Source organism: Chryseobacterium sp. MDT2-18, assembly GCF_030815285.1.
Taxonomy (GTDB): Bacteria; Bacteroidota; Bacteroidia; order Flavobacteriales; family Weeksellaceae; genus Kaistella; species Kaistella salivictor.
Genome location: NZ_JAUSWQ010000014.1, coordinates 1 through 57,671, shown reverse-complemented (window position 1 = coordinate 57,671; position 57,671 = coordinate 1). Strand labels below are relative to the sequence as shown.

Genomic DNA, 57,671 nt, shown 5'->3' with positions numbered 1-57,671 from the left:
TTCCGTAGAATGGCATGAGGTAATGGTTGCAGTAAGAGCATTTGTGGCTGATTATCTTCAGAACGGAGGTGTCATTTCTAATGCAACTCCGCAGAAACATGAAAGCCCGGCAGCCGGCATCATGAACAGAGAATACAATGAAGACGAACAGAAAATTTCTGATATTTTAAATGAATATATTGCGCCAGCCGTGGAAGGCGATGGTGGGAAGATTTCATTAATGGAATATGACGCAGACACGAAAACCGCTAAAATGCTGTTGCAGGGAGCCTGCTCGGGTTGCCCAAGTTCGACCGCCACTTTGAAAGGAGGAATTGAAAATGTTCTGAAACAGTTTTTACCGGAATTGGTAGAAAACGTGGAAGCGGTTAATGGTTAAGTAATTAACCACAAAAGTCACAAAAGTTTTATTCTTTAAGTATCTTTAAAACTTTTTATAGTTCAAATAATGATAACGCAATCTTATCTTACAGACTTAACCTATAAAATAAATGGGGCTTGTATAGAAGTCCACAAAATCTTAGGTCCAGGCTTGTTAGAAAAGGTTTATCATGAAGCATTAAAAGAAGAATTTACTTTAAGGGGAATAAATTATAAATCGGAACTGCAAACAGAAATCTTCTACAAAAGCAAGAAATTGAATTGCGACTACAAATGTGATTTTTTAATTGAGGACATTATCGTGTTAGAAATAAAATCGGTAAAAAGCTTTGATGACATACATCGGGCAAAACTTTTGAATTACATGGCTATTTTAAAAGTTCCAAAAGGAATTTTAATTAATTTTAAAGTAAAAAACATATACCACGAAGGACAGGAAACGCTTGTAAATGAGCATTACAGTAAGTTGCTATAAATTATTTTCACTTTAAAACGAAGTCAATTCCATCTTTATAGGAAACTTTTGTGACTTTTGTGGTTTATAAAAAAAAATAAATATTTTGTCTAAAAAAGGAATTTTATTGGTGAATCTCGGTTCGCCCAAATCGACGAAAGTTGAAGATGTAAAAGAATATCTCGACGAATTTTTAATGGATGAAAAAGTTATCGATTACCGTTGGTTTTTCCGGACTTTATTGGTGCGCGGAATCATTTTGAATACCCGACCGAAAAAATCGGCTGCCGCTTATGAAACCGTTTGGACTGAAGAAGGTTCACCGTTAATTTTCATCACGGAAAGAATTCAGAAAAAACTGCAAAAGTTGGTTGATGTTCCCGTAGAAATCGGAATGCGATACGCCGAACCAAGCATCGAAACAGGAATCCGAAAACTGACCGAACAGGGCGTTACTGAAATCGTACTCTTCCCGCTCTATCCGCAATATGCGATGAGCACGACGGAAACAGTGGTTGAAAAAGCAGAAGATGTTCGTAAGAAGCATTTTCCCAATATTAAAATCAATTACGTTCAACCGTTCTATAACCGTGAAATTTACATTGATTGTTTAGCAGAAAGTATCCGCGAGAAATTACCGGAAACATTTGATGCGTTACAATTCTCTTATCACGGTGTTCCGGAAAGACATATTTTTAAAACAGACCCAACCAAAACCTGTAATTTAAACGACTGTTGTTCCCGAGACAGCAATCCGAGTCATCAGTTTTGCTACAGACATCAGTGTTTTAAGGTAACGGAAGAAGTGATTAAGAAACTCAATTTACCGAAAGAAAAAGTTCTGGTCACCTTCCAGTCCCGTTTGGGAAATGACAAATGGATGGAACCGTACACCGATGAAACTCTGGAAAATTTAGGCAAAAAAGGAATTAAAAATCTGGCGATTGTTTGTCCGGCTTTTGTTTCAGATTGTCTGGAAACTTTAGAGGAAATTTCCGTAGAAGGTAAAGAACAGTTTATGCATGGCGGCGGTGAAAACTACCATTATATTCCCTGTTTAAATGATGAAGACCGCTGGATTGAGGTCGTGAAAACGTTGTGCGAGGAAAGATTGCATGAGTTTTATCTGGTATAAAAAAAAAGACCTTCGATAAACATTGAAGGTCTTTTTTTTCTTTATCTCAAAGGCGTTCTAAACTCGCCGTAACCCAGCAATCCATCATAGTTCCTACCAAAAGGCTGGTAATACAAAAAGGCCTGATAGAGGTTTTCTGTCTGCCAGAAATTACCGTTAATTTCACCCAGATTTAAAGATCCATCAGCGTTTTTGGTGGCTAAAATATAATTGTAGAATCCCTGTTTCAAATAAATTTTTGCGATGTATTTTTTCGCGGTTTCATCATAGAACATTTGATTTTCTTTGCTTGCTTTAAAATCATTAAAACCGCCAACTACATAAATCTCTTTATTGCTTTTTTCGGAATCCAAAGCAAAATACACCCAGGAATAGTCCGCTTCCCGATCCGCATTTCTTTCAATACCCAAATCATTTCTGCGGAAATAAAAAGCACCGTTCACATCCGGCTGGTATTGATAATTCATCGGAAACGCCCACACAGAATGCAAATAGGTATAATTTATTCCATTGACATTTTCTGACTGCGCAACCATATCGAACGGCTGATTCATATTCTTGTTATCGAAATAATAAAACTCATTATTTCCGGGAAACGCTAAATTCATCTGTTGAAAAAGAATTTTATTTCCCAGAGAGGAACTTTGTTTTTGATTGTAAACTCCCAGATCCCAATTATTATTTTGGATGACATTTAAAGTCAAAGAATTCAGATTGGAATTCATTACTGAAGAGTTGCCGATTGCCTGAACTTCTACCCTTTGATTGATCTGCGGTTTTCCCGCGTCAGAAATTCGGGAAATATTCAAAGCCAAGTTAGCACCATCTTCAACCACACAAAATCTTTTGGTAAACAATGGCTTGCTGACTGAATCCTGATAAACAACAAGTTCAAAATTCCCGGAGATTTTGGGCTGAATCTTATCGTTCGGAATCGTTAATGTATAATTGGTGTACGCCTGCAAGGTATTGAACGAATACTGAAACTGATCGATCATTCCGTTTAAACTTCCGGTGGCATACTCGGTAAAAAATAAACCGTCATCATTCCAGTTCCGGTCGAAATGTTTCAAAGTATACCGATAAATCGTACTGGAATTCGATAAATCGTCGAAACGTAAAATCAACTGTTCATTAAAACCAATGACCGGCGTTTCATCATTGGTCTGCGGATTAAACAATTGAACGCTGCGGATATCCTGTGCAAAGAAAAATGCACTGAATACGAAAAAGAAAGAGGATAAGTATTTCATTGAAACGAAGATAACAATTTTTAGCGAGGTGATAATCTGTTGATGTGGTGATCTGTTGATTTGCTGATTAAAAAGAAAACCCTTTCCGCCTTTAGAAGGCCGAAAGGGTTTAGCGTTGGCAAAAAAAATTGCCCAAAATATGTACTGCCTACTTGGCTCTTTTACCTTTTTACTTGGCTCTTATTATAACTCAACCATTTCTGTCACTTCCACATCGTAACCGCCTACCAAAGGTTTTTGGTTAACATTCTGGGAAATGACACGGAATTTATTAATCCCTAAGTTTTTTAAAATTTGCGTTCCGATTCCGTAATCATGAAAGTTGGAAGCCAAAGTCGGACGTTTTTCCTGACCGTCCTGAAAATCCAAAAACTGCTGCAGTTTGCGCATCGTATTTTCAGAATTTGAGACATTATTAATGAAAATTATAGCCCCTTTTCCTTCGTCATTAATCATTTTAGTTACTTTTTCAAGCAACGGTTTTTCGCCTGTCGTCAATCTGCTCAAAACATCGAAATAAGAATTCGAAGCCTGAACCCTTACCAAAATCGGCTCGTTTTCTGACCATTTCCCTTTCGTTAAAGCAAAGTGAATTTGATCCGTACTCGTTTCTTTAAAAGCGTAGAAATCAAAATCGCCGTAGAATGTTTTCACTTTTCTTTCTTCCAGACGCTCGATTAAATCCCCTTTTCTTAACTGATATTGAATTAAATCCTCAATAGAGACCAGTTTCAAATCGTGTTTTTTCGCCAGTTCATATAATTCGGGAAGTCTTGCCATAGAACCGTCATCATTCATAATTTCGCAAATCACCCCTCCTTCCTGCAGGCCGGCTAATTTGGTTAAATCGATCGCCGCTTCGGTATGACCAGCTCTTTTCAGCACGCCTCCTTTTTTTGCTCTCAGTGGAAAAATATGTCCCGGACGCATAAAATCTGTCGGTTTGGTATTTTCGTCCATTAAAGCTAAAATCGTTTTACTTCGGTCGCTGGCAGAAATTCCGGTAGAAACTCCATCTCCCAACAAATCCACAGAAACCGTAAAAGCTGTTTCCTTTGGATCGCTGCTCCGTGTAACCATAATATCGAGACCAAGTTCGTCGCAACGTTTTTCAGGAAGTGGCGTACAAATCAAACCGCGACCGTGAATGGTCATAAAATTGATAATTTCCGGCGTAGTTAATTCTGCCGCAGAAAGAAAATCTCCCTCATTTTCCCGGTTTTCATCATCAACTACGATGATTATTTTTCCGTTTTTTAGATCCTCAATCGCTTCAGGAATCGTATTAAGTTGAATATCTGACATTTTACTTTTAGATTTTTGCAAAGATAGTTAGATTTATGGCAATCGACAATTCTTATTTGGTCGTCTTTTCCCGTCTGGATTTATCCTGAGCTTGTCGAAGGACTCGCGCTTTTTTTGGGATTTCCGCCTTGCTTTTCCCTTCCCGAAAAAATCTAATAAAGAGCTCCGTTCAAGCTGGGACGCAGGTTTGGACACCAATTTCAATTCCGGTTTCAACTGTTTCAGCGCAGACTTGTCATGCATGATAATTTTGCCCGCGTCAATCCGCAAAAAAAGAAACATTTACAGCCCGGCATTCAATGCATCAGTCGCCTTTCTGATAATTCCGTATGATTTTAAACGGGCTTCATGCTCATAAATATGAGAAGTAATCATCAGTTCATTCACCTGAAATCTTTTCTGAAACTGTGACATCTGGTTTATTATGGTTTCTTCACCGCCAGTAAAGCTATAGTGCAACATTTGCATGACGTGGGCTTTTTCCATAGGATTCCAGATTTCATCCATATCATCCACAGGCGGCGCATACGGTTTTCTGTCATTTCGAATCAAATTGACAAATGCCTGATAAAGTGTTGTAGAGAGTTTTTTCGCTTCCTCATCTGTTTCTGCCGCAATGCCATTGACACAGGCGATGGTATAAGGTTGTGGGAATTCTTTGCTCGGTTGATAATTCTGATGATAAATTTCAAAAGCGGTTTCCATCATCTGAGGCGCAAAGTGTCCGGCAAAGGCATAAGGCAAACCCATCTCTGCCGCCAGCCACGCGCTGTCTGTACTGGATCCCAAAATATAAATGGGAATATCGCAACCTTCACCCGGAATCGCTCTCACCAAACTTGCTGAATTTTCCACCGAAAAATACCTTTGCAACTCCTGAATCTGCTGTGGGAAATGCTGATTAATATTCATCGGATTTCTGCCCAAAGCTCTTGCGGTAATACCGTCAGTTCCCGGTGCTCTTCCCACGCCGAGATCAATTCTGTTTGGGAATAAACTTTCCAGGGTGCCGAATTGCTCTGCAATAACCAGCGAACTGTGATTGGGCAACATAATGCCTCCGGAACCCACTCTGATTTTTGTGGTTCCATTGGCGATAAACCCTATTAAGACAGATGTTGCAGAACTCGCAATGCTTGCCATATTATGATGTTCCGCCAGCCAGAATCTTTTATAATCTAATTTCTCGACGGCTCTTGCTAAATCCAGACTGTCATTGAAAGTGTCGTGAATGGTTTTATTTTGTTTGACTGGTGCTAGATCCAGTACAGAAATTTCAAATTTTTTCATTGCGATAAGATAAGGAATAGAATTAAATTTTTAGCCTGAAAATTATTCAAAGAACCAATCTCTTTAATAGAAAAAAAAAACATTCATTCAGAGTTTGTTTAAAAAGAATTAAACTGCTAAAGACACAAAAGAAAATCTAAAAATAAAATCTCCAAAAGAGCAAAAAAGACAGCTTTTTTAGGACACTTCTCTTTTTTGATCTTTGAAACAATTAAAAAAATATCACTTTTGCGTCTTTTGTGGTTTTTAAAATAAATTTACACAGGCTCTAAAATATTTATTCTGTACGTATCCAAATTTTATGCAAATTTGCGTTTCACTGAAAACGTAAAAATGCGAAGCTTTCTCATTCTGATGATTCTACTTCTGGCTCCGAAAATATTTTCGCAGCAAACCATCGCGTATTCTTCAGTTCCCGTTTACAATTTCCCAAAAATCAAATCATCGGTTACCATGCCGGTGAAAATTCCGCTGTCGGAAATTGGGAATATAATTAATAACTCTTTGCCTGCCCTGATTTTTCAGGATGATTCCTATACCGATAATGACAACGACCAGTTCAAAGTAAAAGTCTGGAAAACGAGACCAATCCGACTGGTTGGCGGAACACAACAGAATCTGCTGATCGAAGTTCCTTTAAAAATATGGGCCGAAAAAGGAATCGGAACCTTGGGGATTTATCATTACCAAAACACCACTTTTGAAACGGTGATGTATTTCAACACCCAACTCACCTTTAATAGTAACTGGAAAATGGCGACCAAAACTTCGCCCATGGGTTTTAAATGGATCACAAAACCAGTTCTTGATTTTGGAAGAATTAAAGTGCCAATCACTTCATTAGTAGAATCGAGTTTGAAAAAACAGCAAGCCGACTTCTGCAAAACCATCGACGAAATGATGCTGGATCAATTAAACTTTCAGCAATATGCCATCATGGCGTGGAATCAATTTTCGGAACCTTTTGAAATTTCGGAAGAATATAATACCTGGTTGAAAATCAGCCCTGTAAGCGTCAATATTACGCCACTTACCTTTCATGGAAACCGTATTGACACCCATATCGGAATTGATGTGTATTCTGAAACTTTTACAGGCACGAAACCGCCTTCTTCACCGTTGATAAGCAGCATTGCCAATTTTAATCCGGTACCGCAACTCCCAAACAATTTTCTGTTACAGACCACCGTTAATATTCCGTTTACGGAAGCAACCGCGATTGCAGAAAAATTATTTTCAGGTAAAGAATTTGATTTTAAAGAAGGAAAATCAAAAGTGAAAATTACTTCCGTTAAAGTTTACGGAGAAAATGACCGAATCATCATCGAAGCACACACAGAAGGAACAATCGAAGGTATTTCCTATATCACCGGAATTCCTGTTTATAATGAATTCAGAAGAAAAATCGTTTTGTCTGACACGAAGTTCAAACTGAAAACGAAAAACATTTTACACAAAACGGCAACACTTTTATTTCAGGGAAAAATCGTGAAAATGATTGAAGAACAATACGGAATCCCGACCGCGGAACTTGAAGATTCTTCCAGAAAAAGCATCGAAGAAACCTTTAATAAAGAATATTACAAAGGGCTGAAGATGAAGGGAAAAGCTGTTAAACTGACACCTTCGAGTATTATCCTAAATCCTTTCGGAATTACCGCAGTGATCGATATACAGGCACAGTTGGAAGTTTCCGTAAAGGGAATGTGATTCATTAAAATTAATTAATTAAATATGGCAAGAGTTTTACAAGTTGTAGAGAGAAATAAAGCAGATAAAGGATACCGCTTTCTCAATTACATTATCGATTTTGGTTTTTCAGTCGTGATGATTTGGATGCTGGCATTCCTGTTCGTCTTTGCACAATACCTTGTCAACGGCACCGAGATGGAAGAAGCGATAGATGATATTACCAATATCAATCCTTTGGTTGACCGCGTGGGAACCCTTTTAGTTTACGGATTGATTATGTTTTTGGTAGAAAAATTCAGTAATGGCAGAAGTTTGGGGAAATTAATCACCGGAACTAAAGTGGTAAAAACCGATGGAAGTGATCTGACGACTGATGATTTGCTCAAAAGAAATTTTGCGCGCGCAGTTCCGTTTGATCAGCTTTCATTTTTAGGAAATAGCGGCTGGCACGACAACTGGTCGAATACGCGGGTGGTTAAAGCTAAAGATTATGACAGGGCCAGAAACATGCAAAATGAGATCGAAAGTCTGGGGATGAAAGAAAATCTTCAATAAAATTTTCTCTGAAAAATAAAAAGTCCTATATTTGCAAACCCAAATGGTTCTTTGGCCGAGTGGTTAGGCAGTGGTCTGCAACACCATCTACAGCGGTTCGAATCCGCTAGGAACCTCTAAAACCCTATTAATCTGCTAGTAAGATTTTTAGGGTTTTTCTTTTTTGGTGTGATTATTGGGAATTATCCGGCCGAAGCTCTACGCTTTTAAACCTCTCATTTCTGAATTTAAAGAAATGGGTGAAAGTAGGGTTTGTAAATAAATCTTCGTGAACCTTTCCGGTGAAATTCCCACTTATCATTTAAACGGAAATACCTACATTTTTAAACAACAGTTTAAAAATTTCAATTTTAAAAAAAATAATTGAAAAATCACAAGCCAGGATTACCGCTCTGCACCAAGGAATTCCACTGATTAGTATTTTTTTCAAAAACTTTAACAATTCATTAACATAAGATTGGTTCTCTTTTTGGCGTTAGCATATAAAGAAAGATTACCCGCTAATCTACTTATCAAACCGTATTAAAATTTATCATTATGAAATCAACTCATTCAATACCCCAAGCAAATAGAAAGAACTTTACTTTAAAAAATATCTTTTTAACAGGAGTAACTGCAGCACTTATGTTGACGGCGTGTAAAAAAGAAAACACGGTAGTTGAAAAATCATTAGATCAACAGAAAATAGAATTCCAACAGAGACAGCTGGAAATTGAGCAACAAAAATTAGCGATTGAAAAAGAGAAAATCGCGTACGAAACTCAAAAGAAAGCCGATAGTATTGCAGAAAGAAAAGCAGCCATCGCGTCACAACCAAAACCGCAGGTGATCAGAGAAACCAAAACGGTTTATGTGAATAACACGCCGAGACAAAGTGCCTCGTCTGGCTCCAATTCAGGAGTTTCACAGGGAACAAATCAAACCGCTCAAAAACAGGGTATGAGCAAAGCCGCTAAAGGAACCATTATCGGTACCGTAGGTGGAGCCGCTGCCGGAGCGATTATCAGTAAGAAAAACCGTGGCCTGGGTGCAGTTATTGGCGGTGTTGTAGGTGGGGCAACCGGTTACACCATCGGTAGAGCAGGCGACAGAAAAGACGGTCGCGTACAGCCGAGAAATTAAAAATTTCAAATTGACAGTATAAAAAGATTGCTTATTTTTAAGCAATCTTTTTTTATGCTGTATATTCTACTGATGGTGATTTTGCTGCTTCCGGCGATGGCGGGTTTAGGAGCATTTTTCAAAAACATTTTCGGAGATTTTTCTGCAGGAATTGCTTTGCAAATTCTTGCAGGTATTTTCTTTACGACCATCACCTGGACAATTCTTGCCTGTTTTATTCCGCTGAATATTTATGTAGAAACAGGAACTTTAGTTATTGGACTCTCTGCTTTTTTCTATTTTAAAATGTATCTGGATTTCTGGAATTTCATCACCCGGAATTTCATTTTATCTTCGGGTATTTCAGCAGTGATTATTTTCTTCGGGTCTTATTATCCGTTTATTTTAGACCACTTCGGTTATTATGTTCCGACCATAAAATGGCTTGCAGAAGTTGGTTTAGTGAAAGGAATCTCAAATCTCGATTTACTTTTAGGACAGAGTTCTTTCTGGCATATTTTCCAGGCTGGATTTTCCAATTTTTCGGATCCTTATTTAAGATTAAATGCATTAGCAATGATTGTTTATCTAATCTACATTTTAGAAAAAAAATCATGGATCCATTTGCTGTTTTTACCTTTTCTGTTTCTTTTTATCCAATCGCCTTCACCGGATTTACCCGCAATCGTTTTCTCATTGATTATTTTAAATGAAGTTTTTAATTCCAATAAAAACGCAGGATTTCTATTCGCAATTTCCGTTTTCGTATTGGCCATAAAACCGACCATGATGTGGCTGCCTATTTTTGTTTTTTTCTATAATTTCTTTATTGTAAGAAACAATTACAGATTCCTTCTCGGTGGGACAGCCATTTTATTTCTTTTCTTTTTTAAAAATATCTGGACTTTCGGATTTCCCGTTTTCCCGGTTCAATTCCTTGACCTTGGATTTTCATGGAAACTTAATGATGAACTTTTGGAAAACTCCTCCAAAGTAGCACTTCTGAAAACCTACGACATGCAATACTCCTACGGCGAAATCCAGCGGTTTTCAAGATTGGATTATGTCAGAAACTGGTTGTTTTTAAATGGAATAAAAAGTAAAATCCATCTTTTATTTGTTTTAAGTTTAACAGCATTTTTTGTTTTTGCAATGATCAGGAAGTCAAAATTAATTTGGATTCTCTTTATTTCTATTTTAATAAAAAGTGCTTTAGTACTATTATTCTCCGCACAATACCGATTTTTCTTTGATCTGTTTTTTGTGATGTTCTTCGTTGTTTTTTATCAGGTTATTCCGAGAAAATTTTCACTCATTTTCTTTACCGGACTATCAATCTTTATTGCCGGATTTCTATCTTTTCCAAATCTGCCTCAAACCTATATTCCCAGTTTCAAACTCGGAAATTTCATGACGGGTTTTAATAAAAATCAATTTATAAAACCTTCTTCTTTTGAATTAAATAAATACAAAACCCATCAAATCGGCAATCTCAAATTCAATGTTGTTGACGGATATTTCTTCAGTTTCGACACTCCAATCCCGACAATTACTCCTCAATTCATTCAGGAAGATTTGGATGCCGGGATTTTCCCTCAACTCAAAGGAAAAACTTTAAAAGAGGGTTTTGTCTGGCGTAAAATTTCAGACGAAGAAAAGATGAAAATTGCTGAAATCCTGAAAGAATATTCAGAAGCAATTCCTGCAAAAGAGGATTAAAATAAAATATAACTGTATAAAAAAATATACTCCCGAACTCTACGAAACTCGAATTCTGCCTCACAAATATGATGAGGTTAGTTCATTAAAAAACATTCGTGAATTTGTGGCAAAAAAATTCACAACTAATAAGTAACTTTGTCTTATGTTCAATTTAGGAAATTTTCTCACGCTCTCTACCTTTGGCGAAAGTCACGGCGCAGCGTACGGCGGCATTCTCACCAATTTTCCCGCCGGCTTACCCATTAATTTAGAAGAAGTTCAACACCAGCTGGACCGTCGGAAACCGGGTCAAAGTTCGATTGTAACCCAACGGAAAGAAAGCGACACGGTAACGTTTCTGTCCGGTATTTTTGATGGAAAAACAACGGGAACTCCCATCGGTTTTATGATTGAAAACGAAAATCAGAAATCAAAAGACTATGATCACATTTCGAAATCTTACCGGCCAAGTCACGCCGATTTCACCTACGACCAAAAATTCGGAATCCGGGATTATCGCGGTGGCGGAAAATCTTCTGCCCGTGAAACCGTCAATTGGGTGGTGGCCGGAAGTATGGCTAAACAGATTCTCCCAAAAAATGTAAAGATCAACGCTTATGTTTCCTCTGTCGGAGACATTTTCTGTGAAAAACCTTATCAGGATTTAGATTTTTCTAAAACCGAATCCAATGACGTTCGCTGCCCTGATACAGAAACTGCAGAAAAAATGATTGCTAAAATCAAGGAAATTAAAAAAGAAGGAAATACCATCGGCGGCACAATTACGTGCGTGATCAAGAATTTACCCATCGGAATCGGTGAACCTGTTTTTGGAAAACTTCAGGCAGAGCTGGCAAAAGCAATGCTCAATATCAATGCCTGCAAAGGATTCGAATACGGAAGTGGATTTTGCGGTGCAAAGATGACCGGCAAAGAACACAACGATTTGTTCAATGAAGATTTCACCACCAAAACCAATCTCTCAGGCGGGATCCAAGGTGGAATTTCCAATGGAATGGACATTTATTTCCGCGTCGCGTTCAAACCTATAGCGACTATTTTACGTCCGCAAGAAAGTTTTGACAGCGATGGAAATCCAATTACCGTAGAAGGAAAAGGAAGACACGACCCTTGTGTTTTACCAAGAGCCGTTCCTATTGTGGAGAATCTGGCAGCATTCGTTTTGGCGGATCTGTTCCTGATCAATAAACTCCGCAAATATGGAGATGGTTAAACTTAAAATAAAGCTCCATTTCTATCCTCATTTAACAACTAATTAAAATCATCTAAGTTATCTGGGTTAATTTACCGTTAAAATTTGTTTAATGTGATTTAGATCACCTTATAATAAAAGTTTAATACTGAAATTTGTATAAATAAAAAAAAGAATGAAAAATTACTGGCAAAACGCCATCACTTTCGATGAGTATCTGAAAATCGCAGAAGAGCGCTTCCACAACAACCCCAACAAAAACGATGAATACCAGGAGTATTATGAGTTAGGTTTACAAAGAACCAACCGCACAGTTAAGACCTATAAAGTTGATGCTGAACACCTTCAGCAATTAGAACCGAAAAACTTTAACGGTAAAATTTTAATTATTTCAGAACCGTGGTGTGGCGACGCAAGCGCTACTGTGCCAGCGGTTTCCAAATTTTTCGAGGCAGCCGGAATCGAGGTGAGAATTTTCTTAAGAGATACCGATCTCTCCCTGATCGACCAATTCCTGACCAACGGAACACAGTCGATTCCCAAAATAATTATCGTGAATGATGATTTTTCTGTAAAAGCAGATTGGGGGCCAAGGCCACAATTCGGAAATGACCTTCTGAAAAAATTCAAAGAAAACCCGGAAACTTATCCAAGAGAAGATTTCTACAATGACCTGCAGATTTATTATGCGAAAAACCGTGGCAAAGATGCAATTGAAGAAATTATATCTTTGCTGTAATATTTAATATAAAAACCACGCATGAAATTTTTGAAGAAAAACGCATTTTTTATTTTGGCTATGGCCTTTTTGGCGGTGCTTTACCTTTTTCCGTCGGTGAAATTAAAACTGAAAGATCTTTTTTTCCCGATTGCAGCGATCGAAAACGCAATCACTTTAAACGATCAAGATTACGACATCCAGCTTAAAGGAATCAATGTTCCTGACACTAATCTTAAGAGTTTGAAGGGCAACAAGCTCATCCTGCTTAATTTCTGGGGAACCTGGTGCCCGCCGTGTCGCGAAGAATGGCCTACCATCGAAAAACTGTATCTGGCCAGAAAAGACAAAATCGATTTCGTGCTGATTGCAATGCAGGACAAAGAGGAGGATGTGATCGCCTTTATGAAGAAAAATAATTATACCGCACCGGTTTATATCGCCGAAAGCCCGATTACCAGTCACGTATTGCCAAAAGTCTTCCCGACCACTTTTCTACTGGATAAAAACGGACGAATTCTTCTGAAAGAAGACGGATCCAAAGACTGGAACTCCAAGTCAACTAATGATTTCATCGATAATGTCACGCAGTAATTTTAACAAAATTTACGAAATGGTGGTATGGATTTTGCGAATTAGATAGCGTTTTAAAAATCAAAATACACAATGAAAGTATCAAAAATTCAGTTGGCCAAAGAAGCATTTAAACATAAAGGATTTATTTCAAAAATTCCTGTAATCATTCGGATGATAAAATCTGCAACTAAAAAAGGAGGTTACAAACCGCATTTCAAAGACGTCATTCTGCCGGGATTGGTGCTGCTTTACCTCATCTCCCCCATCGACATTATCCCAGACTGGATACCGGTTATCGGCGTTTTTGATGATTTGGCTTTGCTTGCGTTTGCTATTCCATTATTGGTGAAAGAAGCTGAGAAGTTCATCGCCTGGGAAGCCGCCCGACAGTCCGACGATTCGATGATTGAGGAAGCCGAAGTCATCGGATAATATTAAAAATTAAATACGTAACCGTTCTTGCAAAAGAACGGTTATTTTTATGAGGAGCAACAAGATTTTCGCTTCTTACAAAACCAGTCCCGCTGTCCGTTACAATCTTTTTTCTCCTTCGTCGAAAAAAGGATTTCCACTTCCATCGGGGCTAAAACTTCAGACAGTTTGTTATTATAAAAACAAAAAAGATGAAAAATCAAAATTATTTTCAGAAATCAGTAAGAGAAGCTTCAACCAAAAGGGAATTATTTTAAAAATTAAGGCATTAAGAATTCATTAAGACCACAGTATGATATCATTAATCATTACAAAAATCTTAATTTACCTTAATACCTTAATGTTATATTTTCCAATTTAATTCATAAAAAAAGCACGTACTTCACGTTTTTTCGCAAATACCACTCCGCAAAATCGGCGGGAGAAAAAACAGTCAAATGCTGCAGATTTTAAATTCAGGATTATAAATTTATTATTCAAAAAAAATCAGGAAATTTGCAGTGTGAAAAAACTCATCTCTATTATCGGCACAACCGGCATCGGCAAAACAAAACTCGCCATCGAAATCGCCAAACATTTCGGGACCGAAATTATTTCCTGTGATTCCCGACAGTTTTTCAAAGAAATGAATATCGGAACTGCGACGCCTTCAAAAGAAGAGTTGGCCGAAGTTCCCCACCATTTTATTGGAAATCTTTCCGTACAGGATTATTATTCCATCGGACAGTTCGAGAAAGACGCCATTCAAAAAACCGGCGAACTTTTTCAGAAACACAATGTCGTTGTTTTGGTTGGCGGAAGCATGATGTACGAAAAAGCCGTCATCGAAGGACTTCACGATTTACCCGAAGCCAACGAAGAAAACCAGCGAAAACTGGAACAGCTATTAGAAGAAGACGGCATCGAAAAACTGCAAAATATCTTACAAAATCTGGATCCAGGCTATTTCGATAAAGTAGATAAAGACAATCCGAGAAGACTTTTCAGGGCAATCGATATTATCTGGCAAACGGGAAAAACGTACACCGAAAATATTTCTGCCCAAATGAACCAACGGGATTTTGAAGTCATCAGAATCGGATTACAGGCACCGCGGGAAGTCATTTATGAGAGAATAAATCAGCGCGTAGATCTGATGGTAGAAAACGGATTATTAAAAGAAGCAGAATCTTTAATTCCTTTTAAAAACAACCTGGCCTTGCAGACCGTTGGCTATTCCGAACTCTTCAACTATTTCGACGGAACCTGGACCTTGGATTTTGCTTTGGAAGAAATCAAGAAAAATTCCCGACGCTTTGCAAAACGCCAACTGACCTGGTATCGGAAAGAAGAAAATATCAACTGGGTGAATTTTGAAAATCCGGTGGAAGAATCCTTATCTATTTTAAATGCGGTGATGCGATAATTTGTTAATTTGAACATTGTTTCTTTCTTTGCCGTAGTTTATCATTATATTTGTATCATCATTTTATCACATTAACTCATCAACAAATCATCATGGCAAATACACCTTCAAATATGCTCGCACTAGGAACCAAAGCACCTTTCTTTGAACTTCCGAATCCTTCCCAAAGCAACGAAATGCAGTCTTTGGAAGATTTAAAAGGCGAGAAAGGAACACTCGTTTTTTTCATGTGTAACCATTGTCCGTTTGTGCTTCACGTGATCGATAAATTAACTGAACTGTACGAAGATTATCAGGAACAGGGAATTGAATTTATCGCTATCAATGCCAACGACGCAGAAAAATATCCAGCTGATTCCCCGGAAAAAATGGTTGAATTTCAGGTGGAAAGAAAATTTGATTTCCCGTATTTATATGATGAAAGTCAAGCGATTGCAAAAGCATACGATGCAGCCTGCACGCCGGATTTTTTCTTTTTTGATGAAAAATTAGATTTAATTTACCGCGGACAGATGGATGATTCCAGACCGGGAAATCAAAAAGAAGTTACCGGTGAAGATTTAATTATCGCTTTTGAAAATCTTCTGGCGGGCGCCCCTCAGGAAGAGATACAGAAACCAAGTATGGGTTGCAATATCAAGTGGAAAGCTTAGAAAGAGCCAAGTAAAAAGAAGAAAGAGCCAAGTATGACATGCATTACTTGGCTCTTTTTACTTTAACCTTTTTACTTTTAGAAATAAGGACTGTAATTTTTCTCAAACCCAATCGTGGTGGGATTTCCGTGGCCGCTGTACACTTTTGTTTCTGCATCAAGAACAAAGAGTTTCGACTTGATATTGCTGATAAGTTGGTCGTGATCGCCTTTGTACAAATCGGTTCGGCCGATACTTCCTTCAAATAAAACATCTCCCGAAATCATGAATTTCTGAGTTTTATTATAAAAAGCAATACTTCCTGGTGAGTGTCCGGGAACATGAATAATTTTAAATTCATCTTTTCCTAAACTGAGAATTTCGTCTTCTTTGACATAAGAAATTTTTCCTTCAAAGGGTTTAAAGAAAAATCCAAACCTGTTTGCGTCCATAGGATTGCGATCCAGAATTTCCTGTTCAATTGGATGCATCAGGACAGGAACCTTGTATTTGTCAAATGCTTTCTGCAAACCCAAAACATGATCGATATGAGCATGCGTTAAAAGAATATGCTGAACTTTCAGTTGATTGTCGGAGATGAATTTTTCTAAAACAGCGGTTTCTTCATCGGAGAAATTTCCGGGATCGATAATGTAAGCATCTTTATTTTCATTAAAAACGACATAGGTATTCTGTGAAAACGGATTAAAAAAAAAGGATTTGATCTGCACCATTGATTTATTTTTTACAAAGTTAAGGGCTAATTTTTTATAAACCACAAAAGTCACAAAAGTTTAATTTAAAGATAGAACATATTGCGTTTTTAAGTTCACATTATAAATTGTTACGTTGCGCTCTTTTGATATTTATTTTTTTAAACCACAAAAGGCGCAAAAGTTTAATTTAAAGATGGAACATATTGCGTTTTTAAGTTCACATTATAAATTGTTACGTTGCGCTCTTTTGATATTTATTTTTTTAAACCACAAAAGGCGCAAAAGTTTAATTTAAAGATGGAACATATTGCGTTTTTAAGTTCACATTATAAATTGTTACGTGCGCTTTTTTGATATTTATTTTTTCAAACCGCAAAAGGCGCAAAAGTTTGATTTTAAAAAGTCTTCAAAAGGTGGCAAAAGTTGTTGCTCACGGGGTGGAAAAGAAAAATTCCAATTAGATTAATTTATTGATAAACTATTTTCTGAAATCCCAGGGAGCTGTTACACTTTTATCTGCCCAAAGGCCTACTCTATTTTTTCTTGCCATATTTTCCAACTGCGCATATTCCCCACTTTTTGAATATTTTTTATAGTGCCAGGCCAAACCTGACTTCACCATTTCTTTGTTGGCGCAGATTTTATCGTTCACGTAAATCTCGGCGATCATACGGCCGCGTCCATCATAGTTTCCTTTTTTTCCTTTGCTGATGAGGGTCACATTTTTCCCGAAACACAATTCTGAAAGTTTCTGTTTTGAAACAGTCCCGAACGCCTGTTTCTTTTCCGGCGCATCGATATGCTCGAGCCGAATGACCATGGGAAGTTGGTAATACAAAACCTCAACCGTATCGCCGTCTTTTACACCGATTACTTTTACTTTTAGAATAAGTTGGTCGGTTTGGGGTGAATATTGAAAAGATGCTGGAATAGTTAAGGTTCCGAAGAAAATAAAGAAGAGAAGGAAGATTGATTTTTGCATTGGAAAGAGGTAATGTTTTTGAGGAAGATAGGAATTTCCGGAAGGTTTGGCAAAATTCGGTAAGAATTTATTGTTTTCAGGAAAAGCTGCGAATGCACAAATTTTCAACGATTGCGTATTTCTTTGAAGATAGAAACATCCCTTCAACCTAGCCGCGATGGGAGCGGCATCCTTTCTTGGCTCGTCCTCAGACGAGATAAGAAAGATACAGCGGACAGCGCGACCGGTGGTCTGGGAAGCGAAGATTTTGATGCTTCTCATTAATCTGTTAAACAAAAAAATCCCGATTCAACTGAATGAACCGGGATTTCTATTTTGAAAAACTTTGGCAAAGTTTGGAACTTTGCCAAAATAGAAAATTTTATGCCTGTACGTTGTTTCCTCCTAATACGAACGGCTCAATTTCTTTGATTTCGCCGAATTGTTGTTCGTAGTTATTGATGTTTTGTTGCAATGCAGCCATTACTCTTTTTGCGTGTAACGGAGCCAAGATTACTCTTGATCTTACATTAGCCTGCTGAACTCCTGGCATCATTTGGATGAAATCTACTACGAATTCTGATGGAGAATGATTTACTAAAGCTAAGTTACAGTAAACGCCAGCCGCAACCATTTCGTTTAACTGAATGTTGATGTTGTTTGGATCTTGGTTTTGATTTTGATTGTTGTCCATTTTTTTTAATATTTTAAATTTTATTTTTAGATGGTAGACTTTTAGATAATAGACTTTTGGATGATAGACTAATAGACGATAGAAACATATTATGATCTATCTGTCTATTATCTATCCATCTATTATCTATCCGTCTTAATTAATGTCTTCGAATTCTTTTTTAGAACCCACGATCACGTTTTGGTAGTCTTTCAGACCGGTACCTGCAGGAATTCTGTGTCCTACAATTACGTTTTCTTTCAGACCGCTCAGGTAATCTACTTTTCCTGAAACTGCCGCTTCGTTCAATACTTTCGTTGTTTCCTGGAAAGAGGCTGCAGACATGAATGATTTGGTTTGTAGCGCCGCTCTTGTAATTCCCTGCAATACCGGTGTTGCGGTTGCTGGAAGTGCGTCACGAACTTCTACTAAAGCCAGATCCTCGCGTCTCAGTTTAGAGTTCTCATCTCTTAATTCTTTGGTGGTAATCATTTGACCTGGTTTGAATTCTTTCGAATCACCGGCTTCCACAACTACTTTAAGACCGAACACGCGGTTGTTTTCTTCTAAGAAATCACCTTTATGTTCCAGTGCACCTTCTAAGAACTGAGTATCTCCACCATCAACAATTGAAACTTTGGTCATCATCTGACGCACAATAATTTCAAAGTGTTTATCATCGATTTTCACCCCTTGCAGACGGTAAACTTCCTGAATTTCATTCACCAAATATTCCTGTACGGCAGTTGGCCCTTTAATTTTCAAGATGTCATCCGGTGTGGTAGATCCATTTGATAATGGTGATCCAGCTCTTACGAAGTCATTTTCCTGAACCAAAATCTGGTTGGATAATTTCACTAAATATTTAGTGATTTCACCGGTTTTTGCTTCTACGATCAACTCACGGTTACCTCTTTTGATTTTACCGTAAGATACCACTCCGTCGATTTCCGTAACTACCGCAGGGTTTGAAGGATTTCTCGCTTCGAACAATTCGGTAACTCTCGGTAGACCCCCTGTAATATCTCCTGATTTAGCAGATTTTCTTGGAATCTTGATCATTACTTTACCGGCCTTAATTTTCTCACCATCGTTGACCATGATGTGTGCTCCTACCGGTAAGTTGTATGCTTTTTGCTCAACTCCTTTAGAATCCACAACTTTCAGGGTTGGTACGGCTTTCTTGTTTCTGGATTCAGAAATTACTTTCTCTTCGAAACCGGTCTGCTCATCAATCTCCAGTGAGAATGAAATACCCTGAATAATATCTTCATATTCGATCTTACCTGCAGATTCAGCGATGATTACCGCATTATACGGATCCCACTTACAGATTAAGTCTCCTTTTAGTACTTTATCTCCCGGTTTCACCGCCAATTCAGATCCATAAGGAATATTGGCAACCATCAACGGCGTTCTTGCAGCATTGTCTGCTACCAAACGGAATTCTGTTGAACGGGAAACTACGATTTCTGCTTTTTTACCGGCTTCGTTTTCAGAAGTAACGGTTCTAATTTCGTCCATTTCCACGATACCATCACGTCTTGCAACGATAGAAGGGTTTTCTGAGATATTTCCTGCAGTTCCCCCTTGGTGGAAGGTTCTCAATGTTAACTGAGTTCCTGGCTCACCGATGGATTGTGCTGCGATAACTCCTACCGCTTCACCCATGTGAATAGGTTTACCTGTTGCTAAGTTACGACCGTAACATGCTGCACAGATTCCTTTTTTCGCTTCACAAGTTAATGGAGAACGAACTTCTACACTGTCAATTCCCGCTGCTTCGATTTTTTTCGCGTAAGCTTCATTGATCAGTTGATCAGCTTCTACGACGATTTCATCGGTTTCCGGATCATAAACGTTGTGTAAAGAAACTCTACCTAAAACTCTTTCAGAAATACGTTCAACGATTTCGTCATTTTTCTTAAGTGGAGTAATTTCTGTTCCTCTTAAAGTTCCACAGTCGTTTTCAGTAATGATTACATCTTGTGCAACGTCTACCAATCTTCTGGTCAAATAACCAGCATCGGCAGTTTTCAGTGCGGTATCCGCAAGACCTTTACGGGCACCGTGAGTAGAGATAAAGTATTCTAAAATTGAAAGACCTTCTTTAAAGTTGGCTACAATCGGGTTTTCAATAATCTCTGCTCCAGATGAACCGGCTTTTTGTGGTTTTGCCATCAATCCCCTCATTCCTGAAAGCTGACGGATCTGCTCTTTGGAACCCCTTGCTCCAGAATCAAGCATCATATAAACAGAGTTGAATCCACCTTGATCGGTTTTCATTCTGCTCATAATCATCTCAGTTAATCCTGCGTTGGTGTTCGTCCAAACATCAATTACCTGGTTATAACGCTCTGTATCGGTAATCAATCCCATGTTATAGTTAGCCTTGATTTCATCTACTGTTTCTACAGCCGTTGCAATCATGTCTTTCTTTTCAACAGGAATTACGATATCACCTAAACTAAAGGATAATCCTCCGCGGAATGCGTGGGAATAACCTAAGTCTTTCATATCATCTAAGAAGTCTACGGTGGTAGGGAAATCTGTATCCGCTAAAATTCTACCAATAACATTTCTCAATGATTTCTTGGTTAAAAGTTCGTTAACAAATCCTACCCCTTCAGGAACAATCTGGTTGAATAATACTCTACCGGCAGTTGTTTCTACCAATCGGGTTACCAATTCACCTTCTTCTTTTACAGGAACTCTACATCTTACTTTTGCATTCAGGGAAACTTTTCCTTCTGCATAAGCAATTTCTACTTCTTGTGGAGAATAGAAAGCCAGGCCTTCACCCAGTACTTTCATGTCATCCGTTGAGGATAATTCTTTGGTCATATAATACAGACCCAAAACCATATCCTGAGAAGGTACCGTAATTGGAGAACCGTTTGCAGGGTTCAAGATATTCTGAGAACCTAACATCAGAAGTTGTGCTTCTAAGATTGCCTCAGGACCTAAAGGTAAATGCACCGCCATCTGGTCACCATCAAAATCCGCATTAAATGCAGTGGTACACAATGGGTGAAGCTGGATTGCTTTTCCTTCGATCATTTTCGGCTGGAATGCCTGGATACCCAATCTGTGAAGAGTAGGCGCTCTGTTCAAAAGAACCGGGTGACCTTTGATGATTCCTTCCAGGATGTCATAAACAACTGGCTCTTTTCTATCAATGATTCTTTTCGCCGATTTTACGGTTTTTACAATTCCTCTTTCAATCAGTTTTCTGATGATGAACGGTTTGTACAATTCCGCTGCCATATCTTTTGGAATACCGCATTCGTGAAGTTTCAGGTTTGGTCCAACGACGATTACGGAACGGGCAGAATAATCCACACGTTTTCCCAGTAAGTTTTGACGGAAACGACCCTGTTTACCTTTCAATGAATCAGAAAGTGATTTCAATGGTCTGTTGGATTCCGATTTTACTGCAGAAGATTTTCTGGTGTTATCGAATAATGAATCTACAGATTCCTGCAACATTCTTTTTTCGTTTCTCAAGATTACTTCCGGAGCTTTAATTTCCAAAAGTCTTTTTAAACGGTTATTTCTAATGATTACTCTTCTGTAAAGGTCATTTAAATCCGAAGTCGCAAAACGACCACCATCCAATGGAACCAAAGGTCTCAATTCTGGTGGAATTACAGGAAGCACTCTCATAATCATCCATTCCGGACGGTTAACCATTCTGGTATTTGCTCCTCTGATCGCTTCTACAACGTTCAGTCTTTTTAATGCTTCTGTTCTTCTTTGTTTTGAAGATTCGTTGTGCGCTTTGTGACGCAGGTCGAATGATAAGGTATCAAGATCGATTCTGCTCAATAGCTGCTCCACTGCTTCCGCACCCATCTTCGCGATGAATTTGTTTGGATCAGCATCATCAAGATATTGATTGTCCGCAGGAAGAGTTTCCAGAACATCCAGATATTCTTCTTCTGTTAAGAATTCTTTATCATCGAAGTCAGCACCATCGGCTCTTTTAGCCATACCTTGCTGAATGACAACATATCTTTCATAATAGATGATCATGTCTAATTTCTTAGACGGCAATCCTAAAAGATACCCGATTTTATTCGGTAAAGAACGGAAGTACCAGATATGAGCCACAGGAACAACCAGGCCGATATGCCCGATTCTTTCTCTACGTACTTTTTTCTCAGTAACCTCTACACCACAACGGTCACAAACGATTCCTTTGTATCGGATTCTTTTGTATTTCCCACAGGCACATTCGTAATCCTTAACAGGACCGAAGATTTTTTCGCAGAAAAGACCATCTCTTTCCGGCTTGTGCGTACGGTAGTTAATTGTTTCGGGCTTTAAAACTTCACCTCTTGAATCCTGTAAAATAGATTCCGGTGAAGAAAGACCAATTGTAATTTTACTAAAATTACTTGTTTTATTTTTGTTTGACATTTGTTTAAATTTAGATTAAAAGATTGAGAGAGCGGCGAGTAGAGCAATTAAAATCTCTAATCTCACGTCTAAAAGTCTCTATTCTATTCTTCCAGTCTTACATCAAGACCAAGACCTTTCAACTCATGAAGCAATACGTTGAAAGATTCCGGAATACCTGGTTCAGGCATTGCTTCTCCTTTCGCAATCGCTTCGTAAGTTTTTGCTCTACCAATCACATCATCTGACTTCACGGTCAAGATTTCTCTCAGGATATTTGAAGCACCAAATGCCTCCAATGCCCAAACCTCCATCTCTCCGAATCTCTGTCCACCAAACTGCGCTTTACCTCCTAACGGCTGCTGCGTAATCAATGAATAAGGTCCGATTGAACGTGCGTGCATTTTGTCATCTACCATGTGGCCCAGTTTCAACATGTAAATGATCCCAACCGTTGCTGGCTGCGCGAATCTTTCACCTGTTCCACCGTCATATAGATAAGTACTGCCGTATTTTGGTAAACCTGCCTGCTCGGTATATTCTGTAATCTGCTCTAAACTTGCACCGTCGAAAATTGGAGTTGCAAATTTCAACCCTAATTTTTGTCCAGCCCAACCTAGAACGGTTTCGTAAATCTGACCGATGTTCATACGGGAAGGTACACCAAGTGGATTCAATACGATATCTACCGGAGTTCCGTCTTCTAAGAACGGCATGTCTTCTTCACGAACGATTCTTGATACAATCCCTTTGTTACCGTGACGTCCCGCCATTTTATCACCTACGTTCAGTTTACGTTTTTTAGCAACGTATACTTTCGCCAATTTGATGATACCTGCAGGAAGTTCGTCTCCGATTGAGATTGCAAATTTCTCACGGTTTTTAACACCGTTCAGATCGTTGTATTTGATTTTGTAGTTATGAATTAACTGTTTAACCAGTTCATTACGTTCAGCGTCAACAGTCCAGTCAGCACCGCTTACATTTACATAATCTTCAACAGACTGAAGAAGTTTCGTTGTAAACTTCACTCCTTTTCCGATGATTTCTTCAGCCAGGTCGTTATTCACTCCCTGAGAAGTTTTACCGTTTACTAAAGTTCCTAATTTTTCAAGAAGTGTTCCTCTTAATTCGTCGAATTTCGCTTTGTACGTGTTTTCGATTTCTTCAAGTTTCAATTTCTCTTCGGATCTTTTCTTTTTGTCTTTGATATTTCTTGAGAATAATTTCTTGTTAATTACAACTCCTCTTAATGAAGAATCTGCTTTTAACGAAGCATCTTTTACATCTCCGGCTTTGTCACCGAAAATTGCTCTCAATAATTTCTCTTCCGGCGTTGGATCAGATTCCCCTTTTGGCGTAATCTTACCAATCATGATATCACCAGGCTTCACATCAGCACCGATTCTGATCATACCGTTTTCGTCCAAATCTTTGGTTGCTTCTTCTGAAACGTTAGGAATATCTGCGGTCAATTCCTCCATACCTAATTTGGTATCACGAACTTCCAGTGTATATTCATCAACGTGAATTGAAGTAAACCAGTCCTCACGAACTACTTTTTCATTAATTACGATCGCATCCTCAAAGTTGTACCCTTTCCATGGCATAAATGCTACAGTAAGGTTTCTACCGATTGCCAATTCACCGTTTTCAGTTGCATAACCGTCGCAAAGAACCTGACCTTTTTCAACTTTGTCACCTACTCTTACGTTTGGTCTCAAAGTAATCGTCGTACTCTGGTTGGTTTTACGGAATTTGGTTAATTTATAAGTTTTTGTCCCTGAATCGAATGAAACCAAGTTTTGGTCATCCGTTCTATCATATTTAATGGTGATTTTATCAGCATCAACATATTCTACGATTCCAGTTCCTTCAGCATTAATCAAGACTCTGGAGTCACTCGCTACCTGTTTTTCTAAACCTGTACCTACGATTGGTGCTTCCGGTTTCAATAATGGAACTGCCTGACGCATCATATTCGATCCCATCAATGCTCTATTCGCATCATCATGCTCCAGGAAAGGAATCAATGAAGCAGAAATACCGGAAATCTGGTTTGGTGCAACATCAATCAAATCTACCTGCTGCGGCTCCACTACCGGATAATCACCATCCAAACGAGCGATAACTCTGTCTGTAAGGATGGTACCGTCGTCCTTCATTTCGATATTTGCCTGAGCAATTACTCTGTCTTCTTCATCTTCAGCATTTAAATAAATCTGAGTTCCTTTTAAATCAACTTTACCGTTTTCTACTTTTCTATATGGAGTTTCGATGAAACCTAAAGTATTGATTTTTGCATAAATTCCTAAAGAAGAAATCAAACCAATGTTTGGTCCCTCAGGAGTTTCAATCGGACAAATACGACCGTAGTGCGTATGGTGAACGTCACGTACCTCGAAACCTGCTCTCTCTCTTGATAAACCACCAGGTCCCAGGGCAGAAAGTCTACGCTTGTGCGTGATTTCTGATAGCGGGTTGGTTTGGTCCATGAACTGAGACAACTGGTTGGTTCCGAAGAACGAGTTGATCACTGAGGTTAAAGTTTTCGCATTAACCAAATCAATTGGCGTAAAGATTTCGTTATCTCTAACGTTCATACGCTCGCGGATTGTTCTGGCGATTCTCGAAAGACCTACCCCGAACTGTCCTGATAATTGCTCACCAACAGTTTTAATTCTTCTGTTTGACAAGTGGTCAATATCATCAACTTCCGCTTTAGAATTTACCAACTGGATCAAATGTCTTACGATCGCGATGATATCATCTTTGGTTAAAACTTCAGTTTTTTCAGGAATATTTAATCCTAATTTTTTGTTCAGTCGGTATCGGCCAACTTCACCTAATGAATACCGTTGCTCAGAGAAGAATAATTTTTCAATAATTCCACGTGCTGTTTCTTCATCGGGCGGATCTGCATTACGCAACTGACGGTAAATATACTCTACCGCTTCTTTTTCGGAGTTGGTAGGGTCTTTTTGTAAGGTGTTCTGGATGATAGAGAATTCATTAGCATTTTCCTTGTGAATCAAGATTGATTTTACACCGGAATCGATAATCATTTCAACATGTTCTTTTTCAAGAACGGTTTCTCTATCAAGGATGATTTCATTTCTTTCGATAGAAACGACTTCACCGGTATCCTCATCAACGAAATCTTCGAACCAGGTGTTCAAAACTCTCGCTGCAAGAACTCTTCCTTCTACTTTTTTCAAAGCTGCTTTAGAAACTTTCACTTCTTCGGCAAGGTCGAAAATCTGTAAGATGTCTTTATCGGATTCGTATCCGATGGCTCTTAACAAAGTTGTTAACGGTAATTTTTTCTTACGGTCGATATACGCGAACATTACATTATTAATGTCGGTTGTAAATTCCATCCAGGATCCTTTAAAAGGAATAATACGGGAATAGTACAGTTTGGTTCCGTTGGCGTGATACGTTTGACCAAAGAAAACCCCTGGTGAACGGTGTAACTGGGTTACGATAACACGCTCAGCGCCATTAATAATAAATGATCCAGACGGCGTCATATAAGGAACTGGCCCTAAATAAACGTCCTGTACTACGGTTTGGAAATCTTCGTGTTCCGGGTCGGTACAATACAATTTTAGTCTGGCTTTAAGAGGAACCGAATAGGTTAAACCTCTTTCTACACACTCGTCTCTCGAGTATCGGGGTGAATCTACCAAATAATCCAAAAATTCTAAAACGAAATTGTTTCTAGAATCGGTAATTGGGAAGTTCTCTTCAAAGGTTTTGTACAAAGATTCTTTGAGTCTCTGCTCCGGAAGGGTATCCAACTGGAAAAATTCTTTGAAAGATTGGATCTGAATGTCCAAAAAGTCAGGGGTCACAATTTTTCCTTTTGCTTCGGAGAAATTGATTCTTTCATTGGCCTGAGTTTTAGCGACTGCTTTAGATTTACTCATAAAAAAATTAAAGAATGAGGGTTAAAAAATATTTTGTTTTCAAAATATCAGGTCTAAAATCGAAAACGGAAAGATTGGTGATTAGCGACAAATTCAACAAGAAAATGATATAGAAAACTTTGGCGCAGTTATCCGAATAATTCTTATTATAAGTCTCTGATCGATTACCTATCAGTCTTTTATCTAAACCTAACTGCAACATCGGTATATCTTTTCACGACGTAGTGCAAAATATTTTCACTGTAATTTTGGCGGTAACTTTTGTTTGACATAGCTATAAACACGAAATCCCTTTCAATCGATGAAAGAGTTGATATTCAATATTTTAAAGTCAAGTAAACAATTATATGCGCCAAAATTGAGTGCAAAGTTACATATAATATCTGGAATCAACAAATAAAAAAGTCACTCCACGGAGTGACTTAAGCAATTGACTGCTCGTTTTTTAGGGTTTCCAGAAAGTCCATTTTGAGCCATTAAAAACGGCAAGTCTTTTGGCGCCAACCTTATTAACATACACGATCATTCCCGGCGAGGGACTCGGGATATTATTAACATCCGAAACTGTTGGCAAAATCATTGCTTTTGTAGTTGATTCCAAAACCAAGACGCCATCTGCGGAACTTGACTGCGCTCCAATAATCGCTTTGGCGGTGGACGCTTCCGGAGAGCTAGCTATTGTAGGTTGAGCAGTCATGAAATTTACAGGAGTTGTTAAATTAGCATCCTGTCCACTTAAATCCTGCCAGGTAGTTCCGTTATAAAATCTGACTCTTGCTTTTGTCGCATCTGTAGCATCCAACACCATCGCTCCTCCTACAAGAGCCGCACCAGTAGGAAGCACCCTTACATAAGGCAAAATAATCCCTTTATTCTGTCCGGCAGCAAACTCTAATAGTACAGAATTTTTACCGGTGGCAGGGGCAGTTCCAATCGCATCGCCAATAATGACCTGCGCATGGAAAAAACCCAATCCTGTTAACAATATTGTTGTGAATATATTTTTCATTTTCTTTAAATTTTAAATGATTAAACTGAATATTTGAAATTTCATATCATATTTTCGTCACTATTTAACCGGGTTAAGGACAGGCAGAATTTTTGAAACAGCTCCAGGCAGTACCATCATACAGCTTCAAACATTTTGCATCGGTATCATAAACCATCATTCCTTCTTGTGGAGAAACAATTGCCCCTACCTGTGCTGTTGTCATTCTTGTAATGACAAAACCTTTGCTGTTGGACTCCAACACCGTATGAGCAGATTTTCTGATCATCGGCCAATTTCCATTGTCTGCACCCGCTCTCTGCAACAAAGTAATACCATGTCTGCTATCGACCCCTATTCCAGTTGCCGGACTATTGTAACATGCAAGTGTCACTATTACAGTATTATTAATCATAATATTGTTACAAGATCCACCCATTCCGTTATTAACACATTCGGAATAAGGATCTGTAGGAAGAACAGTGATATCTGGGTTTGTAGCATCCGGATCAGTAACATCATTGGTACGCAAGATCGCAGCTTCTACCTGCTGATTACCTGTCGTAGCCTGATTGGTAACTGTTACCGTGATAACATAAGTAATTTCGCACCCATTTGGAAGATTAAGCTTTGAAGAATAAGTATGGGTAACAGCATCGTAACTCATTGCTAAACCCTCACTACCACATCCATTTCCAACAAACAGAATACTTTGTGGAGATAAACCATTGGGTATTTTGTAGAGGAACGGAGCACCCGTCACATTGTCAGGTCCACCATTTTTCACTTTTATAGTATAAGCGACCTGCTCTCCCTCCAAAGCATTTGTTCTATCTGGGGTAATGGAAGTAACCATTAAATCAGCACTTTTAACGATAACACTGGCATTAACAGTAACTTCTTCAGCCTTAATGAAAGTCCACGTATCAATAGCTTTTTCATCACCAAACTGGCCGGCAACACCAGTCCCACCGACTCCCCAATTATGACCGTTCGTATTACTGCTTATTCCGGTACTATTTACAGGTGGCAAATGACTGTTGTTTATGGGACTCGGTTTCGAACCGTTTGATGTTGCATTAGTAATATCAACATCATTCCAATAAACAATATCCGAAACCACTGAAACCACAGGAACTATCTGACTTAACTGGGTATGATCAAGAAGTTCTACAATAGTTCCGAAGCGGTTATACTCCATATCGATATAAGGGAAGTGGACTTCTGCACCCTGTAAACGGACCGTTATTTTAATCGGGTACGCCCCAACAGGTGAAGCATTCCCAGCCCCATCTTTACCGTCCCAAAGAAATTGATTAGCGCCCGCTGATGAAGATCCAGTAAGCACACGTGTCACAAAGCCTGGATTTGCAACCGTACCTTCGATTGTAATCGTATAATTACCCTGCACATCTGCATCGAATTTTATGTAACCACCTTTCTTGCTTACCTGTCCGGAAACACCTTCAACTCCGACAACAGAAACATTGGTAACATGCGGAGTTGTTACTGCCTTTCTCAGCCATGTCGTTGTGGAAGTAGTGGTACCCTGAAGTGACACCGAAGATGAAGTTGGCAGATCATTGCCTGGCAAGACGTAAAACATTTTGTGAGTAATATTTTTTGAAGTATCGGAACTATTAGGATTACGTACTTTACCACTTAAAAAAGCCGCTGTAGATCCGTTTAAACTTTTATAAACAGGATCCTGAGTAGTAGCATCAATAAAGCCGTTGTTATTTACAAAAAAAGTAAAATAAATACCATTGTTCCCATTATTATTTACTCGATAAGTGTACCCATCTTTAGTAAGTGTATAAATCTTTCCATAGAAACCCTTTGTATCAATATTAGTTGTTCCATTAGAAAGATTCAATACATTGGTATAAACTCTACCAGGAACAAAAGCAGTATTCGTCGCATTAATCAAAGAAACATCCCATGCCATAATACCAGCATCACTACCTTGTGTCCACGTAGCGTCCGCATTAAAAGTTGCAGTAGGATCCCCCGTTCCCCTCGCTACAAGTTCTACACGGTATATACCTTCTTTTCCCGTAGGAACCTGATAATAAATAGGTGTATATCTTCCCGATACAGATCCACCAGACAACTGTGGTCCCGCTAATTCCGCAGCTCTGTTTGGTATTTGTCCTGCAACAGTAGCGTTATCAAACAACTGACTGCCATCGGGCGCATATAATCTAATTCGAGAGTTTGCCCCAGAATCTTGCGCACTGGATGCCATGGTAATTCGTTCACCAACCTTAGCATAGACATAATGCACACCCTGATTCGGAAAAGGCCAGTTGACTGTTGGCGAATTACTTGATCGAAGATACGCACGTAAACCGCTGGCACCACTAGGATAAAGATCTCTTGACCCGTCTGCAAATAGCAAACTACTGCAAAGGATTGCGGCAAAAACTGCTACTATACGAAACATATGTACAGCTTTTTGCCATGAATAAATTTTTGTTTTCATTACATTTGTGTTTAATGTGTTTAAAATAGAAGCCAATAAAACGCACTCTAAAGAGCTCAGCCCTTCAGATATGATTTTATTTGAGAATAAAATAAATTGTTTCTTAACAACAACGAGGGGGAGGTCTGGAAAATAAAAATTGCGAAAGCGCTGCAGTTTTAGAAAAATCTGCAGTATAAATATTCATTAAATAAATAAATAAAGGGATATTGAGTTTTGTATAGAAACACGAAACTACATTTTCTGAAATAAAAACAGGCGTGATTACTGAGTTTTTGGTATTGGAAAAAGCACTGGCACCAAAACTTTCATCTGATCTTGTATTTTTAAAGGCAAATTTGGATTTTGCTGATTTCGGAAGATCTTTAATTTCAGTTTTATCGTTCTTTTTAGAGATTGCGCTCCGATTTTTGATTTTTACCTCTACCACCTTCTTAGAACTTTTATGTTCCAAAGGAGATTCTATCTTTACAATTCTCGCGTTCGTGGATTCTTCTATTCCATAAATAAAAGCATTTTCACCTACGTAAATAATCCCCGGTTGGTTTTGCTGCGGAATATTAACTTTTAATGCGGCTGCACCAAAAAATAGAGGCATAGTCAAAAGAGGCAACATCATCAATAAACAAAAGACAGAATAAGATTCCACTTTATGAAATATTGGTCGTGTTGCTCTAAAGAATAAATTTTCTTTCAAGCTGTATTTGTGTTTTGTGTTTTTTTAGAATAATTTTCATCGAATTATTCTTTTGCAAAATTACAACAAAACAGATAATACAATACAATAAACCCAAACAATAAGCACCAAATTCAAAACAATGGGTTAAAACACCCTTTTTAATCAAACAATTTCACAACAGGATTATTTTTAAAAAATAATTAAATAAAGAATTAAAAACATTTATTATATGTTAATTAGTATTAAATAGCAGCCATAATAATACCGATATACTTTAATTAATATTATTTATATAATATGAAAAACAAGGAGCGAAACCCAGCGCTAAAAACATTTTTAAACTGTTCTAAAAAACCGGACCATCTATCCAAGAATACATTCTCCGTGAGCTTTGTAAAAACAAGTCATCAAAAAAGCCGCTTCCAAAAGGAAACGGCTTTATTATAAGGTTGATGAAGAATTATTTCAATTCTACTTCAGCACCAGCTTCTTCTAATTGTTTTTTCAAAGCTTCAGCTTCGTCTTTAGAGATACCTTCTTTGATTGCAGTCGGAGCTGAATCTACCATATCTTTAGCTTCTTTAAGACCTGCACCAGTTAAATCTTTAACTAATTTTACAACTGCTAATTTAGAAGCACCTGCAGCTTTAAGGATTACGTCGAATTCTGTTTTTTCTTCAACAGCTTCACCTGCACCTGCAACAGCAGCTACAGCTACAGCAGCTGGTTCGATTCCGTACTCATCTTTAAGGATAGTAGCTAATTCATTTACGTCTTTAACGGTTAAGTTTACAAGCGTTTCCGCTAAGTTTTTTAAATCTGACATTTTAATAATGTTTTAATTGTTGAACGATTTATTTGATTTTTTTTTGAGTCTGATTACTCTGCACCAGGTGCATCGGTTGCTTCAGCGCCTGCTTCTGGAGCAGCTTCTTCAGCTGGGGTTTCTTCTGCAGCTGGAGCAGCTTCTTCAGCGTTTCCGTTTGCTTCATCTTTATTTTGAAGTGCAGAAAGTACATTTCTAAGTGGAGACTGAAGTAATGTGATGATTTCACCGATCATTTCTTCTCTAGACTTGATGCTTACTAGTGTAGCCAAGTTTTCGTCACCAACATAGAAGGTTTCTTGTAAATAAGCAGATTTCAATGCTGGAACTTCTGCTTTTTTTCTGAATCCTTGAATCAACTTTGCCGGAGCATTTGCTGTTTCAGAAATCATCAACGCTGAATTTCCTTTGAAAGTAGGGAACATTTCAGAGTAATCTACTCCTTCGATTTGCTCCAGTGCTTTTTGTAGTAAAGTGTTTTTTACAACTTTTACAGTGATATTTTGTTTGAACGCCTGTCTTCTAAAATCTGAAGTCGCAGCAGCATTCATTCCTTCTAGACTTGCTACATAAACAACTTTCGCGTCTTGTAACACTTCTTTTAATTCTTGTATTACTAATACTTTATCTTCTTTTGTCATTGTCTTACAGATTTTAGTTTACAGATTTAGTATCAATTGCAATACCCGGACTCATGGTAGAAGACAAGTAAATGCTTTTCACATAAACACCTTTTGACGCAGTTGGTTTCAATTTAAGTAAAGTCTGAATTAATTCAGAAGCATTTTCTCTGATTTGACCAGCATCGAAAGATACTTTACCAATTCCTGCATGGATAATACCGTATTTGTCAACTTTAAAATCAATTTTACCTGATTTTACTTCTGATACCGCTTTACCGATTTCCATGGTTACCGTTCCTGATTTTGGATTTGGCATTAGACCTCTTGGACCTAAAATTCTACCCAACGGACCTAATTTACCCATAACAGCTGGCATGGTAACGATAACGTCAACATCTGTCCAACCGTCTTTTATTTTCTGTAAATACTCATCAAGACCTACATAATCAGCACCAGCTTCTCTTGCTTCTGCTTCTTTATCGGGTGTTACCAAAGCCAATACTTTCACATCTTTACCGGTACCGTGTGGAAGAGAAACTACTCCTCTTACCATTTGGTTCGCTTTTCTAGGATCAACTCCCAAACGAACTGCGATATCTACAGATGCGTCAAATTTTGCAAAGTTTACTTCTTTCACCAAAGCAGATGCTTCGTCAAGGGAGTAAATTTTATTTTTTTCTATTTTGCTTAAAGCTTCTTTTTGCTTTTTTGTCAATTTTGCCATTTCTATAAGTTTTAAGCGTTAGTTGGTTTAGTTCCTGTTACTCTCAATCCCATAGATCTTGCAGTTCCGGCAACCATTGTAAGGGCACCATCAATAGTAAAGCAGTTAAGATCTACCATTTTATCCGCAGCAATTTTACCAACTTGATCCCAAGAAACAGCACCTATTTTAAGTCTGTTTGGCTCTCCTGAACCTTTTTTCTGCTTTGAAGCTTCTAAAAGTTGGATTGCAACTGGTGGAGTTTTAATAACGAATTCAAATGATTTGTCTTCGAATACTGTAATTACTACAGGTAAAACTTGTCCCGGTTTGTCTTGAGTTCTTCCGTTAAATTGCTTACAAAACTCCATAATGTTCACCCCGGCAGAACCCAAGGCTGGACCTACTGGTGGAGATGGATTAGCTGCTCCTCCTTTTACTTGGAGCTTCACCATTTTAAAGACTTTTTTAGCCATTTTGATTTTTTAAAAAATTAAATAATTTATGAATGTGGAAGCATTTATAAATCTGTAAAGAAGTAATATAAAAACACAACTCTACATTTCGGATTGCAAAATTAAGAATAATTTTTAATTACACAAGTGTAAAACATTGATTTTTAATGATAATTTGAATTAAATAAAAAAAGAACCAATCAAATTGGTTCTTTCTATAATCTATGTGTAAATTTATTATACTTTTTCCACTTGCATAAAGCTTAGTTCCATTGGAGTTTTTCTTCCGAAAATCATTACTGAAACTTCTATTTTCTTTTTGTCTTCGTGTAGTTTTTCTACCGTACCATTGAAACCATTGAAAGGTCCATCGATTACTTTTACGTTTTCACCTACTACGAAAGGAATTGCTGTTTCAACTGCGAACTCCGAAAGCTCATCCATTCTGCCAAGCATTCTGTTCACTTCTGATTTACGCATTGGTACAGGATCACCACCTTTGGTGGAACTCAAAAAAGAAATTACTCCTGGGATATTTTTGATAATGTGAGGAACTTCTCCTACCAGATTAGCTTCTACCATTAAGTATCCCGGGTAATAAGGTTTTTCTTTGGGTACCTTTTTACCATTTCTGATCTGGATTACTTTTTCCATAGGAATGACTACTTGAGTTACAAAATCCTCAAGGCCATAATGCTTCATTTCGTTCTCAATATAGGCTTTCACCTTATTTTCCTGTCCACTGATGGATTTCAGAACATACCACTTCAAGTCACTCATTTTGGGAAAATAATTTTAATTGAACAGATTGATAAAGAGCGATATCATATTCGCAATAGATTTACTGAACAATGAATCTACACCAAAAGTAAAAATAGCCAATAACACGGTACCAATAGTTACCACTATGGTAGATGACTGCAACTCTGGCCACTTTGGCCACTCTACTTTGTCTTTGAATTCGGTATAAGAACCTTTAATAAAATCTACTAAACTCATTATCTTTTATTTGCACGGGCACAAGGACTCGAACCCTGATCAACGGTTTTGGAGACCGGTATCCTACCATTGGACGATGCCCGTAGATTAAAAAAGGTTCCGTAAGTTTCCCTACGGAACCTTTATTATATTTTCAGAAATTAATCAGTGATTTCAGTTACCTGACCAGCACCAACTGTTCTACCTCCTTCTCTGATCGCAAATCTAAGACCTACGTTAAGAGCGATTGGCTGCAACAATTCTACAGTAATCGTTACGTTATCTCCTGGCATTACCATTTCTACACCTTCTGGTAAGAAAATCTCACCTGTAACGTCTGTAGTTCTTACATAGAACTGTGGACGGTATTTGTTGTGGAACGGAGTGTGACGACCACCTTCTTCTTTAGAAAGGATATAAACCTCAGCTTTGAAGTGTTTGTGTGGCTTCACTGAATCTTTCTTAGCGATTACCATACCTCTTTTGATGTCGGTTTTTTCAATACCTCTCAACAATAGACCTACGTTATCACCAGCTTCACCTCTGTCCAAGATTTTTCTAAACATCTCAACACCGGTAATAGTAGAAGTTAACTTCTCATCACCCATACCTACGATATCTACTGGATCTCCAGTGTTAATTACACCAGCTTCGATTCTACCAGTTGCAACAGTACCTCTACCTGTAATAGAGAAAACGTCTTCAATTGGCATCAAGAATGTTTTGTCAACATCTCTGGTAGGAAGTTCGATCCAAGAATCAACAGCATCCATCAATTCTTCGATTTTTGCTACCCATTTAGCATCACCATTCAATCCACCTAAAGCAGATCCTTGAATTACCGGAGCGTTATCTCCATCATATTCATAAGAAGAAAGAAGATCTCTTACTTCCATTTCTACTAATTCTAATAACTCAGCATCATCTACCATATCTACTTTGTTCATAAAAACAAGTACATTAGGTACATTTACCTGACGACAAAGAAGGATGTGCTCTCTTGTTTGAGGCATTGGTCCGTCTGTAGCAGCTACTACTAAAATAGCTCCATCCATCTGAGCAGCACCGGTAACCATGTTTTTTACATAATCGGCGTGACCTGGACAGTCTACGTGAGCGTAATGTCTGTTTGCAGTTTCATATTCAATGTGTGAAGTATTAATTGTAATACCTCTTTCTTTTTCTTCTGGTGCAGAATCAATAGTAGAGAAATCTCTAGCTGTTCCGAATCCTTTGTCAGATAATACTTTACTGATTGCTGCAGTAAGTGTAGTTTTACCATGGTCTACGTGACCGATGGTACCAATGTTCAAGTGTGGTTTGTTACGATTAAACGTTTCCTTTGCCATGATTTAAATATTTATTTAATTAATTATTCATTTTTTCGGTGCGCAAATATAGTCATTTTTTGAATATTGAAAACCTTTTTAAGAAAAAAAAGTTGAACATTCAAAAATATTGATTTACACCATTTTGTATATAAGCGAAATACCGGAGTGCAAATTTACGGAAAAATATTTATGTGAGAAAATCTATAAATTAATTTTATAAAAACATTTTTCTTTTCAGACCGATTTTAATAAAGTCCGACAATTCTTAAACACTCTTAATCCCCTTATCACCTTCGCTTTCTTCCAAAAACATCATTCGTAAAATTGCGAATTAAATTTATGTTAAATTTTTAATTCTGATAAAATTGATCTGATTTTTTAGTTTTATTGAAAATCCAGAAGATGATCGGGAAAACCATTAAGGTGAGAACCGTCGCTGTAACCAATCCGCCAATGATCACAATCGCCAGTGGTTTTTGGGATTCTGACCCAATTCCAGTGGAAAGTGCAGCAGGCAGAAGCCCTACCGACGCCATCATCGCTGTCATAACCACCGGTCTGGTTCTTACCTTTACCCCTTCTAAAATTCCGGAAGCGACATCCATTCCCGTTTTAATATTCTGGTGGAATTCTGAAAGAAGAATCACTCCGTTCTGAATACAGATGCCAAAAAGAGCGATAAAACCTACTCCGGCGGAAATCCCAAAGTTCATCCCCGTCATGTGCAAGGCGATAATTCCACCGATTAATGCAAAAGGTACATTCGCCAAAACCAATAAAGAATCCTTTAAATTTCCAAATAAAATAAACAAAAGGAAGAAAATCATAACTAAACTAATCGGTACTACCTGTGCTAAACGCTTGGTTGCCCTTTCCTGATTTTCAAATTGCCCGGTCCAGCCGATTGAATACCCTTGTGGTAGTTTAATTTGATTTACTTTTTTCTGTGCATCAGCAATAGTGCTACCCAAATCCCGATCCCGGATCGAAAACTTCACTCCAATATATCTTTGAATATTATCGCGGTAAATAAATGCCGCACCATCATCCTGATGAATCTCGGCGATCTCTTTCAGTGGAATCAGCGATCCTTCCTGAGTGGGAACCATCAGTAGCGCAAGATCATTTTCATCTTTTCTGTATTCTTCAGCATACCGGATCCGGATATCGAATTTCCGTTCACCATCAAAAAGTTCGGAAGCTGTTTTTCCACCAAATGCCGTTTCCAAAACAGATTGTGCATCAGAGAGCGACACGCCGTATTGTGCCATTTTGTTCCGGTCCAGCACAACGCTCAGTTCTGGCTGACCAATATTTTTGATGATTCCCGGCTCTTTCACGCCGTCTACCTCTTTTAAAATATCATAGACCTGTTTGGCATATTTGTCCAAAGTATTCAAATTGTCACCATAGATCTTCACTCCGTTTTCGGCTTTGAAACCGGCAACAGCTTCTGCCACGTTATCGGAAATCGGTTGCGAGTAATTATAGGTGATTCCTTGGTATTGCTTTAATTTTCCATCCATTTCTTCAATAAGACCGTCCATTGTAATTTTTCTGGTCCATTTTTCTTTTGGTTTAAGGCTTACCGAAAACTGAGCAAAACCAAAACCATTAGGATCGGTACCATCATTACTACGGCCGGTTTGCGACAATACATCTGTTACCTCAGGGAAACTTCTCAGCGTATTTTTAAGCTGTTCTGTTTTTTTCAAAGATTCTTTTAAACTGATGCTCATCGGCATTTCTGCAGTTACCCAAAGGGCACCTTCATTTAATGGCGGCAGGAATTCTGTTCCTAAAAACCGTGCTGAAAAAAGTGTTACTGCCAGAAACGCCACAGAAACCAATAAACTCATCTTTTTATTTCTAAAAGTAAAAGCCAGACCTTTTCCGACAATCCGTTCCCAAAACGCTACAAAAATATTTTTCTTTTCGCGCACATTTTTATTCAACAACAAATGAGAAAGAACAGGCACCAGGGTAAGTGTCAACAGCAGTGCACCCAGCAATGCAAATCCCAACGTAAAAGCCAAAGGCGAGAACATTTTTCCTTCCACTTTTTGAAAAGCGAATATGGGAATAAGAGAGGTGATAATAATTAATTTTGAAAAGAAAATCGCCTTCCCCAGACCGATTCCTGTGGTTTTAATCCAACCGCCCTTTGCCAGTTTATTGAATCGTTCCATGCCGTATTTTTTGGCTTTATGATCCAGCATTACGAAAATCCCTTCGACCATGACGACGGCACCATCAATGATGATCCCGAAATCTACAGCGCCTAACGACAGCAGATTCGCACTCATTCCCGCGATCTTTAAACACAGAAAAGCAAACAGCAACGACAGCGGGATAATAATCGACACAATAAAAGTCGTACGCCAATCTGCCATGAAAAGAAATACGATTACCGTAACGAAAATAATTCCTTCGATCAGGTTATGCATAATGGTTTTCGTGGTGAAATCCATTAAATTTTCCCGGTTGTAAACGGTGATTATCTTCGTGTCTTTAGGTAAAATCTTGGTATTCAGTTCTTCTATTTTATCTTTAACCAGTTTCAAAACCTCGACAGGATTTTCTCCTTTCCGCATGACAATAATACCGGCGACCACATCATTCTGATTGTTGAAGCCCGCCTGACCGACTCTTGGCAATGAACTTTCGTGAACCGTTGCGACACTTTTAATTAAAATAGGATTGCCATGGTCATTTTGAATGGTCACATTTTCGATATCGGCAATGGATTTCAGTAAACCGATTCCCCGAACCACATAAGACTGCCCGTTTTTTTCGATGACATCTCCGCCGACATTTAAATTCCCCTGATTAACGGCATTGTAAACCTGGGAGGTCGTCAGATTATATTGCTCCAACTTTCTGGGATCGATGCTTAATTCAAATATTTTCTCCTGACCGCCAAAAACATTCACATCTGCAACACCCGGAATCCCGCGCAAAGCACGGTCAACGACCCAGGTTTGCAACGTCAACAATTCACGCGAATCTTTCTTCGGACTTTGCAGAATATACCGGTAGATTTCTCCGGTTGGCCCGTACGGCGGCTGAACTTCGGGCTCTGCACCTTCGGGAAACTTCACAGTCCGCAGTTGGTTGTTCACCTGAATTCTGGCAAAAGCATCATCTACTCCATCATCAAAAATAATTTTAATAATAGAAAGTCCAAACATCGTCGTACTCCTGATACTCGATTTTTTCTGAACGGAACTCATCGACAATTCTACCGGAGTGGTCACGAAACGTTCTACTTCTTCGGCGCTTCTACCGTTCCACTGGGTAATGATGACCATCTGCGTATTGGTAACATCCGGAAATGCTTCGATCGGCATATTTTTAAAACTGATATACCCACAGATCGCCAGGAGTGCAACCCAAATAAAAGTAAAGGCTTTATTCTTAAGTGAAAAAGCAATGATATTTTTTATAAATTTATTCATGAATTTTATATTTGCTAAAAACCAATTTTTGTGGATTTCATTTAATAGAAACAGCGCTTAAATTATTCGTTTAACGATCTGTAAAACAACAGTTGATTATTGGTAACCACCTTGTCGCCTTCTTTAAGTCCTTCAGAAATATAAGAAACATTGCCAGTTTGTTTGGCTACTTTTACTTCCTGCACTTTTACATTACTCTGGCTTTTAAAAAGAATGACATAATATCGGTTATCATCGAAAATTAATGCGTTAGAAGGAACAGAGAGTGCGGTTGTATTTTCTGTATTAAAGACTTTGATGGTAGCTTTGCTTTCAGGAATCAGCTCGCCGTTTGCATTATCCAAAACAACTCTAGCCTGCATGGAATTGGTTTCGGGATCGATAATTTTAAAGATTTTATCGATTTTCCCGTAGAAAACTTTATCAGGTGCCGCCAAAGTAGAAACCTCCGCTTTCATCCCCAAAGAAATTTTATGAATATCACTTTGGTTAATATTTAAAATCGCCCAAACATTCTTCGTATTGGCAACATCGAAGATATTATCTGAACGGTCGCTTCTGAGCTGCATGTCTTTATTAATGTTTTTCTGAACGATATACCCGCTGATCGGCGAAACCACCGAATACACATTTCCTTTGCTGATATTGTAAACCTGATTCACCGATTGTGATCTACGCAGCTCATCTTCCGCTTTTTGAACCTGGCTTTTGGCTTCCAGAACTTCTCTTTCGGTACTCAATTTCCCGTTGTACATATCCTGCGCCACCCGAAGGTTTTTCTGAGCAACCACTAAATCTGTTTTCGCGTAACTCAAATCTTTTTGATAACCTGCAACTTCAGTACTCCGGATCGTCGCCAGCACCTGCCCTTTTTTCACGTAATCGCCCAGCTCCGCATTGATGGAAATTACATTCCCGCCGACCAGAGGAAAAATATCGATGTATTGATTTTTATCGGCTGCGATTTTTCCGAAAAAGCTTATTTCATCTTTAATGTAATCGTTCTTAACTTCCACAACTGTGGTGGATTTCATCATCAGATTACTAACAACAAAACCTTTTGCAGCTTCAACCTCTTTTTTATCGTCCTCTTTTTTACAGTTTATCAAGGTAAAAAGGGCAAGCAAAATGATTAAATTTTTCTTCATGGTTAATTGAAAATGGGAGTTTGTATAAGTTGATTTAATTGTTCAGCCGAAATCACGACCTGCTTTTTTATTTCGTCGATTTGTAAAACAGTTTCTTTATAACTGTTGCTAAAATCAGTAAAGTCCATCAAAGTAATATTTCCTTTTCTGAAATTGTCCTGCATTCCTTTATATACCGCATTCAAATTATTGAGGTCGGCCAGCTCGATACCAAAATATTGGGTATAATTATTTTGCCAGTTTTGATAAGCCGCCGTTATTTTATTTTCGAGTTCTTGTTTTTGATAGTCGGTATTTTTCTGACTTTGCTCCACTAAGATCTGCGCTTTCTGAACGTTCCCCTGATTCTGCTTCCACAAGGGAATTGGGATTGCAACGGTGAAATTAATTTCGTTTTTGAAAATACCGCTGTTTTGATTCCATTGTAATCCACCGGTCACATCGGGAATGTTCAGGGATTTTTGCCATTTGTAATACGACTTGCTGTTTTCAATGGATTTTAAACCGTATAAATAATCAGCATTGTGTTCTAATGCGATCTTTTTTAATTCATTTAAAGAAATGAGTGGTTGATTTTTAATCAATATTTGAACTTCGTCTTCCGACATTTCAGGAATAATATCGTCGCTGATTCCTGTCAAAGTATGAAGATTCTGAAGTTGAGAAAAAACAGCATTTCTTATTTGAAATTTCTCGTTATTAAGGGCCAAAACCATTGTCTGCAACCTCACTTCATCTTTAAGCGCGATGTTTCCTTTCTCGGTTTGAACTTTGTATGCTTTGACCAAATCGGTTAGAAAAGCCAACTGTCCATCGATATTCTCTAATTTTCTCTGATCGAAATAAATGGAATAAAAAGTTTCCCGCAACTGGGACTTAAGTTCAAATAATAATTGATTAAACTGAAGCTGGCTCAGCTCTTTATTAGATCTTGCAAATTCTATCTCATTTTTTCTTTTTCGGCCCAACAGAAAAAGCTGCTGCAATGCCAGACTTTTGCTGGGTCCAAGATTAAAAAAGGTGTTATTCTCCGGGCTGAAAACGTTGGCTTCAAAAGATGCCTGCGGAAGTTCCCAAATTTTTGCCTGTACAATATCTGCGTCCGCAGCAGAAATATTGTATTGTTGCGCGATAAGCTGCAAATTGTTTTTAACAAAAGATTGCTCTGCCTGTTGAAGGGTGATTTTTTTCTGTGAAAAAGCGCAGGAAGAAATCAGCAGAGCGATCACGAGTATTCTATTCATATCAGTCCTTTTTAAGAAGGGCAAAAATGAAGAGATAACCTTAAAAGGAACTTAAGTTTAGCTTAAAAAAAACTTAAAAAGCTACAAAGGAAAGTTAATCGTAAAGATATTTTGGTTGGCTGACGCACTGTGATAAGAAATTGTTGCTTTGTGATATTCCAGAATCCGTTTTACAATTTTCAGTCCCAGACCAGAACCGGAAGTTTTTTGAGAATTACTTCCTCTCATAAACGGATCGAATAAACGCTTTTGTTCTTCCGCAGAAATAGTGCTTCCAAAACTAAGAACATTTACCACTAAAGTATGTGAAGACTCTTCAATAGTTACATTAACGAGATCGTTATCAGTATAAATCGCGGCATTTTTGAACAGATTGATAAATACAATCTCCAATAAAGACTTCACTCCGAGAACCGACAGTTGAGCACTTTCTACGCTCTGTTCAGAAATTTGAAAATCCATTTTCAATTTCGGGAAGTTTTTTTCCACTTTTTGGTAGGCATCAAAAATAACTTCATCAATTCTTACCTCTTCATAAATGGTCTTTATATTTTCTTTATCAAATTTGGTAAGCACCAAAAGCGAATTCGTAAGATCCGACAGCTGGAAAATCTCTTTTGAAATCTGCGACAATACTGCTAATGTTTTTGGGGAATGTTGGTCTGATTTTTTTAAATTCTCCAGCTGAAAAGCCATTCTCGTTAAAGGAGTTCGGATCTCGTGAGAAGCACTGGCTGTAAAATCTTTCTGAGACTGAAAAACATCATTTAACCGGACAATCATTGTATTAAAAGACTGCGCTAAAACACCGATTTCGTCATTGGAAGCTTTCACCGGAATCTGAGTAGTAAGTTTATGTGCCGTAACTTCTGAAATTTCTTTCTTCAGTTTCTCTAAAGGCTGCAAAAATTTACCTATAATATAATAACAGAAAAACCAAATAAGCGCAATACTCAGCAAATAAGAAAAAATCAACAGGTATTTAAGATAAGCCAGTTTCGACTGACCAGAGCTATCGATTGCGCTGGTTATGATATAATAATTTTTGCCATGGATACTTCGTAAAGCAGCGTATGTCTCAGGCTTTGTATTTTCAGTATAAATGGTCTTTTCCCGGTCGAGCCGGTCGAGCAACTCATTTTCCCAGGTTATATTTTGATCTTTAACCGTGCTGTAAAGCAACTTTTTGCGCGCATCAAAAATAATGATATTTTCATTGAACAGGATATTATCTGCATTTTCACTGAAAACGATTGGCCCTTTCTCATTAAATCCTTCAGATTGTGAAATGAAATTCGTTGTAAAATCAAGTCTTTGCACAAAGCGGTCTTTAAATTCTTCTCTTCTAAAAGAATTAAAAGAGACATAAATAATAGTCATTACGATACCAAAAAGTAATGAAAACGCAATGCTCAGATTTAAAGCAATTTTACGTTTAAGAGACCTCATTATAATGCATTCAGATAATAACCGTACCCTGACCGGGTATGAATTAATTTTACGGCAAAATCCTTATCAATCTTCTTTCTCAAAAAATTAATGTACACTTCGACCGTATTGGTATTGGTATTAAAATTTTGTTCCCAGACATGTTCAGTAATCTGTTGTTTAGAAACCGTTCTTCCCTGCGCTTCTGCCAAAAAAACCAAAAGTTGAAATTCCTTCACGGTCAGTGCGATTTCCTGTTCGCCCCTGAAAACTTTCTGATCCGTTTTATTAATCGTAAGATCTTCAATAGAAAAAATGTCGTCAACGGACTTTTCCTGGGTATTCTTCCGTCTGATAAGCGACTGAATTCTCATCAGTAACTCTTCGAACTGAAAAGGCTTCACCAGATAATCGTCAGCAAGCCGATTGAAGGCATCTTTCTTATCCGATAAATCACCGTAGGCAGAAATCATAATGATTGGGGTATTGTGATCTACCAGTCTTATTTTCTCACAAACATCCAGGCCGTTTATTGTAGGCACATTGATGTCGAGTAAATAGATGTCATAAGTATTTTGCTGAACTTCCTGCAAGAAGAGATCGCCATCATACACTTTTTTCACCTCAAATTCACTGCCCTCCAAAAACGCAGCCAGTTCGGTCGCGAGGATTAGATCATCTTCTAACAAAAGAATTTTCATAATAAGAATTGAAAAGTAAATTTAGGAAAATATAAGCAAAAAAAATCTCCCTTAAAAAAGAGAGATTAAAACAGAGCCAACTATGAGATTTGAACTCACGACCTCTTCCTTACCAAGGAAACGCTCTACCCCTGAGCTAAGTCGGCGAAAATTTAAAAAAAAATCACAAGCCGCTGTATTGGTTGTGATTTTTTAGAGCGGAAGACGAGGGTCGAACTCGCGACATTCAGCTTGGAAGGCTGACGCTCTACCAACTGAGCTACTTCCGCATTTTTGTTTCCAAAAACTGTTGGTAAACGGTTTGCAAATCTACTATAAAATTTACAACTACGCAAAATAAAATTAGAAAAAAATGTGGGGAGGGTAGGATTCGAACCTACGAAGTCGTAAGACAGCAGAGTTACAGTCTGATCCATTTGGCCACTCTGGAACCTCCCCAATTTTATTTTTTTCAATGAGCCTCCAGAGGGACTCGAACCCACGACCTGCTGATTACAAATCAGCTGCTCTAGCCAGCTGAGCTACGGAGGCAAATATTTTAAAGAACTTCTTATCTGTTTTTGCGAGTGCAAATATAAGGTAGTTTATTTTAAATCCACAAGTATTTTGATACTTTTTTTTAAAAAAAATTTGTAGATTTTAAAAGAACTTCTTATCTGTTTTTGCGAGTGCAAATATAAGGTAGTTTATTTTAAATCTACAAGTTTTTTGATGCTTTTTATGAAAAAAAATTTAAGCAAGTTCTTTCTTCTTGATTAACAGTTTTTTAGCTGCATCAGCACAAAGATCAATACTCTCTTCAAAAGAAGCAGAAGTCTTTTTAACTACAATATCATCGCCCGGAACTTCAAGTTTAATCTCTGCTGTCTTATTATCTTTACCTCCGGTATTTTCTACTTTCAGAAAAACCTGGCAGCCATGGATCTTGTCATAAAAAGTTTCTAACTTATTGAGTTTCTTGTCTAAATACTCTTCAAGTGGTGCATGTGGAGTCAATCCCATTGACTGAACTTTAATTTTCATAATCTACATTTTTTATCGCTCTAGGATGAGCATTGTTAAACACTTTTTTTAATTGTTCAATATTCGCTGTGGTATAAACCTGGGTTGAGGCCAAAGACGAATGTCCCATTAATTTCTTCAGCTTAGAAATTTCAGCCCCATTTTCTAAAACATGAGTAGCAAAACTGTGCCGTAAAATATGAGGGCTCTTTTTCGACTTCGAAGTAACAAGACCAAGGTAGGAATTTACAGCAGAATAGACAAATTTATCATTGAGTTTTTCACCTTTTTTACTTACAAAAAAATACGCCTCATCCGTTTTCAGAGGTTTTCTTGTGGGTAAATACTGTTCAAAACCTTTAATAAGTTTTTCGGAGACAGGGATGATGCGAGACTTATTCCCTTTACCAGTTACCATGATTTCTTTTTTGCTAAAGTCAACATTATCAAACAAAAGACCTGTTAATTCAGCCCTCCGCATTCCTGTCTGATACAGCGTTTCGATAATTAATTCCTTCAGGAAACTTCCGGTTTTAGGCTTCCCTTCAATCGATTCGAGTTCCAACATTTCCTCTTCTGAAAAAGGAATTTGTTTTTCGGCAAAAAATTTCAGGGAGTGAATACTTTCAAGCGGCGAAACCTTCACTTCGTCAATCTTGAGCAGAAACAGGAAAAAACTGCGCAAAGAAGAGAGTTTTCTATTGATGCTCCGTTTAGAAATCCCGGACAAACTCAATTCGGTCATAAAATTTTTAATGATCTTTTTATCAACTTTTGTAAAATCCTGATGCGATTCCGTCTTTAGCAGAAAAGCTGAGAAATCAGTTAAATCTTTGCGGTAACTCGTCACCGTATGTGGCGAATATCGTTTTTCTACTTCAATATATTCTAAAAACCGGTCTGTCATCATATTATAACCAACAAAAAATCACTTTCCAAATATAAGTATTTGAAAAGTGACTGAGGTATTTTCTGAAAGAATGTTTCTTTAAGCTTGTTCTTCGATGCTTAAGTTTCTTTGTTTGTAAGCTGCTTTGGTATTCGCTGCTCTCTTCACAACAGAAGGCTTATTGAATTGCTGACGACTTCTAAGAGCTCTGATAGTTCCTGTTTTGTCAAACTTTCTTTTGTACTTTTTTAAAGCTCTGTCGATGGATTCACCATCTTTTACTGGGATTATTAACATAATTTACATCTCATTTTGGACTGCAAAAGTAAGATTTTTTTCTGAATTGACAAATTATTTTACTATTTTTAAACTCAATAAAATATAATGATGCAACCCGACTATAAAGTAATCAACGCCTCGGCAGGATCCGGAAAGACTTACGCACTGGTTCAGAACCTGTTAGCCATCTGTTTAAAGTACCCTTCTCAGGCTGATAAAATCCGAAATATCCTGGCATTAACTTTTACCAATAAAGCAGCCAATGAAATGAAGCACCGGATTATCGACTGGTTGAAGAAATTTTCATTGGATAACTATGAATCGAATAATGACCTCATCAATATTCAGGAAAAATTAAAAAATGAAGGCTTTACTATTCCGTTGAAAGAATTACACGAGCGGTCCAAAAAAATGCTGGATTACGTTCTGCACCACTACTCCACCTTAAATATTGGTACGATTGACAAATTCAATTCAAAGCTGGTGAGAAGTTTTGCTCAGGAATTGGGTTTAGCGCAAAACTTTAATCTGGAAATCAATCCCGAACCTTTTCTTATCGAAGCCGTGGATAAAATGCTGGAAGATATCGGTGAAGAAAATAAAATTTCTGAAGCATTTATGGATTTCGTGAACTATACCCTGGATAATAATGACCGGATCGACCTCAACAAAACATTGTATAATTCCGCAAAAGAATACGTGCAGGACAAGCACTATTTCCAGTTGAATGAAAACAGAGACTTTGATTGGGAAGTTTACGAAAATACGAAAATAAGTCTCAGGAAAAGCATCAAAGATTTAAGGCAAAACTCTCTGGAAATCGGCGAAGAAGTAATGGTTTTGCTACAGGAAAAAGATCTGGAAATTGGTGATTTCGCCGACGGAAAAAACGGAATCGCCGGTTTTTTCGAGAAATTCCTGCATAAAAAAATTCCGCTTCTCTATGAAACTATAGAACAGGAAACTGGCAGAGAAGAGAAAATCCGGAAAGGAGCTTCTTCGAAATCCAAACATAAAGAAAGTGAAATTTTTGAAATCCTGGATCACCTTTTACAGCACCGAAAAAACATCATTAATAATCACGTTGAAGCGGAAAAGAAACAAAAAATCCTCAATGCGCTTTTACCTTTAAAAGTAAATAAAGATATTCAGGACAAATTAGCCGAAATCGAGCAGGAAAACGATTTGGTTTTACTGTCGAAATTCAATATTATGATTCATGAGAATCTTCGGGAAGAACCTACTGCATTCATTTATGAAAAAATAGGAACGAAATTTTCTCATTATTTCTTTGACGAATTTCAGGATACTTCTTTACTGCAATGGCAAAATTTTTTACCGTTAAGAGATCATGCAGTTTCACAGGAACACATGAGTTTTACTTTGGTTGGCGATCCGAAACAAAGCATTTATCGCTTTCGTGGCGGCGATTCTCAACTGATGCTGGACATCATTAATCAAAAAGAAAACTCACCCGTCAAAGCGAAAGTTGAAAATCTGGAAAACAATTACCGGAGCGCAAAGAATATTGTCGATTTCAACAATCAACTGTATCAGTATATGTCGCAGTTTACTGAAAAAGAACATCAGGAAATCTTCGGAAACGGGTCGCAGCAGGCAGCAAAATCCGATTTGGAAGGTCGGGTGAGAATTAATCTTATTGAAAATGCCAGTAAGAAAATCATGTTTTATGAAGATGCTACGGAAAAAATGCGCGATGATATTGAAAGCTGTTTAGCGAACGGTTACCGATTTTCAGACATCACGATTCTTTGCCGCGGAAATTTTGATATTTTTACTTTCTCTCAGTTATTAGGGAATTTAAAAGCGAACTATAAAGGTGAAGAAGTTTACATTAAAACGATTTCAGAATCAGGATTAACCTTGAATTTATCGCTGACTTTATTAGCGTTAACCGAGTTTTTAAAATGGGAAGAAAATCCCAAAAACTTTCAGTTTGTCGTGAAAATGCTTTATTATTTAAAGGTTTTAGGACGAATTGAAATGGAGGATTTCAGCAATGAAATCATGGAAATACTGGCTTTGAAAACGAAATCAAAAATGGAAGTTCTGATTGCTGAAAAATACGGACTTCAACTTCAGTCGAAGGATTTGCTGCAACTGAATCTGTATAATTTCATTGAACATTTCTTACATGAATTTTCGGTAAAAGACAAAGAAACCGATTTTCTTTTCAATTATTTAGAAATGCTTTACGCGTATTCTCAAAATGCGGGTTCTACCTTGAAAGAATTTTTAAAATATTGGAATGAAGAAGCGAACAGTAAAACGATTCAAGCTTCTGAAAACGTAGATGCGGTACAAATTATGACGATTCATAAATCAAAAGGTCTGGAATTTCCGGTTGTTCTGTTACCGATGAAAAATGCGGCAGGTTCCAAAAAAAGCAGCTATTGGTTTGGAACCAGTTCCGAAGACCAGCTCAATTCTGTGAATGTCAACTTCTTCGACAGCACTTTGGAAATTTATGATGCTGAAATCGCAGACTTTAATTATGAAAATTCTTATCAGGAAAAAATTGATCAATTCTGTTTGCAATATGTGGCGACCACCAGAGCGGCAGAACAGCTTTTTTTCTATATCGAACAACCCAACAAATCGGCCAATCATCTAGAGATTTACGATTTTCTGGAATCTAAAATCCCCAGAGACGAAGCCGCAGAACCAATTTCTTCATTTGATTTATATCCTGTTTCAGATGAAAACCTGCGAAAGAAAACGGAGAAAAAAAACGCGGAATTTATAACAAAAGCCATTCATCTTACGACCGAAAAAGAGAAATATCCGGACGCGATTAAGATTGCAACACCTACGAAAAACTACCAAAACCGGGTTGAAAAAGTAAGAATGGGAATTTTCACGCACGAGATTTTAGCCCAAATCAATACGGCAAAAGATGTGGAAAAAGTATTGGAAAGCTATTTGCTGGAAGGAACGATTACCGATGTAGAAAAATCGCAAATCAATGATCGGATTTTCAATATCATTACTCATGAAAATTATTCGAAATATTTCAAAGAAAATCAAACCGTCATTAATGAAAAAGATATGATGATTTCAGAAAATGGAACTTCAACCGTATACCGCCCGGACCGGCTGATCGATACCGGAAACGGGTTCATCATCATTGATTTCAAAACCGGTGATGAGCAGGAAAAACATCAACTGCAGGTTGATGAATACAAATCGGTATTAGAAAAACTGGGCAAGAAGGTTGTAGAAACAGAGATTATTTATGTGTAATAAAAAACCCTGCCTCTTAACCGGAGGCAGGGTATACATGGTAGATAATACATTTTAAAAATCGATTAATTCGCTGCTAGAGGAACCAAAACCCGCTGCGCTAACTCCTGATCGAAAAGATACAAAGCGGAGGGGTTTTCGCAAACCATTTTGATCTTGGTTACCAGTTGAGATGCATTGGCTTCTTCTTCTACCTGTTCGGTAACAAACCACTGCAGGAAAGATACGGTTGCAAAATCACCTTCATCATTGGCATTTTTTAAAATATTAAAAATACTTTTGGTGACTATTTTTTCATGTTCCAAAGCTTTTACAAAGATATCGGTTGCGTTTTCGAACTCATAAGGAGGCTGTTCAATGGCACCCATTCTGATTTCAGCACCCACGTCGTTTAGGTAATCAAACATTTTGTCAGCGTGCAGCAACTCTTCTTTACTCTGAATACGGAAATAATTGGCAATCCCATCTAAATCTCTGGCAGAAAACCAGGCAGACATTGATAAATAATATTGTGCAGCGTACTGCTCGTTGGTAATTTGGTCGTTGAGCAAATCTGCTATTTTTGTACTGATCATCATAAATTCAATTTAAACAAATATAATTAAAAATTGAACATTAAAAAAGCGGAACATGTGTTCCGCCTAACATTAAAAAATAAAATTATGAACCAGTTATTTCGCTTTCTGCATTTCCATCATTCTTTTCCCTTTCATCATCTTTCCTTCATGCTGCATTTTTTGTTTTTTATTGGCTTGCCATTTTTGGTATTGTTCCGGAGTTAAAATCTGTTTCATTTCCGCCTCGTGCTGCGCTCTCAATGCGTTCATCTTCTCCATCCTGGCTTTCCTTTCCGCCTGCTTTTGTGGAGCATTCTTCATTCGTTCGGCCATTTTTTTATCTTGTAAGGCTTTGATTTTAGAGACCTGCGCATCGGAAAGATTTAATTCTGACTGCATTTTTTTCAGGTGTTCTGCTCTTTTCTGTTCCATTTTCACAGGATCCATTTGCTTCATCTTTTCTGTTTGCTGCGCCATTGCAAATGTTCCTATTGTTAAAAAGGCGGCACTTAAAATTAATTTTCTCATATTATAATACTTTATTGGTTTGTTCTTATACATGTTTTTGATATGGTTTTTAAAAGATAGTTAAACTCCAAACTCATAAACTTTTGTTAAGAAACCCACAAAAGAAAAAGGAGAACAAAATATTTGCTCTCCTTTTTTTTATTAGTCATTACAAAATTATTTATGACCCTTTCCGTTTTTTTTTCCGGCATTTTGATGGTTCACATTTGCTTTGCCGTGCGACTTATTCCCATTTGTATATTGATATGTCCGTTTAGTATTATGTCCGTTTACAGATTGCTGCGCTCTCTTGCTCTGAATGCTGCTGTATTTTTTTACCTGGGCTTTTTTATGATTGTTTTTGTTCCTGTTATAAACAGCAACCGGATTTTGACCTTTGTAATACTTATTCTTAAATTTCACATATTTATCCTGACCCATTATTCTTTGAATAGATGAATATCGGTCTGTCGTCCACTGATCTGGATTGTTCCCATACTTATTATTCCAGGAATTGTAGTCGGTATACTGATTGTTTAATGAAAACAAATCTGATTTTTGCTGTGGGCTTAATAGTAAGTTGGCTGCGACAGTTTCCCAATTTACATCGGTAATACTTCGCTGGTAATCGCTGTAAGATGCAGATTGAGAATATCCTAAAGCAAAAGCGCCTAAACTTAAAACGGTGATTAACTTTTTCATATTGTTTGGTTTATGTATTTCATGAACCTCCATAACTGTGCCACAAAAAAAACAGATTGTATGAAAAAGAGCAGTTTCTTTCAAAACTGCTCTCCATCATTATTAACATTAAAATCTAAAATTATCGGGCTGTAAAACGCTGACCCGAGTTTCTTGAGTTTGAACCTGACGTTCTGGATTCACTATTCTGATTTCCGCGATTCCCAGAATTATTTTCCATCTTTCTCGCAGGCACGCTATTTCTTTGGGTTTCTGGTCTGTTGCCTGTATCATTCCGAAGTTCCCGATTATTTTCCCACCTTGGAGATTCTGTTCTGATATTGTTATTTCGGGTAACGGCCTGGTGTTCTTTAATTCCGTTATTCCCCTGATTATTATTTTCAGGTCTTATGGAATTATTTCGGGTATTAACTCCATCATTACTATATCCATTATTTCGGGTTCTGTTCGGAGCGGCAATTTGTTCCGTTCTTCGGGTTGGCTGAAAACCTATATTCTGTCTCGGATTACTTTGATGATAGGCAACCCTGTTCACTTTATAAACATTGATGTTGACATTGCGGTATCGGGGAACTACGTAAACATTTCTCGCATAATGTCTCCGGTTATAATTCTGATAATACACCACAGGATTGTAACCGTGATAATAATTATTCTGGAAAACAACGAAAATGTTCGGCCCTAAAATTCTTTGGATTGCATAAAAACGATCGTAATACCATCTGTCTGGATTGTATCGGTAATAAGAACTCCATGACGCGAAAGAAGGATAGCTATTATTCAACATTATAATTTGCTGCACTTGCCAAGGTGACAATCTGTGCGCTGCAAAAAACTGATTCCAGTTTACATCATAGATACTTTTGCGATAGTCATTGTAATAATCTCTGTACAAATCACTGGTATAATAATCGGCTGGATATTGATAATAATAATCATCAGGAAAATAATATTCATCTTCATTATCACCATAATTATTAACACCGGAACCGTAATTATTATTTGAATAAGTATCCGGATAATTCTGAGCGGAAACCAATGTCATCATCAACACTGATAAACCGAGTAGTATCTTTTTCATTAAAAATCTTTGTATTAAATTAATCATTTAACTGTACAAAACAGTGTTTATTTATTTTGATTGTGAGCCTAATTAAAAATAAACAACTATTTCTTTACTGTTATACTGGTTGGATACCAAAATAAAAAAGAAGTTAAACCCTAAGGTCAACTTCTTCTATAAAATACTGACTATCAGTATTTAAAAATCAAAACTATCTTTTTTAATAAAGATATCATTTTTTTTAAATTCGGTTTGCATCAGCAATCCAACCTGCAATTTTCTGATTAAAATTATCGTGATTCAAAAGCTCCTCTACCTTCAAATGCATTCTGTATCTCCAGTAATGTGGGAAGACTGCGGGATTATTAATCCTCTCCTCGTCCATATTTGGATTCGTCAACTCTTTTTCCGTTGCCAAAAACTCCTGAACTGGAAAAATCGCCAACATGGCATTATTAAAAAGATGCTGCTTCATAATCATCTCCGCCAACTGAGGTTCCAAATTCCACGGCGCCGTCCCATACTGACCAAGTTGTTCGTGAAAATATTTCTGCGTTAAACCGCGGTCTTCATGCCACCACTGTCTCAGTGTAGAACTGTCGTGGGAACTCGCCGTGACCACATTCATATAATCGGCGTTTTTCGGATTGTACCACGGGATATTATCCGACGGCATTCTCTGTACTTTCAGAGCGGTAATTCCTAAACGGTCCATTACCACAGGAACGGACTCTGGAACCAAACCTAAATCTTCGCCACAAATCAACATGTCTGTCGCATTCAAAATCACCGGAAGTTTTTCCATCGCTTTTTCATACCACAAACCATCCTGCCTTTTGAAGAAATAATCGACGTACAAATCAGAAATTTTCCTTTTTTCGGCTTCGTTTAAATAGTGATAAGATTCTGTTTTTTCAATATTAAATCTTGGGTGATAAACCACTTGGTTTTCACTTAATTGCTCTTTTAAGAACAGAACATTTGCGGCCAGCGAAATCAAACGTTCTCCTGCTGAGCCCACCGGATTTGTTTTAAAATAATCCGCTAATTTCCGTTGCGTATCAAACTCTTCTTTGAAACTATACGTCCCGTCGAAATGACTGTTCATAAAACGGTTCCGGATTCCGTCTCTTTCTTCCCCAAAATAATCCCACAGAATCTGATCATTGATAAATGGCTTGCAGTATCGGTCTTCATTAAAAGAAATTCCTCTAGCCGAAAACTCTTCAGCTTTCACCGGAACTGCTGGATAAAAATAGCCTAGAATTCCCTGTGTTGCGCTCATCGGCATTCTCCAGATTCTGAAAAAACCCAGAATATGATCAATCCGCATCGCATCGAAATATTGCTCTAAAGCTTTGAAACGGTTTTTCCACCAGCGGTAACCATCTTCTTTCATCGCTTCCCAGTTATAAGTTGGGAATTCCCAGTTTTGACCTAAATCGGTGAACTGATCCGGCGGTGCTCCGGCCTGAAAATCCATACCGAACAATTCCGGTTCTGCCCAGGCTTCTACCGAATAGCGGTAAATCCCAATCGGCAAATCTCCTTTCACAGAAATCCCTAAATCATGGGTATAATCGATGGCGTCTTTTAATTGTAAATGAAGTTGATACTGCACCCACGAATGCAGCATCGAATTTTCATACTCTTTACTTTTTGGCAGGAAGAAAGGAGCAATTTTTCCGGCGATATATTTCCTGTGTGTTTTCCAGTCATTAAAGTTGGGTGTTTTATATTTATCTCTTAAAACGCAAAAAGCCGCATAAGGAATCAACCATTCTTCATTTTCTTTGATGAACTTTTTAAAGTTTCGGTCTTTTAAAATTTCTTCTTGATTAGTTTCGAAAATGGCTTTAATGTATTTCCATTTTCCGGAAATCATTTGCTCGTAATCAATCAGACTTAAGCCATTCAAGTTTTCTTTTTCAGTTTTAAATTCATTTTCCAATTCCTTCGGCAAAGCATATTCCAGTTTTTCAATCGACAAATATTGAGGATGAAGCGCATAAACTGAAATAGCGGCGTAAGGATAAGAATCTGTCCACGTATAATTGGCGGTCGTATCGTTAATCGGTAAAATCTGTAAAATGGATAGATTTGTTTTCTTCGCCCAATCTGCCAGATTTTTCAAATCCGGAAATTCTCCAACACCGAAACCGTTTTCTGTTCTTAAAGAAAAAACTGGAACTGCTACGCCCGCTGCGTGATACATTTCATGAGATTTGAATTTGAAAAAATGATCCGCTTGAATTTGCAGCACATTTTTTTCAGTATTAGGCAGTGCCCAACGGTTATCGCCATATTCGATATCGAAAACTTCACCGGAATCGGTATCCATCAATCCATATTTATACTGGATCATTTGATCTTGCTCAATATCCACAGCAGCTTCCCAAATCCCGAAATCGGTTTGCAACATCGGTACGGTCTTTAAATATTGCCAGTTGCCAAGTTCTTCGCAATTTCCAAGAATTACTACTTTCCAGTTTGGGTGATAAACCGGTGCTTCCAGACGGAAAAGATGGGTGTGTTTTTTTAAGACGGAAATCTTTTCAGCTTTAAAGTGGCGGAGTTTATTTTTTAAGATTTTATTATTGAGATAATTCTCGGGGAAATTTTTAGCATTCCAGAAATCACAAATAACGAATTCATCATAGTTATGAGAGAAATTCAAGTGATGCAAAGAAAACTCCTCATCCAGAATTATCCCTTTATTATCGATCAACTGATATTTATAGGAAATCGATTTTGAAAAATAATCGAGTTCTGCAGACCAGTTTCCGTTATCGGTATATTGTAAAGGATGAATTTTTTCCTCAGCTCCGTGTTCAGAAACGCAAACTTGCAGATTCTCACCTACTTTCGTTCGGAAATTGATATTAAGATATAGTTTCATGAAAATTATTCTTTAGTGTCTGCAATTTAGGAAATTTTTGCTGAATTATTGATTAAAAAAGGTTTGTATAGATTTTCTTAAATTTAGCTTATAAGCTGAAAACCAAAAAGTTACAAGAACCACTTCTAAACATGCTATAAATCATTAAAAATGAAGGAAATGAAATTTGTCCAATAAAAAAAACCTTCCGAATTTTCGAAAGGTTTACTATTTAAATATGGCGGTAAATTAATTACTATGAAATCGAATAAGTCGTTCCTTCTCTTCCGTCTTTCAGTTCAATTCCTTCGGCGAGTAAACGGTCGCGGATCTGGTCAGAAAGGTCAAAGTTTTTGGATTTTCTGGCTTGGTTTCTTAAGTCGATTAAAACCTGTAAAGTCTGGTCTAATTTCTCATTGTTATTTTCTTCGATATTCTGCAAACCGAGAACATCAAATACAAAATCATTCATCAATGTTTTTAATTCCTGCAAATCATTTTCGGTAATGGTTTCTTTGCCATCCTTTAATTTAAAGATGAAATTTACGGCTTCAAAAAGATGCGCAATAAGGATCGGCGAATTGAAATCGTCGGTTAAAGCAGCGTAGCATTTTTCTTTCCATGCTTTTACATCAAAAGTAGAAACCTCAGCAGTCGGAAAATTATTATTTGAAAGCACTTTCATAGCTTCCATTAACCGCTGAAATCCTTTTTCACTGGCAACCATCGCTTCATTGGAAATATCTAAAACACTTCTATAATGCGCCTGCATAAAATTGAAACGCACAATCGTAGGATGAAAAGGTTTTTCAAAGAAATCATTTTTGCCGGAAACCAGTTCCATGGGCAGAATATAATTTCCGGTGGATTTACTCATTCTTTGTCCGTTCATGGTCAGCATATTAGCGTGCATCCAGTAATTCACCGGTTCTGTTCCATTGCAGGCTTTTCCCTGTGCGACTTCACATTCGTGGTGCGGGAATTTCAAATCCATTCCACCGCCGTGAATATCGAATTTTTCACCGAGATATTTGGTTGACATCGCCGTACATTCCAGATGCCAGCCAGGAAAACCTTCACCCCAAGGGGAATTCCAACGCATGATATGAGCGGGAGAAGCGGCTTTCCAAAGGGCAAAATCCTGCGGGTTTTTCTTTTCGTTCTGTCCATCCAGATCTCTGGTATTGGCAAAAAGTTCTTCGATATTTCTGCGGGAAAGTTCACCATAATTTAATCCCCGTTTATTGTATTCTAAAACATCGAAATAAACAGAACCGTTACTTTCATAAGCAAATCCTTTATCGATTAATTTCTGAGCCAATTCAATCTGTTCTAAAATATGTCCGGTTGCGGTGGGCTCTATCGTCGGAGGAAGAAGATTAAACACTTCCAAAACTTTATGAAAATCGACGGTGTATTTCTGAACGATTTCCATCGGCTCCAGTTTTTCCAAACGGGACTGTTTGACGAAACGGTCATTATCAACATCGCCGTCATCGGTTAAATGTCCGGCATCGGTGATATTCCGGACATAACGGACTTTGTATCCCAAATGAACCAACGACCGGTAAATAAAATCGAAAGACATAAAAGTCCGTACATTTCCCAAATGCACATTGCTGTAAACTGTGGGTCCACAAACGTACATCCCGACATTATGATCGTGAATGGGTGTGAATATTTCTTTTTCGCCGGAAAGGGAGTTGTATATTTTTAAAGTCATTTTTTGTAAAATTTGATGTTAATCCAAATTCGAACGATTTCCTACATAATGCAGGAATTCCTGTCGGGTAATCGGATTGGTTCTGAAAAGGCCACTGAGCTCTGCAGTAGTGGTTGAACTTGCGGTATCTTTTATACCGCGACAATTCACGCACAGATGTTTCGCTTCGATGATACAGGCAACATCATTCGTGCCGAGCGCTTTTTTCAAAGCATCTACAACCTGCATGGTCAAACGTTCCTGAACCTGTGGGCGCTTTGCATAATAATCTACGACTCTGTTGATCTTTGAAAGACCGATTACCTCGCCATTTGAAATATAAGCAACATGCGCTCTGCCAATAATCGGCAGGAAGTGATGCTCGCAGAACGAATAGACGGTAATGTCTTTTTCCACCAACATCTGGCGGTATTTGTATTTATTTGAAAAGGTAGAAATCCGTGGATTATTTTCTGGAAGAAGACCGCCAAAAATTTCATTCACGTACATCTTTGCCACTCTTTTGGGAGAATCTTTCAGAGAATCATCAGTCATATCCATTCCTAAAGTTTCCATAATCTGATGGAAATGCTGCTGGATAATTTCAATTTTTTCTTCGGTAGATTTTTCAAAAGCGTCAGGACGCAAAGGCGTATGCTCTTTTCCGGTAAATACATCGTCGTCGTTATCGATATTTTGATTCATAGGTTTGTATTATGAATAGCAAAATTAAGGATTTAATTTCTGTTTTCGCGAGGTTGGAAAATCTTAAGTGAGAAAATAGTGAATCTCTGAAAAATCAGATTTTTTTTAACACAGGGGTGAAAAAGATAATAAAAAATGCTTCTGAAGCATTGCGGACGCGCGGGCGATTCTGAATAGAAATTATTTTAAATGTCAATTCTATAACCGATGAGAACCATTAATAATATTAAAACTTTGAGAAACAACAATTTAACCATTAAGGAATTAAGAAAAATCAAAAGAACCTTATGGAATATATTATTAATATTTGTTTGAAAAATTCTTAATTCTCCTTAATTTCTTAATGGTAGATTTTTAACATATTTAAATTATAGTGTTTAATAATGAAATTGATATTTTAATAATAAAAATTCTTTGTACAAAATACCACGCACGATGGCGCTTCGCTTCCCAATACGGTAGTGTCTTAAAAAGTGTGTAAAAAAAATGTTGTCGTTGTTGTTGATTTGGTTTAGAAATGTGGGTAACTTTAAGCGAAGCGTAAAAAAGT

47 protein-coding genes and 6 tRNA genes (1 of these 53 running past the window's edge) are annotated in these 57,671 nt (G+C 37.7%); 15 read left to right on the top strand and 38 right to left on the bottom strand.

Annotation, left to right across the window (positions count from 1 at the left end; genetic code table 11):
* The 3 genes from QF004_RS12900 to hemH form a co-directional block, all read left to right on the top strand.
* A protein-coding gene (locus QF004_RS12900) for a NifU family protein (protein ID WP_307426994.1) crosses the window boundary here: on the top strand, positions 1-379 show its 3' portion. Its footprint begins 500 nt before the window's first position; the window shows 379 of its 879 coding nt (coding positions 501-879); its start codon lies beyond the left edge, outside the window; it ends in the stop codon at positions 377-379.
* A 69-nt stretch (positions 380-448) separates the two neighbouring features.
* Positions 449-856, top strand: coding sequence for a GxxExxY protein (locus QF004_RS12895; RefSeq protein ID WP_307426991.1), 408 nt, complete (start codon positions 449-451; stop codon positions 854-856).
* Between the two features lie 85 nt (positions 857-941).
* Positions 942-1,970: a ferrochelatase gene (gene hemH, locus QF004_RS12890; protein WP_307426988.1), complete on the top strand. Its 1,029-nt coding sequence runs from the start codon at positions 942-944 to the stop codon at positions 1,968-1,970.
* Between the two features lie 41 nt (positions 1,971-2,011).
* Here hemH and QF004_RS12885 read toward each other — a convergent pair whose 3' ends face one another.
* From QF004_RS12885 to QF004_RS12875, 3 genes are all read right to left on the bottom strand, one after another.
* Positions 2,012-3,223: a type IX secretion system plug protein domain-containing protein gene (locus QF004_RS12885; protein WP_307426985.1), complete on the bottom strand. Its 1,212-nt coding sequence runs from the start codon at positions 3,221-3,223 to the stop codon at positions 2,012-2,014.
* Between the two features lie 183 nt (positions 3,224-3,406).
* Positions 3,407-4,528 (bottom strand): 3,4-dihydroxy-2-butanone-4-phosphate synthase, encoded by a 1,122-nt coding sequence (gene ribB / locus QF004_RS12880; protein WP_133439755.1) that lies wholly within the window; start codon positions 4,526-4,528, stop codon positions 3,407-3,409.
* 282 nt (positions 4,529-4,810) lie between these two features.
* On the bottom strand, positions 4,811-5,818 hold the full coding sequence (locus QF004_RS12875; RefSeq protein WP_307426981.1) for an LLM class flavin-dependent oxidoreductase: 1,008 nt from the start codon (positions 5,816-5,818) through the stop codon (positions 4,811-4,813).
* Positions 5,819-6,151: 333 nt separating this feature from the next.
* Between QF004_RS12875 and QF004_RS12870 the strand changes: the two genes are divergently transcribed.
* The 11 genes from QF004_RS12870 to QF004_RS12820 all read left to right on the top strand — a co-directional run bounded on the left by QF004_RS12870 (position 6,152) and on the right by QF004_RS12820 (position 15,864).
* Positions 6,152-7,528 (top strand): DUF4403 family protein, encoded by a 1,377-nt coding sequence (locus QF004_RS12870; protein ID WP_307426979.1) that lies wholly within the window; start codon positions 6,152-6,154, stop codon positions 7,526-7,528.
* A gap of 24 nt (positions 7,529-7,552) precedes the next feature.
* Positions 7,553-8,065, top strand: a complete 513-nt coding sequence (locus QF004_RS12865; RefSeq protein ID WP_307426977.1) for an RDD family protein — start codon at positions 7,553-7,555, stop codon at positions 8,063-8,065.
* Positions 8,066-8,110: 45 nt separating this feature from the next.
* Positions 8,111-8,181, top strand: a tRNA-Cys gene (locus tag QF004_RS12860).
* Positions 8,182-8,602: 421 nt separating this feature from the next.
* Entirely contained in the window at positions 8,603-9,187 is a 585-nt protein-coding gene (locus tag QF004_RS12855) for a YMGG-like glycine zipper-containing protein (protein WP_307426974.1), read from the top strand.
* A gap of 54 nt (positions 9,188-9,241) precedes the next feature.
* Complete coding sequence (locus tag QF004_RS12850) at positions 9,242-10,885, top strand: hypothetical protein (protein WP_307426971.1); 1,644 nt, start codon at positions 9,242-9,244, stop codon at positions 10,883-10,885.
* A 145-nt stretch (positions 10,886-11,030) separates the two neighbouring features.
* Positions 11,031-12,101 carry a chorismate synthase gene (aroC, locus tag QF004_RS12845; protein ID WP_307426968.1) on the top strand — a complete coding sequence of 357 codons (1,071 nt, stop codon included), beginning with the start codon at positions 11,031-11,033 and terminating at the stop codon, positions 12,099-12,101.
* Between the two features lie 154 nt (positions 12,102-12,255).
* Complete coding sequence (locus tag QF004_RS12840; protein ID WP_133439748.1) at positions 12,256-12,819, top strand: thioredoxin family protein; 564 nt, start codon at positions 12,256-12,258, stop codon at positions 12,817-12,819.
* Between the two features lie 21 nt (positions 12,820-12,840).
* Positions 12,841-13,392, top strand: coding sequence for a TlpA disulfide reductase family protein (locus tag QF004_RS12835; RefSeq protein WP_307426965.1), 552 nt, complete (start codon positions 12,841-12,843; stop codon positions 13,390-13,392).
* Positions 13,393-13,464: 72 nt separating this feature from the next.
* The gene (locus QF004_RS12830) at positions 13,465-13,806 is read left to right on the top strand and encodes a YkvA family protein (RefSeq protein WP_133439746.1); all 342 of its coding nucleotides are present in this window, start codon (positions 13,465-13,467) and stop codon (positions 13,804-13,806) included.
* A 502-nt stretch (positions 13,807-14,308) separates the two neighbouring features.
* The gene (miaA, locus tag QF004_RS12825; RefSeq protein WP_133439745.1) at positions 14,309-15,211 is read left to right on the top strand and encodes a tRNA (adenosine(37)-N6)-dimethylallyltransferase MiaA; all 903 of its coding nucleotides are present in this window, start codon (positions 14,309-14,311) and stop codon (positions 15,209-15,211) included.
* Between the two features lie 92 nt (positions 15,212-15,303).
* Positions 15,304-15,864 carry a thioredoxin family protein gene (locus QF004_RS12820; protein WP_307426962.1) on the top strand — a complete coding sequence of 187 codons (561 nt, stop codon included), beginning with the start codon at positions 15,304-15,306 and terminating at the stop codon, positions 15,862-15,864.
* A 77-nt stretch (positions 15,865-15,941) separates the two neighbouring features.
* Here QF004_RS12820 and QF004_RS12815 read toward each other — a convergent pair whose 3' ends face one another.
* The 28 genes from QF004_RS12815 to rpsU all read right to left on the bottom strand — a co-directional run bounded on the left by QF004_RS12815 (position 15,942) and on the right by rpsU (position 45,761).
* Complete coding sequence (locus tag QF004_RS12815) at positions 15,942-16,577, bottom strand: MBL fold metallo-hydrolase (protein ID WP_307426958.1); 636 nt, start codon at positions 16,575-16,577, stop codon at positions 15,942-15,944.
* Between the two features lie 460 nt (positions 16,578-17,037).
* Positions 17,038-17,802: a thermonuclease family protein gene (locus QF004_RS12810; protein ID WP_307426955.1), complete on the bottom strand. Its 765-nt coding sequence runs from the start codon at positions 17,800-17,802 to the stop codon at positions 17,038-17,040.
* 100 nt (positions 17,803-17,902) lie between these two features.
* Positions 17,903-18,214, bottom strand: coding sequence for a DUF3467 domain-containing protein (locus QF004_RS12805; protein WP_133439742.1), 312 nt, complete (start codon positions 18,212-18,214; stop codon positions 17,903-17,905).
* 135 nt (positions 18,215-18,349) lie between these two features.
* Complete coding sequence (gene rpoC / locus QF004_RS12800) at positions 18,350-22,615, bottom strand: DNA-directed RNA polymerase subunit beta' (RefSeq protein ID WP_307426952.1); 4,266 nt, start codon at positions 22,613-22,615, stop codon at positions 18,350-18,352.
* A gap of 83 nt (positions 22,616-22,698) precedes the next feature.
* A complete protein-coding gene (gene rpoB, locus QF004_RS12795) occupies positions 22,699-26,526 on the bottom strand; it encodes a DNA-directed RNA polymerase subunit beta (RefSeq protein ID WP_133439740.1) in 3,828 nt (1,275 codons plus the stop codon).
* Positions 26,527-26,971: 445 nt separating this feature from the next.
* On the bottom strand, positions 26,972-27,535 hold the full coding sequence (locus QF004_RS12790; protein ID WP_307426946.1) for a hypothetical protein: 564 nt from the start codon (positions 27,533-27,535) through the stop codon (positions 26,972-26,974).
* 73 nt (positions 27,536-27,608) lie between these two features.
* Positions 27,609-29,999 carry a FlgD immunoglobulin-like domain containing protein gene (locus tag QF004_RS12785; RefSeq protein ID WP_307426944.1) on the bottom strand — a complete coding sequence of 797 codons (2,391 nt, stop codon included), beginning with the start codon at positions 29,997-29,999 and terminating at the stop codon, positions 27,609-27,611.
* Positions 30,000-30,102: 103 nt separating this feature from the next.
* Positions 30,103-30,597 (bottom strand): hypothetical protein, encoded by a 495-nt coding sequence (locus QF004_RS12780; protein WP_307426941.1) that lies wholly within the window; start codon positions 30,595-30,597, stop codon positions 30,103-30,105.
* A 541-nt stretch (positions 30,598-31,138) separates the two neighbouring features.
* Positions 31,139-31,504: a 50S ribosomal protein L7/L12 gene (rplL, locus tag QF004_RS12775; RefSeq protein WP_133439739.1), complete on the bottom strand. Its 366-nt coding sequence runs from the start codon at positions 31,502-31,504 to the stop codon at positions 31,139-31,141.
* 53 nt (positions 31,505-31,557) lie between these two features.
* Entirely contained in the window at positions 31,558-32,145 is a 588-nt protein-coding gene (gene rplJ / locus QF004_RS12770; protein ID WP_307426937.1) for a 50S ribosomal protein L10, read from the bottom strand.
* 13 nt (positions 32,146-32,158) lie between these two features.
* Entirely contained in the window at positions 32,159-32,851 is a 693-nt protein-coding gene (rplA, locus tag QF004_RS12765; RefSeq protein WP_133439737.1) for a 50S ribosomal protein L1, read from the bottom strand.
* Between the two features lie 11 nt (positions 32,852-32,862).
* Entirely contained in the window at positions 32,863-33,306 is a 444-nt protein-coding gene (rplK, locus tag QF004_RS12760; protein ID WP_133439736.1) for a 50S ribosomal protein L11, read from the bottom strand.
* A gap of 216 nt (positions 33,307-33,522) precedes the next feature.
* The gene (nusG, locus tag QF004_RS12755; RefSeq protein WP_133439735.1) at positions 33,523-34,065 is read right to left on the bottom strand and encodes a transcription termination/antitermination protein NusG; all 543 of its coding nucleotides are present in this window, start codon (positions 34,063-34,065) and stop codon (positions 33,523-33,525) included.
* Between the two features lie 15 nt (positions 34,066-34,080).
* Complete coding sequence (gene secE / locus QF004_RS12750; RefSeq protein ID WP_133439734.1) at positions 34,081-34,284, bottom strand: preprotein translocase subunit SecE; 204 nt, start codon at positions 34,282-34,284, stop codon at positions 34,081-34,083.
* Between the two features lie 13 nt (positions 34,285-34,297).
* Positions 34,298-34,368: transfer RNA gene (locus QF004_RS12745), tRNA-Trp, on the bottom strand.
* Between the two features lie 56 nt (positions 34,369-34,424).
* Positions 34,425-35,612, bottom strand: coding sequence for an elongation factor Tu (gene tuf / locus QF004_RS12740; protein WP_307426926.1), 1,188 nt, complete (start codon positions 35,610-35,612; stop codon positions 34,425-34,427).
* Between the two features lie 332 nt (positions 35,613-35,944).
* Complete coding sequence (locus tag QF004_RS12735; protein ID WP_307426924.1) at positions 35,945-39,052, bottom strand: efflux RND transporter permease subunit; 3,108 nt, start codon at positions 39,050-39,052, stop codon at positions 35,945-35,947.
* A gap of 62 nt (positions 39,053-39,114) precedes the next feature.
* Positions 39,115-40,200 (bottom strand): efflux RND transporter periplasmic adaptor subunit, encoded by a 1,086-nt coding sequence (locus tag QF004_RS12730; RefSeq protein WP_307426921.1) that lies wholly within the window; start codon positions 40,198-40,200, stop codon positions 39,115-39,117.
* Between the two features lie 2 nt (positions 40,201-40,202).
* The gene (locus QF004_RS12725) at positions 40,203-41,444 is read right to left on the bottom strand and encodes a TolC family protein (protein WP_307426918.1); all 1,242 of its coding nucleotides are present in this window, start codon (positions 41,442-41,444) and stop codon (positions 40,203-40,205) included.
* 81 nt (positions 41,445-41,525) lie between these two features.
* Positions 41,526-42,893, bottom strand: coding sequence for an ATP-binding protein (locus QF004_RS12720; RefSeq protein ID WP_307426914.1), 1,368 nt, complete (start codon positions 42,891-42,893; stop codon positions 41,526-41,528).
* A complete protein-coding gene (locus tag QF004_RS12715; protein WP_133439729.1) occupies positions 42,893-43,573 on the bottom strand; it encodes a response regulator transcription factor in 681 nt (226 codons plus the stop codon). The genes QF004_RS12720 and QF004_RS12715 overlap by 1 nt, the downstream gene beginning before the upstream one ends.
* 74 nt (positions 43,574-43,647) lie before the next feature.
* Positions 43,648-43,719 (bottom strand) — tRNA-Thr (locus tag QF004_RS12710).
* A gap of 50 nt (positions 43,720-43,769) precedes the next feature.
* Positions 43,770-43,842 (bottom strand) — tRNA-Gly (locus QF004_RS12705).
* Between the two features lie 86 nt (positions 43,843-43,928).
* A tRNA-Tyr gene (locus QF004_RS12700) sits at positions 43,929-44,011 on the bottom strand.
* A 19-nt stretch (positions 44,012-44,030) separates the two neighbouring features.
* A tRNA-Thr gene (locus QF004_RS12695) sits at positions 44,031-44,104 on the bottom strand.
* A gap of 201 nt (positions 44,105-44,305) precedes the next feature.
* A complete protein-coding gene (locus tag QF004_RS12690) occupies positions 44,306-44,596 on the bottom strand; it encodes an HPF/RaiA family ribosome-associated protein (RefSeq protein WP_133439728.1) in 291 nt (96 codons plus the stop codon).
* Positions 44,586-45,482, bottom strand: coding sequence for a tyrosine-type recombinase/integrase (locus QF004_RS12685; RefSeq protein WP_133441077.1), 897 nt, complete (start codon positions 45,480-45,482; stop codon positions 44,586-44,588). The genes QF004_RS12690 and QF004_RS12685 overlap by 11 nt, the downstream gene beginning before the upstream one ends.
* 81 nt (positions 45,483-45,563) lie before the next feature.
* Complete coding sequence (gene rpsU, locus QF004_RS12680) at positions 45,564-45,761, bottom strand: 30S ribosomal protein S21 (RefSeq protein ID WP_133439727.1); 198 nt, start codon at positions 45,759-45,761, stop codon at positions 45,564-45,566.
* Between the two features lie 90 nt (positions 45,762-45,851).
* Here rpsU and QF004_RS12675 point away from each other — a divergent pair, with 90 nt between their 5' ends.
* On the top strand, positions 45,852-49,007 hold the full coding sequence (locus tag QF004_RS12675) for an exodeoxyribonuclease V subunit beta (RefSeq protein WP_307427043.1): 3,156 nt from the start codon (positions 45,852-45,854) through the stop codon (positions 49,005-49,007).
* 65 nt (positions 49,008-49,072) lie between these two features.
* On the opposite strand, the gene QF004_RS12670 is transcribed toward QF004_RS12675, so the two are convergent.
* From QF004_RS12670 to folE, 7 genes are all read right to left on the bottom strand, one after another.
* Positions 49,073-49,582 (bottom strand): ferritin, encoded by a 510-nt coding sequence (locus QF004_RS12670; protein WP_133441075.1) that lies wholly within the window; start codon positions 49,580-49,582, stop codon positions 49,073-49,075.
* Between the two features lie 96 nt (positions 49,583-49,678).
* Positions 49,679-50,092 carry a hypothetical protein gene (locus tag QF004_RS12665; RefSeq protein WP_307426910.1) on the bottom strand — a complete coding sequence of 138 codons (414 nt, stop codon included), beginning with the start codon at positions 50,090-50,092 and terminating at the stop codon, positions 49,679-49,681.
* A gap of 156 nt (positions 50,093-50,248) precedes the next feature.
* On the bottom strand, positions 50,249-50,773 hold the full coding sequence (locus QF004_RS12660) for a hypothetical protein (protein WP_133439723.1): 525 nt from the start codon (positions 50,771-50,773) through the stop codon (positions 50,249-50,251).
* Positions 50,774-50,894: 121 nt separating this feature from the next.
* On the bottom strand, positions 50,895-51,854 hold the full coding sequence (locus QF004_RS12655; RefSeq protein WP_307426906.1) for a hypothetical protein: 960 nt from the start codon (positions 51,852-51,854) through the stop codon (positions 50,895-50,897).
* A 223-nt stretch (positions 51,855-52,077) separates the two neighbouring features.
* Positions 52,078-54,735: a 4-alpha-glucanotransferase gene (locus QF004_RS12650; RefSeq protein WP_307426903.1), complete on the bottom strand. Its 2,658-nt coding sequence runs from the start codon at positions 54,733-54,735 to the stop codon at positions 52,078-52,080.
* 235 nt (positions 54,736-54,970) lie between these two features.
* A complete protein-coding gene (gene cysS / locus QF004_RS12645) occupies positions 54,971-56,437 on the bottom strand; it encodes a cysteine--tRNA ligase (RefSeq protein ID WP_307426900.1) in 1,467 nt (488 codons plus the stop codon).
* Positions 56,438-56,455: 18 nt separating this feature from the next.
* A complete protein-coding gene (gene folE, locus QF004_RS12640; RefSeq protein WP_133439719.1) occupies positions 56,456-57,121 on the bottom strand; it encodes a GTP cyclohydrolase I FolE in 666 nt (221 codons plus the stop codon).
* Positions 57,122-57,671 lie beyond the last annotated feature (550 nt).

Bases quoted from the DNA above. Each gene is read 5' to 3' on its own strand.
- QF004_RS12830 (WP_133439746.1), top strand. From the start codon at position 13,465: ATGAAAGTATCAAAAATTCAGTTGGCCAAAGAAGCATTTAAACATAAA.
- QF004_RS12670 (WP_133441075.1), bottom strand. From the start codon at position 49,582: ATGATCAGTACAAAAATAGCAGATTTGCTCAACGACCAAATTACCAAC.
- QF004_RS12870 (WP_307426979.1), top strand. From the start codon at position 6,152: ATGCGAAGCTTTCTCATTCTGATGATTCTACTTCTGGCTCCGAAAATA.
- secE (WP_133439734.1), bottom strand. From the start codon at position 34,284: ATGAGTTTAGTAGATTTTATTAAAGGTTCTTATACCGAATTCAAAGAC.
- QF004_RS12835 (WP_307426965.1), top strand. From the start codon at position 12,841: ATGAAATTTTTGAAGAAAAACGCATTTTTTATTTTGGCTATGGCCTTT.
- QF004_RS12675 (WP_307427043.1), top strand. From the start codon at position 45,852: ATGCAACCCGACTATAAAGTAATCAACGCCTCGGCAGGATCCGGAAAG.
- QF004_RS12725 (WP_307426918.1), bottom strand. From the start codon at position 41,444: ATGAATAGAATACTCGTGATCGCTCTGCTGATTTCTTCCTGCGCTTTT.
- rpsU (WP_133439727.1), bottom strand. From the start codon at position 45,761: ATGTTAATAATCCCAGTAAAAGATGGTGAATCCATCGACAGAGCTTTA.
- ribB (WP_133439755.1), bottom strand. From the start codon at position 4,528: ATGTCAGATATTCAACTTAATACGATTCCTGAAGCGATTGAGGATCTA.
- QF004_RS12895 (WP_307426991.1), top strand. From the start codon at position 449: ATGATAACGCAATCTTATCTTACAGACTTAACCTATAAAATAAATGGG.
- QF004_RS12735 (WP_307426924.1), bottom strand. From the start codon at position 39,052: ATGAATAAATTTATAAAAAATATCATTGCTTTTTCACTTAAGAATAAA.
- rplL (WP_133439739.1), bottom strand. From the start codon at position 31,504: ATGTCAGATTTAAAAAACTTAGCGGAAACGCTTGTAAACTTAACCGTT.
- QF004_RS12685 (WP_133441077.1), bottom strand. From the start codon at position 45,482: ATGACAGACCGGTTTTTAGAATATATTGAAGTAGAAAAACGATATTCG.
- folE (WP_133439719.1), bottom strand. From the start codon at position 57,121: ATGAATCAAAATATCGATAACGACGACGATGTATTTACCGGAAAAGAG.
- rpoC (WP_307426952.1), bottom strand. From the start codon at position 22,615: ATGTCAAACAAAAATAAAACAAGTAATTTTAGTAAAATTACAATTGGT.
- QF004_RS12715 (WP_133439729.1), bottom strand. From the start codon at position 43,573: ATGAAAATTCTTTTGTTAGAAGATGATCTAATCCTCGCGACCGAACTG.
- QF004_RS12650 (WP_307426903.1), bottom strand. From the start codon at position 54,735: ATGAAACTATATCTTAATATCAATTTCCGAACGAAAGTAGGTGAGAAT.
- QF004_RS12875 (WP_307426981.1), bottom strand. From the start codon at position 5,818: ATGAAAAAATTTGAAATTTCTGTACTGGATCTAGCACCAGTCAAACAA.
- rplA (WP_133439737.1), bottom strand. From the start codon at position 32,851: ATGGCAAAATTGACAAAAAAGCAAAAAGAAGCTTTAAGCAAAATAGAA.
- rpoB (WP_133439740.1), bottom strand. From the start codon at position 26,526: ATGAGTAAATCTAAAGCAGTCGCTAAAACTCAGGCCAATGAAAGAATC.
- QF004_RS12730 (WP_307426921.1), bottom strand. From the start codon at position 40,200: ATGAAGAAAAATTTAATCATTTTGCTTGCCCTTTTTACCTTGATAAAC.
- QF004_RS12780 (WP_307426941.1), bottom strand. From the start codon at position 30,597: ATGCCTCTATTTTTTGGTGCAGCCGCATTAAAAGTTAATATTCCGCAG.
- QF004_RS12805 (WP_133439742.1), bottom strand. From the start codon at position 18,214: ATGGACAACAATCAAAATCAAAACCAAGATCCAAACAACATCAACATT.
- QF004_RS12840 (WP_133439748.1), top strand. From the start codon at position 12,256: ATGAAAAATTACTGGCAAAACGCCATCACTTTCGATGAGTATCTGAAA.
- QF004_RS12815 (WP_307426958.1), bottom strand. From the start codon at position 16,577: ATGGTGCAGATCAAATCCTTTTTTTTTAATCCGTTTTCACAGAATACC.
- QF004_RS12660 (WP_133439723.1), bottom strand. From the start codon at position 50,773: ATGAAAAAGTTAATCACCGTTTTAAGTTTAGGCGCTTTTGCTTTAGGA.
- QF004_RS12885 (WP_307426985.1), bottom strand. From the start codon at position 3,223: ATGAAATACTTATCCTCTTTCTTTTTCGTATTCAGTGCATTTTTCTTT.
- rplJ (WP_307426937.1), bottom strand. From the start codon at position 32,145: ATGACAAAAGAAGATAAAGTATTAGTAATACAAGAATTAAAAGAAGTG.
- cysS (WP_307426900.1), bottom strand. From the start codon at position 56,437: ATGACTTTAAAAATATACAACTCCCTTTCCGGCGAAAAAGAAATATTC.
- rplK (WP_133439736.1), bottom strand. From the start codon at position 33,306: ATGGCTAAAAAAGTCTTTAAAATGGTGAAGCTCCAAGTAAAAGGAGGA.
- QF004_RS12810 (WP_307426955.1), bottom strand. From the start codon at position 17,802: ATGAGAAGCATCAAAATCTTCGCTTCCCAGACCACCGGTCGCGCTGTC.
- QF004_RS12865 (WP_307426977.1), top strand. From the start codon at position 7,553: ATGGCAAGAGTTTTACAAGTTGTAGAGAGAAATAAAGCAGATAAAGGA.
- QF004_RS12855 (WP_307426974.1), top strand. From the start codon at position 8,603: ATGAAATCAACTCATTCAATACCCCAAGCAAATAGAAAGAACTTTACT.
- QF004_RS12655 (WP_307426906.1), bottom strand. From the start codon at position 51,854: ATGAAAAAGATACTACTCGGTTTATCAGTGTTGATGATGACATTGGTT.
- QF004_RS12720 (WP_307426914.1), bottom strand. From the start codon at position 42,893: ATGAGGTCTCTTAAACGTAAAATTGCTTTAAATCTGAGCATTGCGTTT.
- QF004_RS12785 (WP_307426944.1), bottom strand. From the start codon at position 29,999: ATGAAAACAAAAATTTATTCATGGCAAAAAGCTGTACATATGTTTCGT.
- tuf (WP_307426926.1), bottom strand. From the start codon at position 35,612: ATGGCAAAGGAAACGTTTAATCGTAACAAACCACACTTGAACATTGGT.
- QF004_RS12850 (WP_307426971.1), top strand. From the start codon at position 9,242: ATGCTGTATATTCTACTGATGGTGATTTTGCTGCTTCCGGCGATGGCG.
- QF004_RS12820 (WP_307426962.1), top strand. From the start codon at position 15,304: ATGGCAAATACACCTTCAAATATGCTCGCACTAGGAACCAAAGCACCT.
- aroC (WP_307426968.1), top strand. From the start codon at position 11,031: ATGTTCAATTTAGGAAATTTTCTCACGCTCTCTACCTTTGGCGAAAGT.
- nusG (WP_133439735.1), bottom strand. From the start codon at position 34,065: ATGAGTGACTTGAAGTGGTATGTTCTGAAATCCATCAGTGGACAGGAA.
- QF004_RS12790 (WP_307426946.1), bottom strand. From the start codon at position 27,535: ATGAAAAATATATTCACAACAATATTGTTAACAGGATTGGGTTTTTTC.
- QF004_RS12665 (WP_307426910.1), bottom strand. From the start codon at position 50,092: ATGAGAAAATTAATTTTAAGTGCCGCCTTTTTAACAATAGGAACATTT.
- QF004_RS12690 (WP_133439728.1), bottom strand. From the start codon at position 44,596: ATGAAAATTAAAGTTCAGTCAATGGGATTGACTCCACATGCACCACTT.